General features: G+C 29.3%; 47 protein-coding genes (1 of these 47 running past the window's edge). 35 read left to right on the top strand and 12 right to left on the bottom strand.

From position 1 onward, the window contains the following. From H527_RS0110795 to H527_RS0110700, 20 genes are all read left to right on the top strand, one after another. A protein-coding gene (locus H527_RS0110795) for a nucleotide sugar dehydrogenase (protein ID WP_027412737.1) crosses the window boundary here: on the top strand, window positions 1-912 show its 3' portion. 372 nt of this gene lie to the left of the window's left edge; 912 of the gene's 1,284 nt are visible here — the last part of the coding sequence; its start codon lies off the left edge, out of view; it ends in the stop codon at window positions 910-912. Between the two features lie 49 nt (window positions 913-961). Continuing rightward, the gene (locus H527_RS0110790) at window positions 962-2,503 is read left to right on the top strand and encodes a lipopolysaccharide biosynthesis protein (RefSeq protein ID WP_027412736.1); all 1,542 of its coding nucleotides are present in this window, start codon (window positions 962-964) and stop codon (window positions 2,501-2,503) included. A gap of 6 nt (window positions 2,504-2,509) precedes the next feature. Then, window positions 2,510-3,793: a hypothetical protein gene (locus tag H527_RS0110785; protein ID WP_027412735.1), complete on the top strand. Its 1,284-nt coding sequence runs from the start codon at window positions 2,510-2,512 to the stop codon at window positions 3,791-3,793. 22 nt (window positions 3,794-3,815) lie between these two features. Further along, window positions 3,816-4,784, top strand: a complete 969-nt coding sequence (locus tag H527_RS0110780) for a polysaccharide pyruvyl transferase family protein (protein WP_027412734.1) — start codon at window positions 3,816-3,818, stop codon at window positions 4,782-4,784. Between the two features lie 19 nt (window positions 4,785-4,803). Continuing rightward, complete coding sequence (locus tag H527_RS0110775; protein WP_081414592.1) at window positions 4,804-5,868, top strand: acyltransferase family protein; 1,065 nt, start codon at window positions 4,804-4,806, stop codon at window positions 5,866-5,868. Further along, the gene (locus H527_RS0110770; protein ID WP_027412732.1) at window positions 5,869-6,975 is read left to right on the top strand and encodes a glycosyltransferase family 4 protein; all 1,107 of its coding nucleotides are present in this window, start codon (window positions 5,869-5,871) and stop codon (window positions 6,973-6,975) included. A 100-nt stretch (window positions 6,976-7,075) separates the two neighbouring features. Continuing rightward, window positions 7,076-8,278 carry a glycosyltransferase gene (locus H527_RS0110765; RefSeq protein ID WP_027412731.1) on the top strand — a complete coding sequence of 401 codons (1,203 nt, stop codon included), beginning with the start codon at window positions 7,076-7,078 and terminating at the stop codon, window positions 8,276-8,278. 38 nt (window positions 8,279-8,316) lie between these two features. Further along, window positions 8,317-9,801 (top strand): AMP-binding protein, encoded by a 1,485-nt coding sequence (locus tag H527_RS0110760; protein ID WP_035087880.1) that lies wholly within the window; start codon window positions 8,317-8,319, stop codon window positions 9,799-9,801. Window positions 9,802-9,825: 24 nt separating this feature from the next. Next, on the top strand, window positions 9,826-10,065 hold the full coding sequence (locus H527_RS0110755; RefSeq protein WP_027412729.1) for an acyl carrier protein: 240 nt from the start codon (window positions 9,826-9,828) through the stop codon (window positions 10,063-10,065). Window positions 10,066-10,076: 11 nt separating this feature from the next. Then, window positions 10,077-11,522 (top strand): MBOAT family O-acyltransferase, encoded by a 1,446-nt coding sequence (locus H527_RS0110750; RefSeq protein ID WP_027412728.1) that lies wholly within the window; start codon window positions 10,077-10,079, stop codon window positions 11,520-11,522. 3 nt (window positions 11,523-11,525) lie between these two features. Next, window positions 11,526-12,452, top strand: coding sequence for a hypothetical protein (locus tag H527_RS0110745; protein ID WP_027412727.1), 927 nt, complete (start codon window positions 11,526-11,528; stop codon window positions 12,450-12,452). A 138-nt stretch (window positions 12,453-12,590) separates the two neighbouring features. Beyond that, complete coding sequence (locus H527_RS24690) at window positions 12,591-13,061, top strand: serine O-acetyltransferase (protein WP_282706428.1); 471 nt, start codon at window positions 12,591-12,593, stop codon at window positions 13,059-13,061. 34 nt (window positions 13,062-13,095) lie between these two features. Further along, window positions 13,096-14,190 (top strand): EpsG family protein, encoded by a 1,095-nt coding sequence (locus H527_RS0110735; RefSeq protein WP_027412725.1) that lies wholly within the window; start codon window positions 13,096-13,098, stop codon window positions 14,188-14,190. A 20-nt stretch (window positions 14,191-14,210) separates the two neighbouring features. Beyond that, window positions 14,211-15,101 carry a glycosyltransferase family 2 protein gene (locus H527_RS0110730; protein ID WP_027412724.1) on the top strand — a complete coding sequence of 297 codons (891 nt, stop codon included), beginning with the start codon at window positions 14,211-14,213 and terminating at the stop codon, window positions 15,099-15,101. Then, on the top strand, window positions 15,101-16,243 hold the full coding sequence (locus H527_RS0110725; RefSeq protein WP_027412723.1) for a glycosyltransferase family 1 protein: 1,143 nt from the start codon (window positions 15,101-15,103) through the stop codon (window positions 16,241-16,243). Before H527_RS0110730 ends, H527_RS0110725 begins: the two co-directional genes overlap by 1 nt. A 1-nt stretch (window position 16,244) precedes the next feature. Further along, a complete protein-coding gene (locus H527_RS0110720) occupies window positions 16,245-17,636 on the top strand; it encodes a phenylacetate--CoA ligase family protein (protein ID WP_035087878.1) in 1,392 nt (463 codons plus the stop codon). A 9-nt stretch (window positions 17,637-17,645) separates the two neighbouring features. Continuing rightward, the gene (locus tag H527_RS0110715; protein ID WP_027412721.1) at window positions 17,646-19,058 is read left to right on the top strand and encodes an MBOAT family O-acyltransferase; all 1,413 of its coding nucleotides are present in this window, start codon (window positions 17,646-17,648) and stop codon (window positions 19,056-19,058) included. A gap of 8 nt (window positions 19,059-19,066) precedes the next feature. After that, entirely contained in the window at window positions 19,067-20,005 is a 939-nt protein-coding gene (locus tag H527_RS0110710; protein ID WP_027412720.1) for an SGNH/GDSL hydrolase family protein, read from the top strand. Between the two features lie 18 nt (window positions 20,006-20,023). Then, on the top strand, window positions 20,024-21,436 hold the full coding sequence (locus H527_RS0110705) for an MBOAT family O-acyltransferase (protein ID WP_027412719.1): 1,413 nt from the start codon (window positions 20,024-20,026) through the stop codon (window positions 21,434-21,436). Window positions 21,437-21,487: 51 nt separating this feature from the next. Beyond that, window positions 21,488-22,372: an SGNH/GDSL hydrolase family protein gene (locus tag H527_RS0110700; RefSeq protein WP_155837862.1), complete on the top strand. Its 885-nt coding sequence runs from the start codon at window positions 21,488-21,490 to the stop codon at window positions 22,370-22,372. Window positions 22,373-22,501: 129 nt separating this feature from the next. On the opposite strand, the gene H527_RS0110695 is transcribed toward H527_RS0110700, so the two are convergent. Next, on the bottom strand, window positions 22,502-24,469 hold the full coding sequence (locus H527_RS0110695) for a right-handed parallel beta-helix repeat-containing protein (protein WP_081414591.1): 1,968 nt from the start codon (window positions 24,467-24,469) through the stop codon (window positions 22,502-22,504). 289 nt (window positions 24,470-24,758) lie between these two features. On the opposite strand from H527_RS0110695, the gene H527_RS0110690 reads away from it, so the two are divergent. From H527_RS0110690 to H527_RS0110650, 9 genes are all read left to right on the top strand, one after another. Then, window positions 24,759-25,904, top strand: coding sequence for a glycosyltransferase family 4 protein (locus H527_RS0110690; protein ID WP_027412716.1), 1,146 nt, complete (start codon window positions 24,759-24,761; stop codon window positions 25,902-25,904). 328 nt (window positions 25,905-26,232) lie between these two features. Beyond that, window positions 26,233-26,838 carry a sugar transferase gene (locus tag H527_RS0110685; RefSeq protein WP_027412715.1) on the top strand — a complete coding sequence of 202 codons (606 nt, stop codon included), beginning with the start codon at window positions 26,233-26,235 and terminating at the stop codon, window positions 26,836-26,838. A gap of 19 nt (window positions 26,839-26,857) precedes the next feature. Continuing rightward, window positions 26,858-27,955 (top strand): hypothetical protein, encoded by a 1,098-nt coding sequence (locus tag H527_RS0110680; protein WP_027412714.1) that lies wholly within the window; start codon window positions 26,858-26,860, stop codon window positions 27,953-27,955. 9 nt (window positions 27,956-27,964) lie between these two features. Beyond that, window positions 27,965-29,467 (top strand): AMP-binding protein, encoded by a 1,503-nt coding sequence (locus tag H527_RS0110675; protein WP_027412713.1) that lies wholly within the window; start codon window positions 27,965-27,967, stop codon window positions 29,465-29,467. 6 nt (window positions 29,468-29,473) lie between these two features. Continuing rightward, entirely contained in the window at window positions 29,474-29,713 is a 240-nt protein-coding gene (locus tag H527_RS0110670) for an acyl carrier protein (RefSeq protein ID WP_027412712.1), read from the top strand. Window positions 29,714-29,849: 136 nt separating this feature from the next. Further along, window positions 29,850-30,455, top strand: a complete 606-nt coding sequence (locus H527_RS0110665; protein WP_027412711.1) for a sugar transferase — start codon at window positions 29,850-29,852, stop codon at window positions 30,453-30,455. An 85-nt stretch (window positions 30,456-30,540) separates the two neighbouring features. Continuing rightward, window positions 30,541-32,772, top strand: coding sequence for a NeuD/PglB/VioB family sugar acetyltransferase (locus tag H527_RS23535; protein WP_162143816.1), 2,232 nt, complete (start codon window positions 30,541-30,543; stop codon window positions 32,770-32,772). Between the two features lie 42 nt (window positions 32,773-32,814). After that, complete coding sequence (locus H527_RS0110655) at window positions 32,815-33,903, top strand: GNAT family N-acetyltransferase (protein ID WP_027412710.1); 1,089 nt, start codon at window positions 32,815-32,817, stop codon at window positions 33,901-33,903. Continuing rightward, window positions 33,900-35,054 (top strand): GNAT family N-acetyltransferase, encoded by a 1,155-nt coding sequence (locus tag H527_RS0110650; RefSeq protein ID WP_027412709.1) that lies wholly within the window; start codon window positions 33,900-33,902, stop codon window positions 35,052-35,054. The genes H527_RS0110655 and H527_RS0110650 overlap by 4 nt, the downstream gene beginning before the upstream one ends. Window positions 35,055-35,070: 16 nt before the next feature. On the opposite strand, the gene H527_RS0110645 is transcribed toward H527_RS0110650, so the two are convergent. Together H527_RS0110645 and H527_RS0110640 are read right to left on the bottom strand one after the other, a co-directional pair. Further along, the gene (locus H527_RS0110645) at window positions 35,071-36,042 is read right to left on the bottom strand and encodes a hypothetical protein (protein WP_027412708.1); all 972 of its coding nucleotides are present in this window, start codon (window positions 36,040-36,042) and stop codon (window positions 35,071-35,073) included. Between the two features lie 36 nt (window positions 36,043-36,078). Beyond that, entirely contained in the window at window positions 36,079-37,530 is a 1,452-nt protein-coding gene (locus tag H527_RS0110640; RefSeq protein WP_027412707.1) for an MBOAT family O-acyltransferase, read from the bottom strand. Between the two features lie 664 nt (window positions 37,531-38,194). On the opposite strand from H527_RS0110640, the gene H527_RS0110635 reads away from it, so the two are divergent. The 4 genes from H527_RS0110635 to H527_RS21845 all read left to right on the top strand — a co-directional run bounded on the left by H527_RS0110635 (window position 38,195) and on the right by H527_RS21845 (window position 44,650). Then, a complete protein-coding gene (locus tag H527_RS0110635; protein ID WP_027412706.1) occupies window positions 38,195-39,328 on the top strand; it encodes a DegT/DnrJ/EryC1/StrS family aminotransferase in 1,134 nt (377 codons plus the stop codon). After that, window positions 39,325-41,256: a polysaccharide biosynthesis protein gene (locus H527_RS0110630; protein WP_027412705.1), complete on the top strand. Its 1,932-nt coding sequence runs from the start codon at window positions 39,325-39,327 to the stop codon at window positions 41,254-41,256. Before H527_RS0110635 ends, H527_RS0110630 begins: the two co-directional genes overlap by 4 nt. Before the next feature lie 346 nt (window positions 41,257-41,602). Then, window positions 41,603-42,286, top strand: a complete 684-nt coding sequence (locus H527_RS0110625) for a polysaccharide biosynthesis/export family protein (protein WP_229809284.1) — start codon at window positions 41,603-41,605, stop codon at window positions 42,284-42,286. A gap of 15 nt (window positions 42,287-42,301) precedes the next feature. Further along, entirely contained in the window at window positions 42,302-44,650 is a 2,349-nt protein-coding gene (locus tag H527_RS21845; protein ID WP_051316721.1) for a GumC family protein, read from the top strand. On the opposite strand, the gene H527_RS21840 is transcribed toward H527_RS21845, so the two are convergent. From H527_RS21840 to H527_RS0110595, 5 genes are all read right to left on the bottom strand, one after another. After that, window positions 44,647-45,384, bottom strand: coding sequence for a tyrosine-protein phosphatase (locus H527_RS21840; protein WP_035087871.1), 738 nt, complete (start codon window positions 45,382-45,384; stop codon window positions 44,647-44,649). The genes H527_RS21845 and H527_RS21840 overlap by 4 nt on opposite strands. Before the next feature lie 129 nt (window positions 45,385-45,513). After that, window positions 45,514-46,248, bottom strand: a complete 735-nt coding sequence (locus tag H527_RS0110610) for a head GIN domain-containing protein (RefSeq protein WP_027412703.1) — start codon at window positions 46,246-46,248, stop codon at window positions 45,514-45,516. A gap of 33 nt (window positions 46,249-46,281) precedes the next feature. Then, window positions 46,282-47,373, bottom strand: coding sequence for a DUF4097 family beta strand repeat-containing protein (locus H527_RS0110605; RefSeq protein WP_027412702.1), 1,092 nt, complete (start codon window positions 47,371-47,373; stop codon window positions 46,282-46,284). Then, window positions 47,354-47,914 carry a hypothetical protein gene (locus H527_RS0110600; RefSeq protein WP_027412701.1) on the bottom strand — a complete coding sequence of 187 codons (561 nt, stop codon included), beginning with the start codon at window positions 47,912-47,914 and terminating at the stop codon, window positions 47,354-47,356. Before H527_RS0110600 ends, H527_RS0110605 begins: the two co-directional genes overlap by 20 nt. Continuing rightward, window positions 47,911-48,459: an RNA polymerase sigma factor gene (locus H527_RS0110595; protein ID WP_027412700.1), complete on the bottom strand. Its 549-nt coding sequence runs from the start codon at window positions 48,457-48,459 to the stop codon at window positions 47,911-47,913. The genes H527_RS0110600 and H527_RS0110595 overlap by 4 nt, the downstream gene beginning before the upstream one ends. A gap of 221 nt (window positions 48,460-48,680) precedes the next feature. Here H527_RS0110595 and lon point away from each other — a divergent pair, with 221 nt between their 5' ends. Then, the gene (gene lon / locus H527_RS0110590; protein ID WP_027412699.1) at window positions 48,681-51,131 is read left to right on the top strand and encodes an endopeptidase La; all 2,451 of its coding nucleotides are present in this window, start codon (window positions 48,681-48,683) and stop codon (window positions 51,129-51,131) included. A gap of 115 nt (window positions 51,132-51,246) precedes the next feature. Here lon and mreB read toward each other — a convergent pair whose 3' ends face one another. Further along, window positions 51,247-52,293 carry a rod shape-determining protein gene (mreB, locus tag H527_RS0110585; protein WP_027412698.1) on the bottom strand — a complete coding sequence of 349 codons (1,047 nt, stop codon included), beginning with the start codon at window positions 52,291-52,293 and terminating at the stop codon, window positions 51,247-51,249. 325 nt (window positions 52,294-52,618) lie between these two features. On the opposite strand from mreB, the gene cmk reads away from it, so the two are divergent. After that, complete coding sequence (gene cmk, locus H527_RS0110580; RefSeq protein ID WP_027412697.1) at window positions 52,619-53,317, top strand: (d)CMP kinase; 699 nt, start codon at window positions 52,619-52,621, stop codon at window positions 53,315-53,317. Here cmk and H527_RS0110575 read toward each other — a convergent pair. The 3 genes from H527_RS0110575 to tnpA form a co-directional block, all read right to left on the bottom strand. Next, entirely contained in the window at window positions 53,314-53,679 is a 366-nt protein-coding gene (locus H527_RS0110575; RefSeq protein ID WP_027412696.1) for a hypothetical protein, read from the bottom strand. The two genes, cmk and H527_RS0110575, sit on opposite strands and share 4 nt — an antisense overlap. A gap of 198 nt (window positions 53,680-53,877) precedes the next feature. Next, entirely contained in the window at window positions 53,878-57,201 is a 3,324-nt protein-coding gene (locus H527_RS23135; RefSeq protein WP_051316720.1) for a reprolysin-like metallopeptidase, read from the bottom strand. Between the two features lie 222 nt (window positions 57,202-57,423). After that, window positions 57,424-57,671, bottom strand: a 248-nt coding sequence (tnpA, locus tag H527_RS0110565; protein ID WP_027412695.1) for an IS200/IS605 family transposase, incomplete at its 5' end; no start/stop codon positions are given.

The following is a 57,671-nucleotide window of genomic DNA, read 5'->3' as shown; positions in this document are numbered from 1 at the left end:
GAGTCTACCGTTTATCCTGGAGTTACGGAGGAAGAGTGTATCCCAGTTTTAGAAAAAGTTAGTGGGTTGAGATTTAATAAAGATTTTTATGCAGGATACTCTCCGGAGAGGATTAATCCAGGAGATAAAAAACATACTGTAGAAAAAATACTTAAGGTAACAGCTGGATCTACTCCAGAAATAGGAAAAAAAGTAGATGATCTATATCGTTCTATTATTACCGCAGGAACGCATCTTGCTCCCACTATAAAAGTAGCAGAAGCAGCTAAAGTTATAGAAAATTCACAAAGAGATATTAATATAGCTTTTGTTAATGAATTAGCAAAGATTTTTAATCTTATGGGGATCGATACTGGTGATGTATTAGAAGCGGCAGGAACCAAATGGAATTTTCTTCCTTTTAAACCTGGATTAGTAGGGGGGCATTGTATAGGTGTAGATCCTTATTATCTAGCACAACGGGCTCAAGAATTTGGATACCATCCAGAAATTATTCTTGCAGGACGAAGGCTAAATGATAGTATGGGACAATATGTGGCATCAGAAGTAATTAAACTTATGGTAAAACATGATATACATATAAAAGGAGCTAATGTATTAGTGCTTGGGGTAACTTTTAAAGAAAATTGCCCAGATGTTCGTAATACAAAAGCGATAGATGTCATAAAACAATTAAATGATTTTGGAACAAATGTAACTGTGTATGATCCATGGGCAAACCCATCAGAGGTAATGCATGAATATAACCTTAAAATAACTACAGATTTGCCTAAACAAAAATATCAAGCAATAGTTTTAACTGTAGCACATAACGAATTTTTAGATATTGATCTTAAATCGATGCTTTTACCTAATGGAATCCTTTATGATGTTAAAGGAATTTTGAAAGAAAAAGTACACGGTAGATTATAGTAAAAGTATCTTTAATTTTTACGCTTAAAGAACCAATAAACCAACTAACTTGAACCAATTAAAAAAAGGTGCGTTACTAACGTATTTAAAGATTATACTTACCAATATTATTGGAATTGTAATGACACCATTTATTGTTAGTAATATTGGTAAAGACGAATACGGAATATTTAACGCAATTGGTGCGTTAATAGGTACAATAGCACTATTGGATTTTGGATTAACCAATACAGTTGTTCGTTTTGTAGCTAAATATAAAGCAGAAAAAGATAAAGAGGGCGAAGAAAATTTTCTTGCGACGATACGATTATTATATTTTGTCATTTCGTTGTTAGTCATTATTCTTGGAGTTATTTTCTATTTTTTTATAGACTCCTATTTTACAAAGTTTAATGCACAGGAACTTGAAATAGCAAAAATTATGTTTGTTATTTTAATTTTCAATCTGGCAATACAACTCCCTGGAATGATCTTTACAGGAATTTGTAAAGGATATGAAGAGTTTGTTTTTCCAGAGTCAGTAGGTATAATACGATATATTTTAAGGTCAATAACAGTTGTAGCTGTACTTTTATTTGGTGGTAAAGCAATCTCACTTGTTATCATAGATACAATATTTAATATATTTACTATTTCAGTATCAGCTTATTATGTGTTGGTTAAACTTAAAGTTAAATTCAAACTACATGAGTTGTCTAAAAAGTATATCCTTCAGATTTTCAAATATTCAAGTTGGATTTTTGTTTTTTCTTTGGTAGGTATGCTACAGTGGAAATCAGGAAGTTGGATTCTTGGGTCAATGAGTTTTCCAAAAGTTTTAGGGATTTATGGTATAGGAATAGCATTAGGTACATATTATGGTACTTTTTCAACCGCAATTTCTAGTGTATTTTTACCAAGAGCAACACAAATGGCTGTCAATAATGCTACTGGAGAGGAATTAACAAACATGATGATTAAATTAGGAAGGTTGTCATTTATTGTTCTAATGTACGTATTAGGAGCTTTTATACTGTACGGAGAACAGTTTGTTAATTTATGGGTAGGCGGGGGAGATTCAGCAAAAGATACACGATATAATTCAAAAGAGTGTAATGAGATTTATATAATAGCATTAATGATAATGATAGCATATACAATCCCCTTATTACAAGCATTTGGAAATTCTATTCTTGAGGCTAAAAATAAATTAGCTTTTAAAGCAATTCTTTATCTAGTAGTTATGATTTTTGGGGCTATTGCAGGAGGTATATTAGCGATAGATTATGGAGCGATAGGAATGATTTCTGGTTTAGTACTAGGATGGTTAGTAGTACAAAATGTGATGAATTTTTATTATCATAAAAAAATAGGTGTAAATATTATACGGTTTTTTAAAGAACTACTTCACAAATCTTTTTTCATCGTTATCATTGTTGTAGCAATAGGTTATGCTATTAATTATATACCAGGAGAAGGATGGTTAAATTTTATTTTTAAAGGAAGTATATATACAACTGTTTTTGTGGTACTAATGTACTTTTTAGGAATGTTAGAATACGAAAGAAAATTATTTGCAAAACCAATTGTTTCTCTGTGGAAACGAAAATAAATTGTAATGGAAAAATTAATACTTCACAATATTTCATATACAGATAACGGTAAAAAAATTATTTATGAGTATTCTGCGAGTTCTCAAATCGAAAAATTTTTTGATAAAAATAAGTCTTTATATTCTAAATATGATGTTGATGTAAGTACTATACCAGAGAGTATTGCGATAGTTCCGTTTTTATCTAATATGATGCCTATAGCTTGGTATGCAGGATTTACGGTAGAAGTAGATCAAGTTGATGAGGATTTTTATGATGCCTTATTACTAATACAGAAAGAATTTCAAAAAAGAGAATCTGTTTCTGTTACAGATAGTAAATTAATTGCTAAAAAACTTGTAAAAAATAACATTGAGGGAGATAAATCATCTATGTTATTTAGCGGAGGAGTAGATGCTTATGCTACCTATATCAGAATTTTTGAAAAAAAACCAGATTTGGCAACTATTTTAGGGGCAGATATAGCAATTGAAGATCATAAACAGTGGGATGATTTTACCAATTTTATAGAAACAGAAAAATTATTAGAAAATAATAATCAAGAGTATATAGAAACAAATCTTAGAGAATTTTACACATATCAAGTCGAACTTTTACTTAAAGATATTGGATGGTGGGGTAAAGTACAACATGGCTTGGCTTTAATTGGAGCATTAGCCCCTTTATCATTTATCCATAAATATACTTCAATTTATATTGCATCATCATACACCGATCATATAGATATTGATTGGGGATCTACTCCAGAAATAGACGAAAAGATTACATGGGCATCTGGAGTAAAAGTTTATCATGATGGATATGATCTTAAAAGACAAGATAAGGTAGATTTAATAGCAAAATTTGCATCAAATACAAATAATAAATTTAAACTAAGAGTTTGTTATTCTGAACTAAGAACAGAATTTAATTGTAGCAATTGCGAAAAATGTTTTAGAACAATTCTCGGACTAATTTTAAACGATAAAGATCCAAATGATTACGGGTTTAATGTAGATGAAAAAGTCTATAAGAAGTTTTATGAAGTGCTAGAAATAGGAGCCGCTAGTAAAGGTGTAAAATATTTCTGGTGGGAATTAATGGAAAAAGCAAAGAGCAGTAATAAGTTTTATGTTTTTAATGATGAAGAAGCAGAAACATTGCAAATTAATGAAATTAGAAACGGAAAGATAGATCAACTTTTAGATCAAAAATTAAAAAAACCTAATAAAGGAAAACAAAGGATTCGGTTTATTATTAGAAATAAATTTCCTTGGTTACAACAATTATATAGAAAAATTAGATACTAAATAAAATAAATATAATAAGGAGATGAAATACGGATTACTTACCTATGTTGAGAATAAGAAGTTTTTTAATGTCGGAGATAATATTCAAAGCCTTGCAGCAAAACAGTTTCTACCCAGAGTAGATACTTTTTTAAATAGAGAAAAATTAGGAGAGTATAAAGGGGATCCAGTTAAACTCATAATGAACGGTTGGTTTACCCATAATATTCATAATTGGGTACCTTCGGAAGATATAGATCCAGTGTTTGTTTCTTTTCATATGAATAATACTGCTGCTCCAGCAATGCTAAGCGAAAAGGGAATAGCGTATCTTAAAAAACACCAACCTATTGGATGTAGAGATCAATTTACAGCAGATACCTTAAAAGCTAAAGGTATTGATGCATATTTTACAGGCTGTTTAACTTTAACATTAGATTCTTATAAAGTAGCAGATGAAGAAAGAGGAGAAGATATATATATTGTAGATCCATTATATAGTTACCCAAGACCAGAAAAAATATTTTATAACACTAAGTATACTGTAAAAAATATTCTTAATGGTACTGCATTTCAATTGGGTAAAAAAAATAAACATCTTAAAAATTTCATAAGCGAGGACGTTTTAAACTCTGCAGAGTTTATAAATCAAGAACCACCTTCTAACCAACTTAACGATGAACAAAAGTTTGAGATGGCAGAGGCATTATTACATAAATATGCAAAAGCAAAATTAGTAATTACATCCAGAATTCATTGCGCATTACCCTGTTTAGCTCTAGGAACTCCAGTAATTTTTGTAAATGGTTTTGATAGTTTTGTAGATTCTTGCAGATTCGACGGGATTTTAGAATTATTTAATCGTATAGATATAGATAGTAAAACAGGGGCATTCACAGCTAATTTTCCGTTAGAAGGAAAAATTAGTAAAAATACTATGGTAAAAAATTTAGAAAAACATCATGATTTAGCCAATGCATTAAAAGAAAAAGTAAGAAGTAAATTAAACTAATAAATTTTCTACGGGGATTATGGACAAAAGTGTTAGTAATAAAATACGTATTCTTTCTTTTTATTCCATTTTTATGGTGGTAGTTTGCCACGCATATAATTTGACAAATCTAAATATTGAAACAAACAGAGAAGTAGTATATTATATAGAGTATTTGTTTGCATTAGAGTTATCTAATATCTTTATACCGATGTTCTTTTTTATTTCGGGTTTTCTGTTTTTTAAGAACCATGATTTATCGGTATTTACCTTTAAAAGAAAAATTAAAAACAGATTTAAAACACTTGTAATACCATATTTTTTGTGGTGTGGATTATGGTTTTTGATTGTTTATGCTATTCAGTTTATCCCAATGCTGTCTCATTTTTTTGAAGAACCATTGCATGATATGCCTTTATGGAGACAGGCATGGTTAGCTTTTGTAGATCCTATAAATTATACATTTTGGTTTATTAGAGAGTTAATATTTTATGTTTGGTTAACACCTTTAATTTACTTGGCAATCAGATACTTGAAGTTTTATTTTTTAATTTTCCTATGTGCTTTATTATTTTTACAACAACCAAGTTTGTTTTATGTAAACAATGTACATTTATTACAATATCTTGGTTTGTTTTCATTTACATGTGGAGCATATACTTCTATAACAAAGCTTAATATTGTATCTAATTTTAAAACATCTACATATTTATTATCTGTGGTAGTATGGGGAATTGGTATCTTTTTAAACTTTTATGTTCGTGACGCATACGAAGAAACTCATATTATCTCTATAATCTGTAAAAGACTCACCATGTTTATAGGTTTTTTTACAGTCTGGACTATCTACGATTTTATAAACAGAAAATATGAATTTACGAATAAACCTCTTTATGGATATCGTTTTTTTATATACGCAGCGCATGGTGTAGCGCTAACCTATTTTACTAAGATTTATGTAAAATATATAGGAGAAAATGATATTCTTCTTTTATTATTATTTTTTATAAGCTCTATCTTGGCAACATTGGCATGTGTTGCCTGCGCCAGATTGCTTCAAAAAACAACACCAAAAGTATATTCGCTTTTAACAGGAAGTAGATAAATGAAAAAAATACTCTACATAACTAATAAAACATTTGGACCAGGAGGTTTAGAACGTGTACTTTCTATTAAAGCCAGTTTGCTGGCAGAAAATTTAGATTATGAGGTTCATATCGTAACACTAGATCAAGGAGATAGTAAAATGTTTTATGATTTTAGCCCTAAAATAATTCATCATGATATAATTACAGGTAGTAACCCTATCCAATTTTTATTTACCTATATAAGAGGACTTAGAAAAATAGTAGCAAAAATTAAACCCGATGTAATTTCAGTTTGCGATGATGGTCTTAAAGGGTTTTTGGTTCCTTTTTGGATAGGTAAACCATGTCCTATGATTTATGAAAGGCATGTTTCCAAAAACATAGAGGTTAAAAGCGCAATTCCTTCCCTAAAAAACAGATTGATTACAAGTTTCAAGTTTGGAATTATGAATTTTGGAGGAAAATTATATGATCACTTTGTAGTATTAACTAATGGAAATTTGAAGGAATGGAGTTTTAAAAACTTAAAAGTAATACCTAATCCACTTTCTTTTTACCCAAATGTATCAAGTTCTTTAGATAATAAAAAAGTATTGGCAGTTGGTAAGCAGAGCTTTCAAAAAGGCTATGACAGATTATTACAAAGCTGGAAATTAGTTATAGAAAAACACCCAGATTGGAGTTTGGATATTTACGGAACTATAAATGAAAAAGAAGGATTAACCGATTTAGCAAATAGTTTAAAAATTTCAGAAACAATACATTTTTATGAACCAGTTAGGAATATTGCAGATAAATACAAGGAAGCTTCTATTTATGTAATGTCTTCCAGATACGAAGGATTTGGGATGGTACTAACAGAGGCAATGGCGTATGGTGTGCCATGCGTTTCTTTTGATTGCCCTCATGGACCTTCAGATATTATTACAGATAAAAAAGACGGATTGCTTATTCAGAATAATGATATAGTAAAGTTCGCAGATAGAATTAATTTTTTGATTGAAAATGAAGAAGAAAGAAAAGAAATGGGGGATAGAGCAAAAAAATCGGTAAAAAGATATCTTCCAGAAACAATTATAAAAGAATGGGATCAATTATTTGTTGACTTAATTCATAAAAATTAATGAAACCAGTGCGATTAAAGAAATAGTTAAAAGCATAAAGCAATGATTATTTTAATTGTATATGATTTTGTATGACCTCTAAAAAAACACATATAAACGGATGAAAAATATTTTACTAATTATACCATATGGTGGAGTTGGAGGTATGGAAAGGTTAGCTTTTTCTTTTTATAATTATTATAAAAAAGAAGGGTATTTTATAAAAGCTTTGAAATTTATAAAACTCGAAAATGATATCATAAATTTTGGGGAAGACGAATTGTTTTTTTCAGATCATGATTTTAGTGATATGTCAAAAACTGAAAGATTAAAGTTCTATTTTTCGATTCCTTATAAGCTTAGAAAAGTAATTAAAAAACATAAAATCACGCATTCTATTTCTTTTGGAGCAATGCCTAATGTATATAGTTCGCTAACATTTACAAAAGATTACAAAGTAGCAAGCATTCATGCATTAAAAAGTGTGGAACTGAGTAATGATTCTTTACTTAGTAAAATGACTAGATTTGGGTATAAATACACCTATAAAAAATTAGATAAAGTTGTTTGTATTAGTAATGCAATTAAAGAAGATCTTATAGAGAAATGCAATTTTAGATTTGTTAATAAATTAGAAGTAATATACAACCCACATGATGTGGAAGAAATACAAAAACGTTCTTTAGAGGATATTACTTTATCAGAAGAGATGGATTTATTAGAGGATAATTCTATTTTATTTATAGGAAGACTTTCTACACAAAAATCTCCATGGCATTTGATTAAAGCCTTTTCTTTAGTTCTTAAAAATATTCCAGAAGCTAAACTTATTTTTATAGGAGATGGAGACGGAAGAGTACTTAATCATTTAGAAGACTTAATTGAAGAATTAAAAATTAAAGGAAAAATCCATTTTTTAGGAAGAAGAAAAAATCCTTATAAATATTTAGCTAAAGCAAAGATACTGGCACTAGCTTCACATTATGAAGGAACACCTAATGTTATAGTCGAGGCAATGTGTTTAGGAACACCAATAGTTTCATCCTGCTGTACGTATGGAGTTGTTGAATTAATGAGCCTAAAAAATCATGTAATTGAAGATAAAATGGTTACGGTAGAAGCAGGAATTATTACCCCTAATTTATATAAAAATCGTTTAGGTATACCTGAAACCAATGATTTTATAGAAGAAGAATATGTTTTGGCAGAAGCTATAGAGTTAGCACTGAAATCTAAAGAATATAAACAAAATCTAGAGATCAATAAAGATGCTCTGTTAAGAAAATTTGATTTAGAAAAAGTAGCAAACGAATATTTAAAATAATATAGTAAAGCAATACAAAGAATCTAATTAATAATAAAATGGACTTAATTTATAATATACAAAAATCTATTCAGGATAATTATGATGGTAATGCCTTTTGCATTAGTAACACATATTATACTTATAAAGATTTTGCACAAATTATATCCAATATAAGATTAGTAATCCAAACTTCTGTAAAAAGTAGTGAAATCAATGTAGGGCTAATAACTAATGATGATATTCATACCTATGCATCTATTATAGCATTATGGATGGAAGGAAAAGCCTATGTGCCAATACATCCTGATTTTCCTGCCAGTAGAAATGCAATGGTAATTAAACAAGCAGATATTAGTACTATTTTGGATTCTTCTGTAGATATGATTTTTTCAGAATACAATACTATTTTAACAAAACAATGTAAAATTTCAGAAATTAATTTAAATCCTAATCCTATATCCGAAGATGATCTTGGATACATATTTTTTACTTCAGGAACAACAGGAACTCCAAAAGGAGTACCCATTACTTTTGGTAATTTATCAAGCTTTATAGACGCCTTTTGGAAACTGGATTATACAATAGATAATACAGATAGGTGCTTACAAATGTTTGAACTAACTTTTGATTTATCAGTAGTATCCTATTTAGCACCTATACTTAAAGGAGCATGTGTATATACCATTCCGAAAGATGAAATCAAGTATAGTTATATATTTGAGCTGATGGAAGATTATAATTTAACTTTTGCATTAATGGTTCCATCCATCCTTCATTATTTACGACCATATTTTGATGAAATTGATTGCCCTGCAATGAAATACAGTCTTTTTTGTGGAGAAGCATTACCGCTAGACGTTACAGAAGAGTGGAGTGCTTGTGTACCTAATGCTACTATAGCAAATGTATATGGACCAACAGAGTGTACAATTTTTTGCACAGATTATACCTACAAAAGAGGAGAGCATAATAAAACACATAATGGTGTTTTAACCATAGGAAAGGATATGCAAAACACACTTACTATAATTGTAGATGAAGAAAACAATGAGGTAATACATGGACAAAGTGGTGAGTTATGCCTAAGCGGAGAACAACTTACTCCAGGATATTGGAAAAATGAAGAGAAAAATAAAGAAACCTTTTTTTATAAAGAATATAATGGAAAAAACATAAGATTTTATAGGACAGGAGATTTATGTACAGTAGATAAAGAAGGAGATATCTTGTATTTAGGAAGAGTTGATTTTCAAGCAAAAGTCCAAGGATTTAGAGTAGAGTTATCTGAGATTGAATTTCATGCTAAAACCGCCCTCAATAAAATAAATGTGGTTGCAATTGCTTTTACCAATAGTATTCATAATACAGAAATTGGATTAGTAGTAGAATCCCCTATATTTGAAACCAAAGAACTGTTAGATGATTTAAAAACTAAGCTTCCACAGTATATGATTCCCACTCAAATCAAATTTGCAGAAAATTTCCCTCTTAATACCAATGGGAAAATAGATAGAAAAAAATTAAAAGAACTATTTAGTTAATACTATAATTAATTACATATTATAATGGAAATAGATGTTATAAAAGAAAAGATTAGTAACGCATTAGTATCCATATTAGGACATAATAATTTTGAAATGCACGACGAATTAACAGCCAAGGATGTTGATGGATGGGATTCTTTATCACACATGATGATAATTACTAAGATTGAAGAAGAATTGAATATTCGTTTTAAACTTAGAGATTTGAATAAATTAAAAAATATGGGATCTCTTGTTTCTGTAATTCAGTCTAAAATTTAATTTATTAAGACGTGGTATTCAATTCATTAGATTTTGTCGTTTTTATCATCCCAGTATTTTTATTATACTGGCTAATTTTTAGTAAATCTAGTGTTTACCAAAACTTTTTTTTACTACTAGTTAGTCTATTTTTTTATGCGTGGGCAGATTGGCGATTTTTAATATTATTAGTTGCAAGTACACTAATTAATTTTTATTTAGGATTAAAAATACATAGAACTCCAGAAGATCGTAAAAAAAATATTTTCCTCTATATAGGATTGATATTTAATATAGGATTATTACTATATTTTAAATATTTTAATTTTTTCTACGAAGGTTTTTTCGAAATATTAAATGTTTTTGGAGCAGAATCAAGTTACAGTACATTAGAAATATTACTACCATTAGGAATAAGTTTCTTTACATTTCAGACTCTGGGATACCTTACAGATGTTTATAATGAAGAAATAGATCCTAGTGAAAATCTTTTAGAGTTTTCTATTTTTATAACATTTTTTCCAAAAATACTTTCTGGACCAATAGAAAGGGCAGCCAGCTTTATACCTCAAATTCAAGAAAAAAGGAACCTCTCTTATAGTGTTTCGGTAGATGGATTACGACAAATTTTATGGGGATTATTCGCAAAAATAGTTATCGCAGAAAATTGTGCGATTATTGTTAATCCTATTTTTAATAATTATGAAAATGAGCCAGGAAGTACTTTATTAGTAGGAGCTTTCTTTTATGCAATACAGTTATATGCAGATTTTTCAGGATATTCAAATATGGCAATAGGAGTATCCAAACTATTTGGAATACAGTTAATGCGTAATTTTTCGACACCGTTTTTTTCAACAAATATCAGTGATTTTTGGCGAAAATGGCATATTTCATTAACTACATGGATGATGGATTATGTTTTTACCCCATTGTCATTTACGTTAAGAAGGCATCAAAAAAAAGGATTGATTTTTTCTATTATAACCACTTTTGTTTTGGTAGGTTTTTGGCATGGAGCTAATTGGACATTTGTTGTATATGGGCTTTTACACGGAATATATTTTATACCCTTAGTCTTTTCTGGTAAAATGAATTCTTCAGAAATTGTAGCAAAAGGAAAACTCTTACCTTCTATTAAAGAAGTATTTAAAATGATATCTCTATTTCTTTTAATTATGCTTACCGATGTCTTTTTTAGAGTAGATAATGTAGCTATGGGTTTAGATTATCTTAAAAGGGTTTTTTCTTTAAGTATTATAAATTTTCCTTCTATAATTATAGCCTCTACAACTATAATTACTATTATATTGATAGGTTTCTTTATTTTAATAGAGTGGTGTAATCGAGAAAAGAAACATGATTTTGAGATACATAATTATAATATTTACCTTAGATGGGGTTTTTATATATTTATTTTTTCATTGATATTATTTTTCGGAAAAAGCTCTGAAACATTTATATACTTCCAATTTTAGGCTATGAGATTATTAATTTTAAAATTGAGTCTGTTTTTTGCGATATGTTTAACAATAACAACTTTTGTATTAATAAAATATGGCGGTAATATTGATTATTTCTATCAAAAATTCACTACTCCACGAGCAACCTCTATGATTATAGGAGATTCTAGAAGTATGCAAGGGATGCAGCCAGAAGTAATAAATGAAAGGTTAAAAGAGTTAAACTATGAATTACCCATATTTAATTATAGCTTTACAATAGCCGAGGCTCCGATTGGGCCTTTATACAATAAAAGTATTGATTCAAAATTAGATAAAAACTCTAAAAACGGAATTTTTATTATATCTCTTACTCCCTGGATGTTTGGATCAGATAAGGATAATTCTATAGGAGAGTATAGAGAAGCAGATAGACCGCCACATAACATGAAGTTTGTAAACACAAACCCTAATTATGAATATCTTTTTAGAAACTTAAAATATTTTCATTTTAAATCGGCATTTAGAAGAACCTCTACCATGCACAAAAATGGTTGGTTAGAAGAGAACAATCTGCCAACAAATCCAAAAATATTTGATGAGTGGAAAAAGAGGCAAAGAAAAATGTTTGATAAAATGATCAAAAGTTACGAGGTTTCTTCTGAAAGACTAGAAAGTTTAGATGTTTTAATTAAAAATTTACAAAAACATGGTAAAGTATATTTAGTACGTATGCCTATTGATCTGGATTTTGTTGCAGTAGAAAACTCATTTTATAAAGATTTTGATAAAGACATAAATAGGATTGCTGTATCTAACAATGTTAACTATTTTAATTTTAATGTTTCTAGTACGCATACTAGTTTTAAAACATACGACGGACATCATTTAGATAAGTATGGTGGTTTTGATTTTACAAATACGCTTTGTGATTCGATACTAAAAAAAACAGCAAAGAATTTATAAAGCATAATAGAATCCTAGATTTAATCTATTAATAATAGTAAGATACAAATGAAATTTTTACTCCTAACAATTTATAAAATATTCCTTATTCCACATTTAATTTTGTATAAACTGAGCAAAAACAAGGACAAAATCGATATGGATATAGAGCGTTGGGCAGTAGCAAAAGGAATGAATAAAGGAAATAACATCCTATTGTTAGAGTTTTTGGCAAATTCACCCGATTTCCGAACTTTATTTTACTTTAGAACAAGAAGTGTTTTTTCTCATATTCTTAACTTATATTGTAAAAAGCAAGCTAATTTTACGATAGATATAAGTACTAAACTAGGAGGAGGGGTTCTTACGGGGCATCCATATTGCACAATTTTAAATGCAGATACTATAGGAGATAATTTTTATGTTAATCATTTAGTTACTGTAGGAGAAGAGAAAGGTAAAAGACCAACAATAGGTAATAACGTATCCATTTATACCGGAGCAATTGTTATAGGAGGTATTACTATAGGAGATAATTGTGTTATTGGTGCGGGTAGTGTAGTAACAAAAAGTATACCTGATAATTGTATTGCAGTAGGTAATCCAGCAAGAATACTAGATAAAAAATAAGTAATGAAACAAGGTTTGAAATAGATAAGATAATATGTTTGATTTTATTCCTGTAGAGCAATATTTTCCAGTATATATAAACACCTTTTTTTGTCTGGTGTTATTTACATTATTACATACAAGAGTATTAGTAATGGAAGATTCTAAGAATATTATGTTTATTAATATTGCAGGTTATTTATTAATGACATTTGTAATTTTATATATGGGTCAAAGACAAGTAAGTGGAAGATACTTTGGCGATATGAGAACGTATACAAGATATTTTGATTATTATAGTACAGGAGGAGAAGTAATATCAGATACAGATGTACTATTTCATATGTATATGAAAACCCTATCTTATTTTGTTTCTTCACGTATGTTTTTTACCGTTACCGCAGCAATATATGTATTGCCTTTATATAGAATTTCTAAAGTTTTATTTAAAGAATATTGGTATTATGCTTTTTTAATGTTTGTAGTTTCCTTTTCTTTTTATACTTATGGAACCAATGGTATAAGAAATGGAGCTGCTACTTCTCTGTTTTTATTAGGAGTAAGCTACCATAGAAATAAAGCATTAATGATTCTTTGCTTTTTCTGCTCTATTTCTTTTCATAAAACAATGTCGTTGCCTATTATGGCATTTACAGCTACTCATTTTTATAATAACCCAAAAGTGTATTTAAAAGGATGGTTAGCTTGTATACCATTATCATTGGCGCTAGGAGGTTTGTGGGTTTCAATTTTTAGTAGTTTAGGGTTTGATGACAGGCTATCGGGTTATTTAACAACAGAAGCTGAAGAAGGTACATTTGCTAGCACAGGGTTTCGCTGGGATTTTTTATTTCATAGTGCATTTGCTGTTTTTGCAGGGTGGTATGCTATTTATAAAAAAGATTTTAAAGATAAATTTTATTACCAGCTTTTAAACACCTACTTAATTTGTAATGGGTTTTGGATATTAGTTATTAAAGCAAATTATTCTAATAGATTTGCCTATTTATCTTGGTTCATGATGGGGTTGGTGGTTATTTATCCTTTCCTTAAACAACAGTTTTTTAAAGACAATCATTTTATGATAGGTAAAATTGTACTTATTTACTTTATGTTTACCTATGCCATGTATTATTTATATTCAGGATAAAGATTAACAACAAAAAAAGTATGAAAACGATTACAGTATTTACTCCTACTTATAACAGAGCTTATTGCTTACATAAGTGCTATGAAAGTTTAATAAGGCAATCTAATCAAGATTTTGTATGGCTAATTATAGATGATGGTTCTACAGATGACACCAAAGAATTAGTAGAGTCTTGGATTACAGAAAATAAGATCGATATACAATATCATTACCAAAAAAACCTGGGAATGCACGGGGGACATAACGCGGCATATAGGCTTATTAACACAACGCTTAATATTTGTATTGATAGCGATGATTGTATTGGTGAAAATGCAATTGAAAATATTCTACGAACATGGGAACCTATAAAAAACAATCCTGAATTTGCTGGAATAGTAGGGTTAGATGCAGATGAAACAGGAAAAATTATTGGAACAAAAATTCCAGAACATATAAAGGAAACTACATTATATGATCTATACAATGTTCATGGTGTAAAAGGGGATAAAAAATTGGTATATAGAACCGAGATAGTAAAAAAATACCCACCATATCCAATTTTTGAAGAGGAACGTTTTGTGCCGCTTGGGTATCTATATCAGTTAATAGATCAAGATTATAAATTATTACCTATAAACGAAGTTTTTTGTATTGTAGAATATATGGCAGATGGTTCGAGTATGAATATACTAAAGCAATACAGAAGACATCCAAGAGGATTTGCTTTTTCTAGAAAAAGCAGAATGAAAATGGCAAAAAATTTTAAAGATCAATTTAAAAATGCAATACATTATGTTTCTAGTTCTATGTTTATAAAAAACAGTGCGTTTTTAAAGGAATCTCCCAAGAAAATAACTACGATTTTAGCAATTCCCTTTGGAATATTGTTAAACCTCTATATACGATATAAAACTAAAGAAGGAATTTAATGGCTGCAATTAGAGTTTTACAGATTTTTACTATCATGAATCGAGGAGGAGCAGAATCCATGATTATGAATTATTACCGCAATATAGATAGAAGTAAAGTTCAGTTTGATTTTTTGGTGCATAGAAAAGAAAAAGCCGCTTTTGATGATGAAATACAAGAAATGGGAGGTAAAATATATAGATTAGATCCTATCAATCCATTATCTCCAAATTCCTATTATAGACAATTAAGAGGGTTTTTTAAAGAGCATCAAGAATATGAAATTGTGCATTCACATCTAAACACATTTAGTTGTTTTCCTTTAAAAATAGCAAAAGAATTTAATATTCCATGTAGAATAGCACATGCACATATTGCAATAGAAAAAATAAAAATAGCAGAGTTATTTACAGGTGGCGAGGGTCTTAAAGAAACCTTTAAGAAATTAATCAAGTTTCAATTAAAAAAGAGAATTAATAAATATGCAACGCATCATTTTTCTTGTGGAGAAAAAGCAGGAAATTGGTTATTTCCAAAAAATACTCCTTTTACGATAATGAATAATGCTATAGACGCTAAAGCTTTTATTTATAACCCAGCTATTAGCATTCAATATAAAGAAAAGTATAAATTAGAGGATAAATTTGTTATTGGGCACGTAGGTAGATTTACTAGCCAAAAGAATCATTTATATATATTGAATGTTTTTAATAGTATATTAGAAAAGAAAGAAAATTGTAGTTTGGTATTTATCGGAGATGGCCCGCTAAGAGAGAAAATAGAGAATGAAGCGAAAAAATTATCTATCTATGATAAGATACTTTTTTTAGGAGTAAGAAGTGATATTCCCGAATTATATCAAATGTTGGATGCATTTATTTTCCCATCTTTTTATGAAGGTTTGCCTGTTACATTAATTGAAGCACAATCTGCCGGACTTAGTGTTTTTGCGTCTGATAAAATAACTGAAGAAGTATACCTAACAGAGGATATAGAGTTTTTATCTATCGAAGAATCTCCAGATATTTGGGCGGATAAGATTTTGGAAAAAATAGCAAAAGAAAAAGCAGATAATTTTGATTGTATTAAAAATAAGGGATACGATATTGAAGAAAATATAAAGGTTTTTCAAGAATTTTATCTAACAAAAAAGTTTGAATAATATGAGTAGTTTACAAGAAAAAATTTACGAAAAATCCCCTCATTTTATTCAAAATTGTATAGTATCTGTATTTAATATTTTAGCATATAAAAAAAGGTATTCTAAAAAGTATAAGCAGTTTTTAGAGTACTATAAAAACAATAAAACACTATCTACAGAGGAATTAAAAGAACTTCAAAAACAAAAATATAGAGAGTTTATTATTTATACTAAAAATAATTCTGAATATTATAATAAAATATTTGAAAATATAGAAGATTCAGATGATTTGACCAATATAAAAAAGCTTCCGATAATTACTAAAGAAGTTTTAAGAAATAATCTTTCTTCTATTTATACTATTGATAAAAACAAAGGAGTAATTTCTAAAACAGGAGGAACAACTGGTAAATCTTTAGAGGTTGTTTATACTTATGATGATGTTCAGGAACGATTTGCCATGTTAGATAATTTTAGAAATAATTTTGGATATCGATTAGGAGAAAGAACTGCTTGGTTTAGTGGTAAAAACTTACTAACTTCTACAGATATTAAAAAGAAAAGATTTTGGAAAACAGATTATTTCTATAAAGTTAGATACTATTCAACTTTTCATATTCACGGCAAGTATTTAAAATATTACTTAGAAGATCTAATAACATTTAAACCTCCTTACATGGTTGGTTTTCCTTCTACAATGTACGAAATAGCTAAATATGGTATAGCTAATAATATAGACTTTCCTGCAAATATAATAAAAGCAATATTTCCTACTGCAGAAACAATAACGGAAGATATTCGTAAGGTTTTGGAAAGTTATTTTAAAACTGACTTATATAATCAGTATGCTTCATCTGAAGGAGCACCGTTTATAATAGAATGTGAAAACAAAAAATTACATTTAGAACTACAAAGTGGAGTATTTGAAGTTTTAGACGGTAATAATCAACCTAGCTCAGCAGGAAGGCTTGTGGTAACTTCTTTTACAACTCATGGCACACCACTTATTCGGTATGATATAGGAGATCAAATAGAGTTAGATAATCAAGGGACGTGTTCTTGTGGTAATAATAACCCTCTTGTTAAGGAGGTTTTAGGGCGAATATCCGATTATATTTATTCTGAAGAAATTGGTAAAATAAACCTCGGAAATATTTCAAACGCACTTAAAGGGGTAAAGGGAATTATAAAATTTCAGATTCAACAAGACTCATTAGAACATCTGTTAATATTTGTAGAAAAAGATGAAAATGTGTTTAAGCTAAAAGACGAAGAAACTTTCTTGAAAAATTTAAGGGATAGAGTAGGAGGTACTATAGAAATTGAGATACAATATGTTGAAGAAATACCAGTTGAAAAAAGCGGTAAGTTTAGATTGATTAAGAATAATATTAAAGATAAAATCGAAAAATAATATTAGTGTATGCTTTTTAACTCAATCGAATTTTTACTTTTTTTTCCAATAGTCTTTTTGTTGTATTGGTTTGTATTTAATAAAAGGCTAAAGTATCAAAATATACTTTTATTATTAGCTAGTTATATATTTTATGGTTGGTGGGATTGGAGGTTTTTATCTTTGATACTGTTTAGTTCTTTTGTAGATTACTTTACAGGATTAAAAATACACTCTTCAGAAAACAAAAAAGTAAGAAAGAGGTGGCTTATTTTAAGCTTGTTCTCTAACTTAGGGCTTTTGGGAGTATTTAAGTATTATAATTTTTTTGCATCTTCATTTTATGATCTAATGTTAGGTTTTGGATGGCAAGTTGATGATTTAACTTTACACATAATTCTTCCTGTAGGAATTAGTTTTTATACCTTTCAAACTCTTAGTTATACAATTGATATATATCGTAAAGAGTTTAAACCAACTAAGGATATAATATCCTTTTTTACATATATTAGTTTTTTTCCTCAGTTAGTTGCTGGTCCGATAGAAAGAGCTTCTAATCTACTACCTCAAATGGAAGTAAAGAGGGTATTTAAACAGAAATGGTTTAATGAAGGGGCTTTTCAAATACTAATAGGCCTTTTTAGAAAAATTGTAATTGCTGATAACCTAGGAGCGTATGTAGATACTATCTATAATAATTCAGAAATACACAATTCAAGCTCTTTAATAATTGCTACGATATTTTATGCTTTTCAGATATATTACGATTTTGCAGGATATTCAGATATAGCTATCGGTAGTGCTAAATTATTAGGGTTTAAATTTAATCAAAACTTTAATCTACCATATTTTTCTAAAAGCATAACAGAGTTTTGGAGGCGATGGCATATGTCTTTATCTTTTTGGCTTAGAGATTATTTGTATATTTCCTTAGGAGGGAACAGAAAAGGTATTATAATTACCTATAGAAACTTAATGATTACAATGTTATTAGGAGGACTATGGCATGGGAGTTCATGGAATTTTGTTGTTTGGGGAGCAATTCATGGAGTTGTATTAAGTTGTGAAAAATTTATATTTTCCTATAAAAAGACTTCAACATTTGGTTTTATAGGATATATAACAACATTTTTGATTGTCCTGCTATCTTGGGTATTTTTTAGGGCAAAAGATTTAAATACTTCTATTTTAATTATTAAAAAGATAATCCATTTTGATTTTTTAATGCCATTTATTGGTGATGCAAATAATGTTACAATATCGATTGTAATGTTAATGATAGGAATTTTTTTTGATTTTTTCCTTTACAAGAATAAATACAATTTAGAAGACTTAGGAAGTACATTTGGAGAGTTTAAATTTGTTTCACTTAGTACATTAATTATAGTATTATTGATCTTGTTTTATTCCACTTCAAACAATTTTATATACTTCCAATTTTAATAAAAATTATGGATAAAACTAATCTTAAAACGACATTAAAGCTTATCGTATGTATACTTTTAGCAACATTTATTCTAGATAAAGTTATATATTTTACATTCAACTTTCTTAGTGATAAGGTTTTATCTGGTCAAGCAATAGGTAAGTTGAATCATTATATTATAACTAAAGATACTATAGATGTAGTTGCTTTTGGTAATTCAAGAACAAATCGACATATAAATACACAAAAAATATCTTCATCTGGTTTTAATATGGGAGTCGATGGTACATCGATTGCTTATAGTGCTACTTTAATTAAAATGTTACCAAAAAATAAAGAACAAATAATAATAGTTAATGTAGATACTAAAAATGCATTTAAAGATAGTTATTCTGGAGATGATGTCAATAGATTAAATGTAAGGTATCATAGAGATAAGATAATCAAAAGAGAAATTGATAATGTTAATTTAGATGATTATATACAAAAATTCTATTGGAGTAAAGGGTATAATGGAAAAGTTTTAGGAATACTTAAAAATGTTTTTATACCTAAATATGATTATAGAACGTATTATGGATATGATCCTATTTATGTAAATGATACCCAAAAACAGATATTCCAAAATTATTTAAAGTATTCGGATCCAGAAGTAGATTGTTTGGATAGCTATACTATGAACTCTCTTTATAGATATTACCTTAAAGAAATGAAGGTTTTTTGTGAAGAAAATAAAAAGAAGCTGATACTAATTACAGCTCCTCTTTATAGAGATTCATGTAAAGAAGATAATTCAAAATTCACTAAAATACTTAAAGAAATAGATATAGAATACTATGATTATTCTGACCTATTTATTGAAAATAATTTAATGAAATATTGGAAAGACGAAATTCATTTATCTAATGAAGGTGCAGAGGTATTTTCAGATACATTACAAGAACTTTTAGTTACCCCCCTTTAAAACTAGTAAACACAATATATGTTTTTTAATTCTATAGATTTTTTTATATTTCTTCTGATAGTTTTTTTACTCTATTGGTTAGTAGTATATAAAAATTTAAAATTTCAAAATGTACTCATAGTAATTGCAAGTTATATCTTTTATGGTTGGTGGGATTGGAGGTTTTTATCTTTAATTGCGTTAAGTACCATTGTTGATTATATCGTTGGATTTCGAGTTTATGAAACCAGGAATTTGCTCTTTAAAAAAAGATGGCTTTGGGTAAGTATTGTGTTTAATCTTGGTTTACTAGGTTTTTTTAAATATTATAACTTTTTTATAGAATCTTGGGTTGATTTATTTTCTTCAGTTGGATATGAATTTCAGAGTACACGGACGTTGCAGGTTATCTTACCTGTAGGAATCTCATTTTATACTTTTCAGACGTTATCGTATTCTATAGACATTTATAGGGGTAAACTTAAACCAACGAGAGATTTTATTGCATTCGCAGCATTTGTTTCTTTTTTTCCACAATTAGTTGCAGGGCCTATAGAAAGAGCGACCAATTTGGTGCCTCAGTTTTTGCATAAGAGAACATTTACATATAAAACGTTTTCTTATGGTATCAAATTAATGATTTGGGGATTCTTTCTCAAGTTGGTAGTAGCGGATAGAGCGGCAATTTATGTGAATGCTGTATATAATAATGTAGATAATCACGATGGATTAACTTTTATTGCTGCAACAATTTTATTTGCTTTTCAAATATATGGAGATTTTGCAGGCTACTCTTTAATAGCAATAGGTGTTTCAAAGCTATTTGGTTTTGAATTGATGACAAATTTTAAGCGCCCTTATTTTTCAGCGTCGGTAAGCGAATTTTGGACCAGATGGCATATTTCATTATCCACATGGTTTCGAGATTATTTATATATTCCATTAGGAGGTAATCGAGTAGGGAAGTTTCGTTGGTTATTTAATCTTTTCATTACTTTTTTAATAAGTGGATTATGGCATGGATCTAATTGGACCTTTGTAGTATGGGGAGCTTTAAACGGATTGTATTTGACTCTTGAAATTTTAGTATTTAAGAAAAAGAGAAAAGGATTAATTAATGTATTATTTACCTTTGTTTTAATTAATTTTTCATGGATATTTTTTAGAGCAAACTCAATAGAGAATGCATTTTATATTATTAAAAAAGTTTTTACTTCTCCAGGACACTTGTATATTGGTAGTGGAGATGATATTACAGCCTCGTTATATGCCACTTTGGCAATAGCGATTTTACTAGTAGTAGAAATGAAAAAAGAATATTTTAACACCATTTTTTCTATATCAAATAATAAGTCTGAACTTATTAGATTAATAGGGTACGCGGTTTTAATCTATATGATTCTATATTTTGGAGTGTTTGGTAAAAGTCAATTTATTTATTTTCAGTTTTAAAGCATGATTATAAAAGAATATAAGATATCGATAATCAAGCTAGTAAAATTTATGATAATCTTCTGCATTGTAGATTTTACATTAGGCATGGTTTCAAAGCAGATATTTTTTAGCCAACAAACAGGTAAATATGCTAGATCTACACGCGCAATAAAAAATACGGAGGCAAAAATATTGATATTTGGAAGCTCTCATGCACATAGACATTATATACCAGAAGTTTTTGAAAAAGAATTAGGAAAAACATGCTATAATGCAGGGGCAGAAGGGCAGCAATTACTATATCACACCGCATTACAAAGCATGATTGTAAATCGAACAAAGCCAGAATTAGTAATTTTAAATATTGATCAAGATTTTCTTTATTATTCGAAAGAAGCCTATGATAGATTGAGTGATTTACATCCTTATTATACAAACCATAAGGATATACTGAAACCTATTTTAGGTTTAGAATCTGAGTTAATAGATATAAAAATGTTTTTTAATGCTTATCAAACCAATTCTACTATCATGCATGCTATTCGATATTATATAGCTCCCCAGATAGACTATAAAGGGTATAGACCATTATTTGGTAAAATAAACCCATCTAAGATGGTAATAAATGAAAAAGAGAGTAAAATTAACAGTACTGAGGATATAGATCAAAATTTTGTGATTGCGCTACAAACGTTTATCGACACTGCCAAGAAAAATGATATTAAGTTGATATTTGTTACCTCACCAACTTTTAATAGAGTAGACAATTCTAGGAATACATCTTTTACTACCATAAAAAGTATTGCAGAAAAGGAGAATATTCTTTTTTACGATTACTTTAATTCATCAAAGTTTATCAATAAACCTGAGTTATTTCATGATCCTTCTCACTTAAACGATGATGGGGCACGATTATTTATGAAAAATTTAATAGATCAAATTAGAGAAAATTGAGGTAATACCATTTAGGCGAAAAAAGAACATTTTATTACGGTAAATTCAAATTGGAAATGGTATTAAAAAGATAAAAGGTCAGAAATAAAGTTCTGACCTTTTAAAAAATATTATAAAAATCAAATGTTATTAGTTACAGGTATTATTTGTATCAGTAATAGCACTTGGGTTATTTGAATTATTATTAATGCAAACATATCTAGAAGCACCCGTTGGCTCATAAATTGTATTATTAACTAAAGATACGGCTGTATTATCACCATACAATCTAATACCATCACTATCCGTAGGACTAATTTTAGTATTTCCCAAAACTTCTATATTAGAAGCATCTCCAATTTCTATACCCCCAGTAACAATATTATTTTTAAATATAATACCATTTGCTTTAGAAAAACTAATAGTTTTTGAAGTAATAAAAGTGTTGTTTTGTAAGGTTACTCTGTAATCAGCATATTCAGGTTTGTCATTTAATTGAGCAAAATATACATGAAAACGACCTCCATTAATTTCATTACCTTTTAGAGATACGTTCTTAACAAATGAATTTGTCGCACTAATTGCATTACCAGTAGTTGTTATTTTATTGTTATTGATCTGAGAATTAGCAGATTTTCCAATTTGTATACCAATACTACAATCTGTAATAATATTTCCTGTTACATCAGTATCGTTTCCATTTGTACCAATAGCAAGGTCATAACCTGATATAGTGTTTCCGGATATTTCATTATTAAAAGCTGTCTCCCCACCATCTGAAGCAAAAATAGCGAAGCGATCTGCTGCTTCGGGTGTTAAAGCTTTAAAAGTGTTATTAATAACCTTTGTGCCGTTAGTATATGCCAATACAAGCTGTGTTTCAAAATTATTATTTTCTATAGTCACTTTTTGTCCAATAGTTACAGCAACACATCCACCTCTACTACCCATTTCTGTATTACCTCTAATAGTAATATCAAAAGCTTTTTCATATTCTTGGATTTCATTTGTATCAGGATGTCTTCTTCTGGTTGCTTCAATATTGATAGCATATCCAACGCCTCCACCATTAGAGTTTGTAGATGCATTTCCGCTATTAATAAAAGTATTATTTTCAATAATAACATCTCTACCATCAGTAAGAGCAATGCTCATTCGTCTAATGTCCTTAAACGTACAGTTTTTTATAGTAATTCCTGTTGTTGGGTTATATGTATCAGGATTAAAAGAAAATCCAATAGAACTTATTGCAATACCACCTTTTGATCCTTCAAAATATTTAACACCATCAATAACAATATTTCTACCTGAACGTATTTGCGTTAGATGGCTTCCTTCTTGTTCGTCATTAGAAGAATATACACGAACGTCTCTATCTCCATGTAGATTTCCACCTTTTATAGTTACATTTTCGGCATCATGAATAGCTAAAATCGTACCGTTAACTTGATCAACTTTGCCTGGAAAAATTCTCAAATGAGTATTATCAGACATTATCAGATTAAAATTAGAAGGAACGTTTACAGCTTCAATAGATGGATGAAAAACAAAACTAAATGGTGGAGTAGGATTGTGAACTTGAAAATAAGCATCAAGCTTTCCGATTTGAAATGTTTTAGCTCCTAATTCTTTAGTATACTCCATTAATCGTTCTAATTCATCATTATTGTTTTGGGCAATGTCAGAGGTAGTGGATCCTTCAACAATACCATCCCATCTAGATGCAAAGAATTGAAAAGTAGGCTTTTCCAGCTGTACATCTCCTTCGATTTCTAAATTAGAACTCAAAAGTTCTCCGGCTATAGTTCCGCCAGTAAATATTAATTTACCATTTTTAATATCACCTCCTTCAAATTCGAATCTTACGTTAGAGGGTAAAGTAATAGTTTCTCCTTTTAGATCTAAAACACAGTTTAATATAATTGTAGCGTTAGCAACAACACTCGATAGATCAAAATCGCAAGGCGTTGTAATTATATTTGGTGGTAAGTCGGGTATGATTTCTTCAGGTGGAATTTCTACTCCAGCTTCTGGATCATTATCAGCAACATCTTCTTTACTACAAGAAGTAGTAATACAGGTCATGAAAATAAGTAGGTAGTGAAATATTTTTTTCATTTTGGGAGGGATTATTTTTTAAAATTATTTAACGAAAAATTATCAAATTTATTGCTTAAATTTTTCATAAAAATGTTAAATTTTACTTAACCGTTGTAAATATGTGGTTTTTTTAATTTGAACCTTACTTTTTTTAAGGGATAACAATAAAGATGTAAGCAATTTTGTTTTCTCTTTATATTTGCTAATATAGGTAATAAAAAGAAAGCTATTTTAAAGTATCTAAAAACAGGTTATACTTATATTTGTATGAAAAGTATTTATAGAATATATTTTTAAGTTTGGGAGAATGCAAAAAATAATTAGGGTTACTACAGTACCTATTTCTTTAGGGAAATTGTTACAGGGACAATTAAAATTCATGTCACAATATTACGATGTTATCGGAATATCGGGTAGAGAAGGAGAAACATTAGATCAAGTGTCAAAACAAGAAGAAATTCGTGTTATACCAATAGAGATGACTCGCAAAATCACTCCTGTTAAAGATCTAAAAGCAGTGTATGCTTTATATAAAGTTTTTAAAAAAGAAAAGCCAGATATAGTGCATAGTCATACTCCAAAGGCAGGAACACTTTCTATGTTAGCTGCAAAATTGGCGGGTGTCCCACATAGATTACATACTATTGCGGGTCTTCCTTTATTAGAAGCTACAGGAGCAAAAAGAAAATTATTAGATACTGTAGAAAAAGCTACCTACAGGTGTGCTACCAAAATTTATCCAAATTCATCTGGTCTTTATCAAATAATCCTTAAAAATAAATACACATCACCACAAAAACTAAAAGTTTTAGCAAATGGAAGCTCTAACGGAATAGATACCTCTTTTTTTGATCCAGAGTTATATTCTGAATCCGATAATTTGAAATTATCAAATAGTTTAGGTATTACTAATGCTGATAAAGTAATAGTATATGTGGGTAGGTTAGTAAAAGATAAAGGTATAGAAGAACTTATAAATGCTTTTAAAAAGATTAGTGATATTAGAAATGATGTTAAACTTCTTTTAGTAGGAACTTATGAAAAAGAGCTAGATCCATTATCTAAAGAAACAGAAGAAGAAATTAATACTAATCCAAATATTATTACAGTAGGTTGGAGGGATGATGTAAGACCTTATTTTGCAATATCAGATGTTTTGGCTTTTCCGAGTTATCGAGAGGGGTTTCCTAATGTAGTTATGCAAGCGGCATCTATGGGAGTAGCTAGTATTGTTACAGATATTAATGGATGTAATGAAATTATAACAGATGGGGTAAATGGTAAAATAATTCCTGTGAAGGATACAGAGAAATTATTTGAAAACATAAAAATATTAGTCGAAGATGATGATTTAAGAATTGTAATGGCTTCTAAAGCCAGAGATTCTATAACGAGTAGGTATGAGAGAAAAGTAGTGTGGAAATCGATTTTAGAGGAATATTGTAGTTTATAATCAAGGTAATTTTTTATCAAAAAAGTTAGATTATAGAATTAAAAACTCAATTATAGGTTGTATATTTACACTCAATTCTAAGTGCAGAATTATAGATAATATATTAGCTATATTCCCTAATAGCATAAACGATATTTGTCTATTTATCCCCTATTTTTTTGAGACTAAAGTTATCGTTGTTATATCTTTAGGGCTATTTAATGTTTTTTAATATTAATGATTGTAAAGAAGGTTATAATTCTTTTATTTTACTATTCAATAAATCGTTTATACATTTGTTGTGTAAAATAATAGATTCTTTTATTACAATCCAAACTTTTAAAATAAGGTGTACAAAATTTTTATAAAAAGAGTCTTAGATTTTTGCATATCGTTAATTCTATTACTATTCATTTCGCCTTTATTTTTATTTTTAATTGTTTTTTTAGTAATAACAAATAATGGTAAACCATTTTTTGTGCAAAAACGACCTGGTAAAAAAGAAAGGATTTTTAGCATTCTTAAGTTTAAAACGATGAATGATAAAAAGGATTCAGAAGGAAATTTATTACCAGATAAGGATAGGATAACCAGAGTAGGAACATTTATAAGAAAAACTTCTTTAGATGAAATACCACAATTAATAAATGTTATTAAAGGAGAAATGTCTTTAATTGGTCCTAGACCATTAATTATTGAATATTTGCCAATATATAATGAAATCCAGAAAAAACGCCATGACACTAAACCAGGAATAACCGGATGGGCACAAGTTAATGGAAGAAATTCTATAACATGGAAAAAAAAGTTTGAATACGATGTCTGGTATGTAGAAAATATGAGTTTTTTACTAGATGTAAAAATACTTGGTCTAACGTTTAAAAAAGTAATTCAGAAAAAAGATGTAAACCTATCTGAAGAACAAACATCGGAATATTTTAATGGAAGCAACTAGTTTATAGAAGTAAAAATAGATGAGTAAAGATTTACAGGTAATTGGTATAACCAAAAAAATGCTTAGAGATGCGGTTGCCAAAAATTCTTATTGGAATGGTAACCTTACCCCATTACCTAAAAGTAAAGCATTATGGTTATTATCCAACTCTAGGATAGAAGAAAAAGATTATTGCGGAGTTATCGGTTATGAAGGAGAAAAAATGATTTCTTTTATTTTTATGTTTCCAGACCTGCTTAATAATAAGGATTTGGAGCCAACCAAAGTGTATTGGATGATATCTTGGTGGGTAGATAAACAATTTAAAAATACCGTTTTAGGAACTTATATATATAATGAAGCAGTAAACCTTACAGGAAAACAAATTTTAATTAAATCGTATGCAGAAAATGTAAATAGTTTTTATGAAAAACAGCCTTTTACAGTAATTGTATCAAGACTAAGACATACCATTTTTTTTAGTCTGGATGCGTCTATGCTTATTGGGAAATTTAAATTCTTAAAAAAGTTTAAATTTATTTTAGATAAAATCGACGCTACTACTGCTGCAATTATAAGATTATTAAACAAACCTAAAGCTAAAAATAAAACGAGAGAATTATCATATGAATATATAAATCAATTAGAAGATATAACTTGGGATTTTATAGAACCTTTATGTAAAAATGATTTAATATATAAAACAAAAGATTATGTGAATTGGCAATTATATAATATGCAATACACTCAAACTCCCATATCAAAAAAACATCCTTATAAATCCTTACAGACAGGAACTAGCAATAATATTTATATCCATAATCTTAAGATTATGAAACAAGATACAATTATTGGCTTTTTATCTTATGTAATTAATTATAACGAATTAAACATTAAATACTTTTTGGTAGGAGAAGAGTCTAATTATAATTTATGCGTAGATGCGTTAATAGAAAACTTAATTCAAAAGAAAGCTAAATTTATTTTTACAGACGATACAAAGCTATCGGATACTATTACAAAAAGATACAAGACTATTTTTACGCACAGAGTAACCAAAAAAGGATTAGCGCATAAAGAGACTAAATTAGGTTCTGAAAAATTAGAAATGTTAAATAGAGATGGTCATTTTTATTAAAAAAAGTAGATGGAATTTGTAAAAAAACTACAAGAATCAATAGAGAAACATACAGATCATAATGCTTTATGTATAAATAATGAATTGTATACTTACAAGCAATTTGCTATAGAAATATCTAAGATAAGATTAGAAATAGCTAATAATATAAAAGATTCAGAAAAACTAGTAGGTTTAGTAACAAATGATGATCTACAAACATATGCAAGTATTTTGGCACTTTGGTTAGAAGGAAAAGCTTATGTGCCAGTAAATCCCACAACACCTTTAGAACGAAATATTAAAATTTTTGAGTTAACAGAGACTAAGTATATAATAGATTCATCAGAAGATTCTATTTATAAAAAGGATTATAAAGTATTAAATTCTGCATCATTATCAGAAACAGAAGTGAGTCTTACTCCAAAATTTGTAAAAGGAGATCAAATAGCATATATTTTATTTACATCTGGTACAACTGGACTTCCAAAAGGGGTTCCTATTACTTTTAATAATATAAATGCATTGGTAAACGCAATTGATGAGGAACCAGAGTTTAATTTAGTCCCTTCAGACAGGTGTTTACAGATGTTTGAACTTACTTTCGATTTCTCTGTAGTAACGTATCTATTCCCATTTTTATCAGGATCATGCATTTACACCATACCCAAAGGAGCGATAAAGTACTTTTATATCTTTAAACTTATTAAAGAACAAAAGCTTACCGTACTTACTATGGTGCCATCTATTATAAATTATTTACGCCCTTATTTTTCCGAAATTAATGCTCCAGATGTACGCTATTGTAGTTTTGGAGGAGGAGCTTTGCATAGTGATATAGCAAAAGAATGGAGCGATTGTTTACCAAATTGTAAGATATTTAATTACTATGGCCCAACAGAGTTTACTGTGTATAGCGGGTTTTATCCCTATAATAAAAAAACTCATGTAAAAAACCATAACGGAATAGTAGCTATAGGAACTCCGCAAAAAGATACAGTATATCTTATTGTAAATGAAAATAATGAAGAAGTTGATAAAAATGTAACAGGCGAATTATGCCTTGGAGGTCCCCAAATCACTCCCGGATACTGGAAAAATATTAAACGTAATGCCCAAAGTTTTTTTACCCAAACAGATAAAAATGGTAAAAAGATACGATTTTATAAAACAGGAGATCTTTGTTTTAAAGATGAAGAAGGAGATTTTTTGTACGTTGGTAGAGCAGATTTTCAAGTAAAAATTAGAGGGTATCGAGTAGAGTTGGCTGAAATAGAGTTTCATGCCAAAACAAAATCAGAAAAAAAAGTAAATATGGTAGCTTTGGATATCACCAATTCATTAGGAAACGCAGAATTAGGTTTAGCTATTGAATCCGAAGTTTTTGATACCGAAGAAATATTTAATTATATGAAAACTAAAATGCCAGGGTATATGATCCCAATGCATGTCAGGTTTATAAAAGAATTTCCGCATAGTATAAACGGAAAAATAGATAGAAAAGAATTAAGAACATATTTTGAGATTAAATAATTAAAAATGAATAAAGAAGAAATTTTTTCAAAAATAAAAGAAGCCTTTATTACGGTATTAGAACATGATAATTTTCAACTTAAAGAAGAAACCACAGCTGAAGATGTTGATGGATGGGAGTCTATTACACATATGATGATTATTACAGAAATAGAGAAATCTTTTGGAATAAAATTTAAACTAATGGATTTAATGAACATGAATAATGTGGGGGATTTGGTTAGAACTATAGAAGCTGAATTGTAGATTATAAAATTCATTTTTTAATAATTTAGAAGAGCTTTTGAAAATGTTTTTTAGGAGCTTACTGTGGATTGCTAAAAGTGAAGGAAATAGAAGTTTACTATAAATAAGTAATTAAAATAAGTGATATTTTTAAAGTATGTATAATCCATTTATAAAACGAATCTTAGATTTTATACTTTCATTTTTTGGTATATTACTACTAGGACCAATTATAATAGTATTAGTTGTCCTATTGCTTGTAGTAAATAAAGGAAAGCCTTTCTTTTTTCAATCAAGACCAGGAAAAAATGGGGAACTTTTTAAAATCATTAAATTTAAAACCATGTCTGATTTAAAATCAGAAGATAAAGATAATGTGCATAATGTTTCTCGTATAACCAAAGCTGGTGCTTTTATTAGAAAATATTCCTTGGATGAAATTTTACAACTAATTAATGTCCTAAAAGGAGATATGAGTCTGATAGGACCCAGACCGCTTTTAGTGGAGTACTTGCCATTGTATAATAAAGAACAGCAAAAACGACATAATGTTAGACCAGGTATAACAGGGTGGGCGCAAGTAAAAGGAAGAAATACAATATCCTGGAGTCAGAAATTTGAGTACGATGTGTGGTATGTGAAAAATGTAAGTTTCTCCTTAGACATTAAAATATTATTATTAACCATAAAGAAAGTAATCCGAAAAGAAGGGGTAAATGTAGATCAGAATATAACAATGTCCGCTTGGAAAGGAAATAATTAAAACTGAAAGTCTTTATATAGGTTAATAGAAACCAATTATAATTTACGTAACCACACAAGTCAACCTAAATATTGTAATGAGAAAAATGGAAATAAATAAAGCATCTAAAAAAATAAGGATTTATGGAGCTGGAGGACATTCTCAAGTTATACGAGAAGTATTAGAAAATATTGGTTATGAAGTAACTGAAACTTTTGATGATAAGCCCTCTGGTCGTCATTATGCTTCTAAAAATGTAACTACAGGTGCTAGAGACAATTTAAAAGACTTTCCCCATGATGGATATCCAGTAATAATTGCTGTAGGAATAAATGCAGAAAGAGCAGAGATTGCAGGTTTTTTAAAAAGTGATTTTGACAAAGCTATACATCCGTCTGCTATTATTGCTCCTACTGCAAAAATAGGGGATGGTACAGTTGTTTTTGCAGGAGCTATAATTCAACCTAATACTGTTATAGGAGAGCACGTTATTATTAATACAGGAGCAAGTATTGATCATGATAATATAATAGGAGATTTCGCCCATATTTCGCCCAAAGCAGCTTTATGTGGTCATGTAGAAGTAGGAGAAGGATCACATGTAGGAGTAGGAGCTGTGGTAATACCAAAGGTAAAGATAGGTAAATGGTGTACTATTGGTGCGGGAACTGTAGTTTTAAACGATGTTCCAGATTACTCTACGGTAGTTGGTAACCCTGGTAAAGTAATAAAAATAAAAACTCCAGAAGAACAACTTAATACTAAACCAAAACAATCAGATATTACCTTTGTAGGCTCTGGTATTTCTTCTTCTTTCACCATCTTACATTTTCTAGATCTTCTTGAAAAGACAAATACAAGAAAAAAAATACATATAAGTATAATAGATAAATATCAAGAATTTCATTCAGGAATCCCATACGGATCAAGATCTGGTTTTTCAGTACATTTAATAACATCGCTAAAAAACTTTTTGCCAGAGCCAGAACTTGGCAAATTTATAAAATGGCTGAATAACAACAAAAATTGGTTATTAGATGAATTGAAAAAGGATGGGGGAGTATTGTCTTTAGATTGGATTGCAACACATGCTAAGGAAATAGAAAATAATGAATGGGAAGACCTTTTCATTCCTCGTCGTTTTTTTGGATGGTATATTAATGAAAAAGTAAAAAACAGATTAGAATTTTTTAAGATAAAAGGATTAATAGATATTAATTATATCAATACAGAAGTTATTGATATAGATAAAAAAGAAAATAATTATACATTAATATTAGAAAATAAAACAACAGTATCTTCAGAAAAAGTGATATTGTCTGTAGGATCTTTACCAGTTAATACGTTGTGGAAAAATGAAAGTTTGATTGAAAAAGAAAATCTATTCTTTATAAATAATCCTTATAAGCCTGAATTAACAAAAATATTAGAAAAAATAAAGTTATTTTTAAAGAAAACCCCAAATAAAAAAGTAAATGTTCTTATTGTAGGAGCTAATGCAAGTGGTCTTGAAATGCTTTATAAACTAAATGATATAGAAGATATAGGCAATCAAATAAATAAATTCACAATTCTTTCTACACAAGGTCTGTTACCGGATGCAGTAGTAGATGAAAAACGCCAAAAAGAATATATTCCTTTTAATTTACAGGCATTAACAAAAGAAAAAAATATTACAGCAAAAATAATAGCTGAAGCTACATTTAAGGATTTAGATCATGCAGATCAAATGGATCTTGGAGCAGCTTCTACCGTTGATATTATATCTAGAGCTTTTGGAAATTTATTAAGTAAGCTTAATCCAAAAGAATTAGAAAAATTTGCTTGTCATTATGGTAATGAAATAGGACGACGACAAAGATGTGCAGGTTTTCATTATTCAAAAACAGTAGATCAATTAAAAGAAGAAAATCGATTTGAGCATATTGCGGGAAGATTTACGAATATCGAAAAAAATAGTTCTGGAGAATATTCTTTAGAATATTTAGATACAGAGTCTGGAATAAATAAAATCTATGAAACTCCAGTACATATAATAATAAACTGTATTGGTGGTATAAATTTTGATAATCAAAATATCCCAGAACTATTAAGAAATGCAATAAAAAAAGAATATTGTAAACCTAATGATTCTAAAATTGGCTTTGAAGTAAATAATGATTTAGAGACTTCCGAAAATTTACATGTTGTAGGGCCACTACTTGCTGGAAATGTATTTGACGGTAAAGCCGTTTGGCATGTAGAACATTGCGGAAGAATTATTTGGTTATCCCAGGTATTATCTGAAAAAATTAAAAATTACTTTTTTAAAAGCAGTGAATTAAAAGAACACCAATAAAGCAGACTAATAAACAACCACACCCAACTAATCTTTTAACAATTGAAGCAAAACTACAAACTATTTACTAAAAACCTTGATGATAACTCAGATGTTATAGAATATAAGACGCTTCTTCATAGTGAATGGGATAATAACGTATATTATTCAGCGGAACACTTGCAGCATTTTGAGAAGAATTTTGAAAAACTGAAGTATTTTTTGTTTACAAAAAATGATAAACCAGTTATTCTAATGCCCTTTGTGTTTAGAGAAATAAATCTTAAAGGGCATAAATTTCCATATTTTGATGTAATAAGTCCTTATGGATATAGCGGTCCATTATTTAATAATGATATATTAGAAGAAGATATTGTTTCTTTTTGGAGTCATGTAGATCAGTGGTATAAAGAAAATAATGTAGTTGCAGAGTTTATTCGTTTTAGTTTAAATGATAATCATAATAAATACTCAGGTTGTCTTACCAAAACACTTTCAAATGTAAGAGGACATTTTATGGATAGTTTTGAAGAACAGTGGAAAGGATTTTTGCCAAAAGTTAGAAATAATTATAGAAAAGCAGTTAATTATAATTTGAGATTTAAAATTTTTCATAAAAAAGAAATAACAAAAGATACCATTAAAATATTTAATGATATATATGTAGATACTATGAATCGAAATAACGCAGATAGTGTCTATTTCTTTTCCAGTTCTTATTTTGAAAACCTAATATTTTCTAACATAAATAATTTTTCTATAGCAATTGCATATTATGAGAATATACCAATTTCAATTGAACTTATAATAGGGTATAAAAGTACAATTTTTGCATTTTTGGGTGGTACTAATGCCGAATACTTTAGTTATAGGCCTAATGATTTTCTAAGAGTAAAAATTATAGAATGGGCAATTGAAAAAGGAATTGAATATTATGTTTTGGGAGGAGGAATGAAAGATGGAGACGGTTTATATAAGCATAAGAAATCTCTTTTTCCAAAAGATAAAGATGTTGTTTTTTACACTGGTAGAAAAATAGTTAATGAACAAGTTTATGATGAATTGTGTAAGTTTTCTAATGCAGAATATTCATGTACTCATAAACAAAATGTAAAAGATTATTTTTTTCCATTTTATAGATTTAGCGTATGAAAAAAGTTCGAATAGATTATTTTTTTGAACTTTTTGAGAAAAGTGTAATTCCAAAAATATTTTCAAGAGTAGAGTGTTTTGAAAAAGAAGAATCTATAGTTAATCCAGATTATAAAGACGATTTTGATAACGCATCTAATACTATTTATTCGGTCTTTTTTATACCAAATTATTTGAAACCAATTTTTGGTAAGGATACCTTTAAAATAAAAAAAATAACACAGTTTTTTAAAGGGTATGCTATTTTTTTAGAAGGATTTGTTTCTGCCAATGCGTATATAAAATATCGTTTTAGAAGTAACGCCAAAGGAATAAGAAGAAAAATTAATAGACTAGAGTCGTGCTTTAATATATCTTATAAAACATATTATGGAGAAATAAAGCAAGAGGAATATAATTTTTTAATGAATACTCTAGAAGAGATGCTTGTGAAAAGATTTGAACAACGCAATGATGTAAGTCAAAGTCTTTTGAGTTGGGATCATTATAAAAATATATATTTTTCTTTAATAAATGAAAAAAGAGCTTCTATGTTTGTTGTTTACGATAGGAATAAACCAATTGTAGTATCTCTTAATCATCATTTTTATAAGCGGCTTTTTAGTGCGATATCTTCTTATGATATAGATTATTCTAAATTTAGTTTAGGAAGTTTAGAAATTTATAAAAAACTAGATTGGTGTATTACTAATGATTATAAATCTTATGAGATGGGAATGGGGGATCTTACGTATAAGAGAGAATGGAGTAATCATATATATAATTTTGAACATCAAATTATGTATCCAAAAAATAACAGTATAGCAACACTTTACGCGAACTTAGAGTATATGAAAGCTTTTGCGAAAGAAATGATTTTTAAAATAGCTTATGTTAGATATAAAGAGTACAAAACAAAGCGCAAAAAAAATGATAATACTATAGATGTAAAGTATGAAGCGTTTCCTATAGAAAAAGTACACTACAGTAAAGAACACCCTGTTGTAGATTTTAATAATGATGATTATGTTTTTTTAAGGAATATAGTTTTTGATTTTTTATATAGTAGTATAGAAAATGTCTCAGATGTAAAAGTTTTGGAGGTTTCTGAAAAGCAAAAAACATATATAATAGCAGGAAAATCTAAAATGCAAAAAATTGTTTTTATGTAAATACATAAAAAGCGCTCTATTTTTTAATAAAGCCCTTGTTTATTAAATAATCGGTTATGCTTTTCGCTATAAGATTTCTACCATTATTGTTCCAATGTCTATCGTAAATAAGAGTTGTAGGGTGATCAGAGCTTTTAAATAAAGAAGAAAAATCAATATAATTGTACTTATTTTCTTCTAAATAAGATATAAATGCAGAGCTTGTTATCTGAGAATCCAACAAAAGAGTAAAACGTTCTTTATCATACCCGTATTTTGAAACCAGATTTTTAAAATTTGTTAAATACATTTTATCCTTTTCTTCTTTTAATTTCTGTATTTCAATATCATTTTTTGGAATTATTTTTTTCTTAGGTTTAAGGATGTTGGTTATACGATAGATTAACTCTTGAGGGGGATCTAGAACTCCTATGCTTTTGCAGTAAACCAAAAGCTTACTTTTTTTTAATATTTTATGTATAGGAGACTCTAAAGCCAGTCTGCTTTTAACAACCTTATATTCTCCTCGGGTTAGATCATTAGAAAATTTTATCCCTAAAACAACATGATCGATTAAATCAAATTGTTCTTTATACGAATATACTAGATGTAGTTGATCTGCAAAATCATATCCAGCGTAGCCGTATTCATATACTTCTATATTAGGTATTTTTTGTTCTATTTTTTTACCGATAGAATTATAATAATTTTGATGGAACCCTTCGATAAAAGAATCTCCCACAAGTGCAATTTCTATTTTCTTTTTTGTGGGTGTAAATTCTCGGTACGAATTATAGCCAGATGCATTAATATGATATTCAGAAAAGTTTTGCCTTCGATTTCCTGTAACAGAATATCCATTTTGATTAGGCTTCCATTTTTCTACTTCGTAGGTATCTAGAAATCGAGTAGGAGTGTCTTTTCCTAAATAAAACACACGAACTAAACCTTCTAATAATATGATTATTAAGAAAACATACAATATACTTTTTAGAATAAGTTTTTTCATTTTGTTTTAAAGTATTATTATTTAAACCTAACCAGACTAGAATTGAAAATAAATAAAAGATCTATCTATGCTATCATCAAAAAATAATAACATTCCTAGTATAACCAAAACATAGATTAAAAATCGTGTTGATTTGGATGTGAATTTAAAAGGAGCTCTTTCATCTTTTCTAATCCTATATTCATACAGTACAAAAATCCCAAGTAAAATAAAATAATCTATCATGCGATATCCAAGAGGATGTTGGTAAGTCTCATAATAAAAATTAGAATATATCTGTTCTAAAAAACCTAACGCATCTGTAATAGATTGTGATCTAAAAAATACTCTCGAAAATGTAACAAGAAAAAAAGTAAGTAATATTTGTGTAATCTCTGTTAAAGATGGTAACCAACGATTTTCTGCTACAACAGTATTCATATACATTCTATTTCTACCCATTAAAAAAACAGGAATGTATAAGATAGCATGAATACCACCCCAAACAATGAAAGTCCAATTTGCACCATGCCAAAAACCACTAACCAAGAAAATAATAATAATATTTCTGATAGATTTAAGTTTACTAACCCGGCTTCCTCCAAGAGGAATATATACATAATGTCGAAACCAAGTAGATAAAGACACGTGCCATCTTTGCCAGTATTCGGCAACATTTCTTGAAAAATTAGGGAATTTAAAGTTAGACATTAACTCTATACCAAATAGCTTGGCTGTTCCTATTGCTATGTCAGAATAACCGCTAAAATCACCATATACCTGAAAACTAAATAAAGAAACACCCATTATAAGGGTGGAAGCAGGATAATCATTATAATTAGCAAAAATATCATCAACAATAGGAGCGATTGAATCTGCTATAACCACTTTTTTGAATAGCCCCCATAAGATTAACTTTAAACCATCGGTACATTGCGTATAATTAAAAGCCCTTTTAGTAGAAATTTGAGATAAAAGGTTAGAGGCTCTTTCAATTGGGCCAGCAACTAATTGAGGAAAAAAACTTACAAACGTAGCAAAGGAAATAAAATTTTTAGTGGGACTTAGCCTTTTATAGTATATGTCTAAAGAATATGACATGGTTTGAAAGGTGTAAAAAGAGATTCCAACTGGTAGAATAATTTGTAGAGTCCAGGTACTTTTAACATCATTTCCAAAAACAGAAAGAAAATCTATCCATGAATCTATAAAGAAATTATAATATTTAAAAAAACCTAAAAGACTAATATTAAAAATTACACTTACCCATAACCATCTTTTTCTTTCTTTTTTAGATTTACTAGTATAAATAGTTTGACCAACAAAGAAATCAACTAAGGTACTTGCTAAAATTAGCAAAAGAAATCTCCAATCCCATAGTCCGTAAAACACATAACTAGCAAAAAGAAGAAAGAAATTTTGAACCTGAATTTTTTTATAAAAAACAAGCCAGTAGAGTATAAAAACTACAGGTAAAAAAATAAAGAAATCTAATGAATTAAATAACATCTACAATATTACAGTTATTAAGGTTTTTGGGAAAGGAATTTGTAATTAAAATTTTATACAAAAAAACTCTAAATCTTTTTAAAACATTATAAATTTTGTTTATTTTTTATATAAATCAAATTATTTATTGATTTTTTCGAGAATACAGAATCTGTTACTAAAGAAGAATAGAAAATTTAGGGGATAAAAACCCCTTTGTAAATAGGTTTTTTCCTTCCTCTTTTTAAGGTTATAATAGTATAATTGTATGACTAAAAAATTTACACATAATTAATATAAAACAATGACTTTAATATTAATAATGGTTAATTTTGTATCGAGTTTTAGTAATCATATTTGTTTATACAAGTAATTTTGTTTTAAAAGTTATAATACTTTTCTTACGGTATTTCTGTAAAGCAAAGTGATATCTAGTTTAAGGTTGTTCATTGAACGTTTTTTTTAGTATCCTGTCTAAAAAACTAGGATTTAGATTGTTAATTGATTTAACTGAGTTATTTTAGCTTCGGAAAAATAATTAAAAAGTAAATTCAAAAAAAGGAAGTTCTACCCCCCTTTCTTCCATTGTTTATTAGATTGTCATGAAAAAGATTATCGATTATCCATAACATGCCGTTATGATTTAATCGATAAGATATTATTGTTCATTATTAATGGGAAAATTATGAATATAATTGATTCAAAAAAAATATGGCTTTCTTCACCACACATGGGTGGAACAGAGCAGAAATTTGTAAAAGAAGCATTTGATACTAATTGGGTAGCACCACTTGGTCCAAATGTTAATGGATTCGAAAAAGACATTCAAGCATATCTTCATAAAAATGTTCATGTAGCTGCTTTAAGTTCAGGAACAGCATCGTTGCATCTAGGCTTGAAATTACTAGGTGTTACAGTGGGAGATGAGGTGTTATGCCAAAGTATGACATTTGCAGCTTCTGCTAATCCAATAGTATACCTTGGTGCAAAACCAGTGTTTATAGATAGTGAAAGATCTACTTGGAATATCTGTCCAAAACAGCTAGAGATCGCAATAAAAGATAAAATATCTAAAGGCAAAAAACCAAAAGCTATTATAGCAGTTCATTTATATGGCATGCCATATAATATAGAAGCAATCCATCAAATTTCAGAAAAGTATAAAATCCCTATACTTGAAGATAGTGCAGAAGCTTTGGGAAGCTCTTACCAAGGAATTAAATGCGGGACTTTTGGAGATATTGCAATTCTCTCTTTTAATGGAAATAAAATTATCACAACATCAGGAGGAGGAGCTCTAGTTTCTAAAAAACAAGAGCATAAAGAGAAAGCTATTTTTTGGGCGACTCAGTCCAGAGATCAAGCTCCTCACTATGAACATTCTGAAGTAGGTTATAATTATAGGATGAGTAATATCATAGCAGGGATTGGAAGAGGCCAAATGGAAGTTCTGGAAGACCATGTAAATAAAAGACGTAGTAATTTTGAATTTTATAAAAAAAACTTGCAAGGTTTTTTAGAAATAAATTTTTTAGAAGAACCTATCGGGTATGTGTCTAATAGGTGGTTAACCTGTATAGAAACTACTTCTTATGAATTGAGAGAAAAAATAAGATTATCATTAGCAGAAGAAAATATAGAATCAAGACCATTATGGAAACCGATGCACCAACAGGCCGTTTTTGCAGATTGTGATGCTTATCTAAATGGAGTTTCTGATGATTTATTTGATAGAGGTCTTTGTTTACCCAGTGGATCTAATTTGGAAGAAGAAGATTTACATAGAATAGTGTCCGTAATTAAAAATGTATTGAGATGATAAAAAACTACCTAATCAATAATTCGCATAAGCACGCTTCAAAATGGCTTATTTTATTTATCGATGTACTGATTACTATTTTTAATTTTCTTTTAGCATATATAATTAGATTTGGAATTGGATTAAATTTTGAAAGTACTAATTTAGTATATCAATTGCCAATAGTAGCAGTTTTGGCTACGTTGAGCTTTTTGTTGATAGGTTCTTATAAAGGAGTGGTTAGGCACACAGGAATGAGAGATGCTTATAATCTATTTCTAGCAGTAACCGTTTTAATAAGTTTAACAGGGTTTTTAATGGCTTCTAGCAGATTATCCTTGATTCCTGAACTTTTAAATATTCCAGTTTCTATAATTAGTATACATTATTTGTTAAATATTATTACACTTACTACAAGTCGTTTAATATTTAAGTACTGTTATTATTATATCAAATCTCAAATAGGAGAAACTTCAAGAGTATTAATTTATGGAGCAGGGGATTCTGGTTTAATAACTCTGGCAGCTATAACTAACGATTCTAACAGATCCTCTTTATCTGTTGTAGGATTTGTAGATGATAATTCTCAAAAAATAGGTAAAACTATTAATGGCATCAAGGTATATGCTTCGATCTCTATTGACAAAAAATTTATTATAAAAAATAATATAAAAGAAATCGTAGTTTCTATACCACATATTAGTAAAAAAAGATTATCTGAAATTTCAGATAATCTTCTTAAGTTACCAGTTACTGTGAAAATAGTACCAGCTGTTAATGATTGGATTGATGGAAAGTTAAACGTTTCGCAGATTAAAGAAATTCAAATTGAAGACTTGTTAGAAAGAGCTCCTATTTGCATGGATAACCAAAACATTACCAAAGAGCTTAATGATAAGGTTATTATGATTACAGGAGCAGCAGGTTCTATTGGAAGTGAAATAGTAAGGCAAGCATCTTATTATAATTATAAACATCTTGTTTTAGTAGATCAAGCAGAATCTCCTTTATATGATTTACAACAAGAGCTTTTAAGTAAAGATGTAATTAATTTTACACCTATAATTGCAGATATAAGAGATCATCAAAGAATTGAGACTATTTTTCGCAAATATAGACCAAATATGGTTTTTCATGCAGCGGCTTATAAGCATGTTCCTCTTATGGAAAATAACCCATGTGAAGCTATTAAAATTAATGTACTAGGTACTAGGAGATTAGCGGATTTATCCTCTGATTTTGGTGTAGATAAATTTGTTTTTGTATCTACAGATAAAGCTGTTAATCCTACTAATGTAATGGGAGCAACCAAAAGAGCAGCAGAAATGTATATAAAGTGTATTAATGGGACTAGTAATACAAAATTTATAACTACTAGATTTGGTAATGTACTTGGGTCTAATGGATCTGTAATACCTTTATTTAAAAAACAAATTCAAAAAGGAGGTCCATTAACAGTGACAGATAAAGATGTAACTCGTTTTTTTATGACTATACCAGAAGCTTCTCAATTAGTAATTGAAGCAGGAACAATGGGGAATGGTGGAGAAATTTTTATTTTCGATATGGGAGAATCTGTAAAGATTTTTGATCTTGCTAAAAAAATGATAAGATTATCAGGATTAAAATACCCAGACGATATAGATATAAAAATCACAGGACTTAGACCTGGTGAAAAATTATATGAAGAACTTCTGGCGGATACAGAAAATACTTTACCTACATATCATAAAAAAATTATGATAAGTAAATTCGATGATAATAATTGTGTTATGATAAAAGATAAGATAGACGATCTTTGCATAATGAATTTACTTAGTCAAGATCATCAAATTGTTAGTAAATTAAAAGAGATTGTTCCAGAATTTATTTCTAAGAACTCTACTTTTGAAAGTATAGATAAAGTTAACGAAAAAAAAATTAAAAATAAACAAGAGGTTTTCGTTTAATTGTTTTTATAAAATTAAAAAGTAAGTAAAAGAGTATATAATTTGGGAAAAGTATACTAGAAGAATTACTTTTTAAAATAAAAACTAGTTTGTTTTTGGGATACAAACTTGCCTAATGTTTTTCATAACATTTCTGAAAAATCTTAAAAAAAGAATCCGTAAAATAATAGATGGGATAAAATCTCATTGCTGAATTAAATAAAGTTATATTTTTGTGATTCATTATAGGGGTATTCAAAGTATTAAAAATATGGGGAGTAGAATTTTGTTTTTGTTTTTAGGATTGATTTTTATTTTTTCTTGTAAAACGCCTAAAAAGGTTGTGTATTTTCAAGATTCTTCGAATTTGGAAAAAATTTCTTCTACAAATGCATTTACACCAGTTTTTAAAGTAGATGATATAGTTACTATTTTTATATCTGCAGCAGACATGGATGCAACTATACCTTTTAATCTTATGCAAGGAACCTCTATAAATGATGGTCTAGGAGGAGGAGTGAATTCTAATAATCCACCAGAACCTACTTATTTAATAGATGAAGAAGGAAATATAGATTTTCCTATCTTAGGGAGTTTAAAAATAGCTGGGTTAACTAGGGTTCAGGTAAAAGATATGATTAAAGAAAAACTAAAAATCTATATTAATGACCCTATAGTAAATGTAAGACTTAAAAATTTTAAGATTACTGTATTGGGAGAGGTTGAAAGACCAGGGTCATATAGTATACCTAATGAGAGAGTTACTATCATAGAAGCTCTAGGTTTAGCAGGAGATATGACAATTAAAGGAAAAAGAGAAAATGTAATGGTAATAAGAGAAAATGATGGCGAGAATACTTATCATCGTTTAGATCTTACATCCAAAACTATTTTTGAATCACCTGTTTATTATTTAGCTCAAAATGATGTGCTATATGTAGAGCCAAATGTGTCTAGAATAAAAGAATCTAAATCTCGTAATAACACTGTAGGTATTATTATAAGTATAGTGGGTGTCATTTTATCTGTGGTAACTTTGATTGTAAGATAATAGATAATATAAGGTATGATTTCTAATAATAATTCACCTGCAAAAAAAGCAGCAATTGATTCTTCTGGATTTAGTATAAACCTTAGAGACCAGATAATAAAATATATTAAGCGGTGGTATTGGTTTGCCTTAAGTGTTTTTGTTTTTATGACAGGAGCGTACCTTAAAGTAAGATATACAATTCCACAGTATAATGTGTTTTCTTCCATAATGATATCTCAAGATCAAAATATTAGTGAATCTGAGCTATCTGCTTTTAAAGACCTTGGTTTACTCGATGATACGAAAAACTCAATCGAAAATGAGATTCAAATAATAAAATCCAGAACATTATTAACTAATGTAGTTAATAATTTAAAATTAAATGTTCGGTATTTTAGCGAAGGAAGAATTTTAGAAGCAGAAAATTATCCAAAATCATTAATCGAGATTAATTTTTTATCCCATGATACAGTTGTAAAAACAAAATCAAAAATATTTCATGTACAGATTGATTCTGGAACTTCTTTTTCTTTTTTGGATAAAAAAGGAAACAAGTCAAGTAGCCATTCTTTTGGTAAAACAATCAGTAGTAGTATTGGAGATATAGTAATTACACCAAGTGTAGATACTATAGAGTCGCATACAGGTAAAAAGATAAAAATAGTAATATCTCCTGTAAAATTAGTAGCAGAATCCTACAGAGGAAAATTATCTGTTCTACCCATGAAGAATTCATCTATTGTTAGAATTTCTTTAAATGATCCTGTAAAAACAAAAGCACAAGATATTATTAATAACCTTGTAGATGAGTATAATAAAGCGACTATAGAAAATAAAAAACAAGCATCTGCCAGAACTGCAGACTTTATAAATGATCGCTTAAATCTTATTTCTGGAGATTTGACAGAAGTAGATGATGAAGCTGCAGGATATCTTTCAAAATATGGATTAACTAATGATATAGGAGCTCAAACACAAAGAGTAGCTGATATAGATTCAAGAAATGTACAAGAAATAGAATCGTTAAATACACAAAATAGACTTATAGAGTCTATGCGTAGATTTGTATTAAGTCAAGAAGGTAAATATGATCTTGTTCCAGCAAATTTAGGATTTGAAGACCCGACAATTACTACTACAGTATCTAGGTACAATGTATTAATACTTCAAAGACAGCGTTTACTTAAATCCTCTAGTGAGCAAAACCCTGTTGTTGTAAATATAGATCAGCAAATTGATGGATTACGACAAGTATTAATTGGAAGTTTAAATAGTTTAAAAAACTCTATAGATATTCGTTTGAAAAGTCTAAAAACACAGGATCAGTATTTTAGTGGTAAGTTGTATAATGCCCCTATTCGACAAAAAGACCTTAGAGTGATTGAGCGAGAGCAATCAATTAAGGAACAATTATATCTTTATTTATTACAAAAAAGAGAAGAGGCAGAGATAAAGAGTCACATTACTCTTTCTAATGCCCGAGTAATAGACAGAGCCTCTACTTTAAACTCTTATCCAATATCACCCAATAAAAAAACAATTTATGCAGGAGCTTTTTTTCTTGGTTTGATACTACCTTTTTTAATTATTTATACATCTGATTTATTAAATGTTAAGGTAAGTTCTCGTGAAGATTTAGAAAAAGCACTTTCTATGCCTATAATTGGATCTATTCCAAAAGTGAAATCTAAAGAGAAAATCATGATTTCACAAAATGACAGATCTTCTGTAGCAGAAGCGTTTAGAATTTTAAGAACAAATCTAGATTTCCTCATGGCAGGAATAGATAAAACCGAAGGGAAAGTTATTTTTGTGACATCTACTATTTCTGGAGAGGGAAAAACTTTGGTGTCTTCAAACTTAGCTAAAACATTAGCTATTTCTGGTAAAAAGGTAGCATATTTAGGAACAGATTTAAGAGATCCTAAGGTGCATAAATTTTTTGATCTTCCGTATGGAAAAAATACTAAGGGGCTTACTAATTATATCATGAATAAAGAGCTGAACCCCGAAGATATTATTTTTAAAGATAAAGAAGAAGATTCTTTTGATATTATACCTTCTGGAGCAATTCCTCCTAACCCAGCAGAGCTTTTGATGCAAGATAGAGTAGAAACTATATTTAAATATCTTCAAACAAATTATGATTATCTAATTGTAGACACTGCTCCTGTTAGTTTAGTTACAGATACGTTATTAATTGCAAAATATGCAGATTTGAGTATCTATATTGTACGAGAAAATTTTTCTGATAAAAGAGTATTACAGGTTCCTGAAAATTTTTATGCAGAAAAACGTTTGCCAAACATAGCTGTACTACTAAATGCAACAAATACTAAAGCTGGTTATAATTATGGGTATGGGTATAATAAAAAGAATTAAGAGAAAATTAAATTATTTTTCATAATTGGCGTAATTTTTTTTGCAATCTTACTATTAAACCCTTTCTTTAAAATCTCTAATTGATGATAGTTATGTACATCTGTGCCAGCAAAGTCAAAATAATTAAGGTTTATTAATTTTTTAGAAAAAGATTTAATTTTTCCTCCATAATATCCAGATAAGGATAAAAGATTGAGTTGAAATAAAAAACCTAAATTTTTTAATTCATCGTATTCCTCTAAATTATTTTCATAAAAAGAATATCTTTCAGGATGTGCTAAAATAGGAATATATCCAGCCAGTTTAATTTCAAATACTATTTCTTTAAGATTTATAGGAGGACTAAATGTTGACATTTCTACAAGAATATAGTCTTGGTGTAAAGGTAAAATATCATTGTTTTTTAATCTTGTAAAAAATAAATCATCCATCATATATTCTGCACTAGCATGTAATTTAATTTTAGAAACCCCTAATGGAGAAAGAACGGCTTTAAGTTCTTTAAGATTTTTTAGTATAGTTTCTGATGAATTAGGCCAAATATCTTTTAAAACATGAGGAGTCGTAATTACTTTTCGCATACCTAATTTTTCAAATTGCTCTAAAATATAAGTAGATTGATATATGGTTTTTGTACCATCATCAATACCAGGTAGTAAATGAGAATGTATATCTACATATCCTTGTGGGATGATTTGATGAAAAGGAACATCTTTATTTGATAATAATAACAATATAAATTTGTTTTGGGGTGATTTGTAAAATAGTGAATTATAACGTAAAAATAGAAGTTTATTATATGTAAAAAACTGTTTAAGATTATCTAATCTCAAACAGTCATGTATTTATGATAAATATAAATGTTATCTTTTCGTAATATCTCCGGATCCAGATATTTTTTTATCCTCTTTTAGAGGATTTCCTTTATAAAATATATCTCCAGATCCAGATACCCTAGCTTTTAAAAAAGAGGTAGCCATAACTTCAATATCTCCAGATCCAGTAACAGTAGCCGTTACATTTTTTGCGGTAAGATCAAAAGCGGCAAGATCTCCAGAACCAGATACGCTTCCGTTAAAGTTTTCTGTAGAACCTTTTAGATCTAAATCCCCACTACCTGTAACTTGTCCCCACACATTTTTTGCAGAAATAGCTAATCTAACATCTCCAGATCCAGAAACGCCAGTTTTGAAATCGGTAGTAGTAATGATATCAGAACTATAAATATCCCCAGATCCTGATAAAGTAACTTGAGAAATATCTTTAAAAGGAACTGTAATGATTAATTTCTTATTTCGGGATAGTTCTATATTATACCCCTTTTTTACATAAACTCTCAATATATCACTTTCTACTTCAGTCACAATATATTCTATCAAATTGCTTTCTCCTTCAATAATAATTTGTCCTTCAGTTCCTAATATTAAGGATACATCTAGACTTCCTTTTACTTTTATTTGATCATAGTCAGATGTCGTTCTGTTTTTGGTAACTATATTACCATCTCCTTTTATCTTTTTGCCATTTCCCCACCATTGTGCTTGTAACGAATTTATACTGCAAATAGTAAGACCTAGAATAAATAATACTGTTTTCATTTTTATAGATTGATTTATTGAATTTGTACGTTTTTAGTTTCGTATAAGTTTAATTCCGCCATAACTAGAGGTTACATCTATGATATTTCCGCTATTAGATGTGCCGTAATGTCCTTGGTACTCTTTTTTAGAATCTTTAATATATTTTTTTTGTACTTGTATACTTTCATCTAGTTTAACACCTCCATAAGAGGTATGGATTGAAAAATCATAGGTACATTGATTTTCATAACCGATAGAGACACTGGTATAATCTGTTGTTATTTTTACATTTTTAAAGGATGGTTGTAGAGAACGAACTTCGATAGATCCATAATCAGAATTAATACGTAATTCTGTTGATATTGTACCAATTTTAGTACTAACATAATCAGAGTCTCCAACGATCTTGCTTCCATTTTCTATACGAATCCCTCCATAATCACAGTCGTAAGTTAAGTTTTTAATAGATTTAAACTTGGATTGGGTATAATCGGCATTTAAGTTGATATAACCGCCTTTTTCTATTTCAAAATCAGAGTAATCTGCATTTATTGTACCATTTTTTATGTACCCTATAGAGCTGTTGTTTGTATAGTCTATATTAATATCATTATTTTCTCCAAGTAATTCTCCAAGAATAATTTGCCCATAATCACAATTAATTTTTGTATCCCCTTTTATTTTATCTAAAGTAATACTTCCATAATCATTATCAAGGTCAACACTATTTGTCATTGGGACTTTTATGGTGTAGTTGATTTTCATATTCAAATTATTATTCCAACCGCTAGTCCATTTATCCCACCAAGAGTTATCTTGCTTGTTAAAAGTGGTTTTAGCGCTTACTATTCGTGAGGATGAATCAAACTCTACATCGATAGATTGTAGTTTTTTAATAACTTTTTCTTCGTCGTTTCCGCTAACTTTAATACTTATCTCCATAACAATTCGATTTTCGTTCCATGAAGTTATATCCAAATTGCCGTAATCGTTACTAATTTTCAATAAAGCATTAGCGTTAACAGTAAAATCTTTTTTTAATGTTTTTTCTTTAGAGTATTTTCCTTTTAGATCTCCATTGTTTGCTAGAACCAATGTTGGAGTTAGTAACAAAAATAATATATTATAGTATAGAGTTTTCATTGTTTATTTTTTTAAATTCGTTAATGTCATTAATTTTTTGAAGCACCTCTTCTAATAAATTTGCACGTTTTTGAAAGTTTTTTATCATAGCACTAATAACACGTTTATCATTTCCGCTTTGAAAAAGATCTTTTTTTAAGAAATTATAATCAGTTTCTAATTTTTTTAGCTGTTTCATTGCATCTATAACTAATATTCTGTTTTCTTTAGAAGAGACTTTATTAATCTCGTCAAGTTGTACTTGAATAGCAGAAGTAAAAAAGCTTTGTGTTTCTTTCATTTGTGGAGACACGTAAGCCAAATCTATTTCTTGTTTAGGATTAGTAATAAATGCCGTTGCTGTAATTCCAAATATTATAGTTAAAGAAGCAGCTATCATCAAAGGTTTATGCCAAGATGTTTTTTTAGGATGCAATTGTACAACTTTGTTTTGTTGCATTAATTTTTCTAAAAACTTTACTTTATGATTCGTAGAAGGTTCATGGATATCTAATTTTTCTTTTACACCTTCAAATAACTTTTCTATTTCATTATTCTTCATATAAATTGTAATTTTTTTCGTAAGCTTTCTTTGGCGCGTGAAATAAGCGTACGGCAATTAGAATAGGATATATTCATAATTATACAGATTTCTTCATAATCATATCCTTCTATTAAGTGTAAGGATAAAGCAGTGCTATAACTATCTTTAAGTTGCATAAGTGTATTTAAGATAGTATCTGTTTTTATAGATGTTAAATTTTCTTCAGGAATCCCATCATTATCTATAAGAGTATATTCTACAGTTTCAAAAGCAACTTCGTTATGTGTATTTTTTTTGCGAGAGGCTGTCAAACACATATTAATAACTATTCTTTTTAACCAAGCTCCAAACAAAGCATTGTTCTCTAACATAGAAAGTTTAGTAAAAGCAGTCAAAAAAGATTCTTGCATGATATCTTCAGCTTCTGCAGTATTCTTTAAAATTCTATATGCCGTATTATACATCGCTTTATAATAACGATTATAAGTTTCGAGCTGCGCATTTTGATCTTGCTCTCGACATTTTGCAATTAATTGCTCTGTATTTAGTTGGGTTAGTGACAAAAAATAATTTACTTTAACATAAAGATATATAACGAAGTGCTTTGTTACAGTTTTTTAATTTTATTTTTAAAAACTTATGGCACAACAATTGAATTATATATGAAAAATCTATAATAAATACCTTGTTTTATAAGATGTTATAGGTAGTTTAATCCGTTAAAACTAATTTTAAAAAAGAATATAGTTTTGTTGTAATGACAAAATGACTTTGATATATACATATGGCAAAAACCAAATTTACAACACTTGACAGTTTGTCATTTCAGGGAATAGAAGAAGATGCAGAATTAATCCCTTTAATGACACCAGAGGATGAAGAAGAAATAGATAAAGAAGATTTACCTGAAATATTATCTATCTTACCATTAAGAAATACGGTATTGTTTCCGGGGGTAGTAATACCAATTACTGCAGGAAGGGACAAATCCATTCAGCTTCTCAACGATGCAAATAATGGAAGTAAAACAATAGGCGTTGTTTCGCAGAAAGAAGAAGGAATAGAAAACCCTTCTTTAAAAGACATTAATACTGTAGGAGTAGTTGCTCGTATTTTAAGAGTATTAAAAATGCCAGACGGTAATACTACAGTGATTCTACAAGGAAAAAAACGTTTTCATATAGATGAAGTTGTAGAAGAGATACCATATATTAAGGCAAAGGTAAAAGATGTTCCAGAAGCTAGGCCGGCAAAAGAAAATAAAGAATTTAGCGCTATAATTGATTCTATAAAAGATCTAGCTTTAGAAATAATAAAAGAGAGTCCTACAATTCCGTCTGAGGCTTCTTTTGCTATTAAAAATATTGAAAGTAATTCTTTTCTGATAAATTTTGTTTCTTCAAATCTAAACCTTCCGGTAGAAGAAAAACAAAAACTTTTAGAGGTAAATGACCTTAAAGAAAGAGCATTAGCTACTCTTAAGTATATGAATGTTGAGTTTCAGAAATTAGAGCTCAAAAATGATATTCAAAATAAGGTTCAACATGATATGAGCCAGCAACAACGAGAGTATTTTTTACATCAACAAATGAAAACTATCCAAGAAGAACTAGGAGGGGTTTCTCATGAAGATGAAATTGAAGAAATGCGTGTGCGGAGTAAAGATAAAAAGTGGGATGAAAAGGTGAAAAAACATTTTGACAAGGAACTTGCCAAAATGCAGCGTATGAATCCACAGGTAGCAGAATATTCTATACAGCGTAATTATTTAGATTTATTTTTAGACCTGCCATGGAATGAGTTTAGCATCGATAAATTTGATCTAAAACGAGCTATGAAAGTTTTAGATAAAGATCACTATGGTTTAGATGAAGTAAAACGTCGTATCATAGAATATCTCGCGGTGTTAAAACTCCGTAATGATATGAAGTCCCCTATATTATGTTTATATGGACCTCCAGGAGTAGGGAAAACATCTTTAGGAAAGTCTATAGCAGAAGCGCTTGGTAGAGAGTATGTTAGGATATCATTGGGAGGACTTCGTGATGAAGCAGAAATACGGGGGCATAGAAAAACATATATTGGAGCTATGCCTGGTAGAATAATACAAAGTCTTAAAAAAGCAGGTACTAGTAATCCAGTTTTTGTTTTAGATGAAATAGATAAATTATCTGTAGGTAATCAAGGAGACCCATCCTCTGCGCTTTTAGAAGTTTTGGATCCAGAACAAAATTCTGAATTTCATGACAACTTTCTAGAAATGGGATTTGATCTTTCTAAAGTAATGTTTATAGCCACATCTAATAGTTTAGGAACAATTCAACCAGCACTTCGTGATCGTATGGAAATCATTAATGTAACTGGATATACTATTGAAGAAAAGGTAGAGATTGCAAAACAACACCTATTGCCAAAACAATTAGAGGAGCATGGGTTAGATAAATCTCATATCAAAATAGGAAAAGCACAATTAGAAAAAATAATTGAAGGTTATACCAGAGAGTCCGGAGTAAGAGGTCTGGAAAAACAAATAGCTAAAATGGTTCGTTATGCAGCCAAGAATATAGCAATGGAGGAGAAGTATAATGTGAAAATTAGTAATGAAGATGTTATAGAGGTTTTAGGAGCACCAAGATTAGAAAGAGATAAGTACGAAAATAATGATGTAGCTGGGGTAGTAACTGGATTAGCCTGGACTAGCGTAGGAGGAGACATATTATTTATAGAATCGATCCTTTCTAAGGGTAAAGGAACTCTTACCATTACAGGAAATCTAGGTAAAGTAATGAAAGAATCTGCTACCATAGCTATGGAATATATTAAGGCAAATGCGACAGATTTAGGGATTAATCCAGATATTTTCGATACTTATAATGTGCATATACATGTTCCAGAAGGAGCAACACCAAAAGATGGACCTAGTGCAGGAATAACAATGCTTACTTCACTTGTATCGTTATTTACACAACGTAAAGTAAAGAAAAGTCTAGCAATGACAGGAGAAATTACTTTAAGAGGAAAAGTATTACCAGTGGGAGGAATTAAAGAAAAAATCCTAGCAGCAAAGAGAGCGCATATTAAAGAAATTTTACTTTGTGAAGATAATAAGCGAGATATTCAAGAAATTAAATCTGATTATTTAAAAGGACTCACATTTCATTATGTTAAGGAAATGAGTGATGTTCTTAAATTAGCTTTAACAAGTACTAAAGTTAAAAATGCTAAAAAATTATAAATAGAATTAATAACCTCGGAGAATTAAACTCCACAGTGTAGATTAAAATAATAAGGTTGACAAAATAACTTTTCTGTAAAAAAAAACTTATTTTACAGAAAAGTTATTTTTTATTTTAACAAAAATTATTTTCTTTTTGTACTAGAACAGTTGTATATAAGTTTAGGTTTTTTAAAACAATTTCACTCCCTTTAACTACTGTTTTTAATGGTTGGTCACCAAGATGAACTGGTAATTCTGTACTTTTAGATAATCTTTCGTCAAGCCCTCTTAATAAAGATCCTCCACCAGTCAAAAAAATACCCGAATTATATATGTCTGCCGAAATCTCAGGAGGGATTTCAGATAGAGTTTCCATAATAGCATTTTCTATTTGAGTAATAGACTTGTCTAAGCATTTTTCAATTTCGGTATAAGATAATTGTATTTGTTTAGGTTTTCCTGTAAGAAGATCTCTTCCTTCAGCATACATATTATCAGGCGGAAACTCTAACTTGTCTACAGCTGCTCCAATTTTTATTTTTATTTTTTCAGCCATCGATTCGCCTATATGAAGATTGTGTGATTCTCGAACATAATAAATAATATCTTCATTAAAAACATTACCTGCTATTTTTACAGATTGTCCACTTATTATCCTACCTAAAGATATAACTGCAATTTCTGTGGTTCCCCCACCAATATCGATAACCATATTTCCTTTAGGCTTTAATATATCTATTCCACCACCAATTGCAGCTGCTATGGGCTCATGAATTAAAAATATTTTTTTTGCATTCAAGCGTTTTGCAGACTCTTTTACAGCTCTCATTTCTACTTCAGTACTGCCACAAGGAATAGATATTATCATATTATATGAAGAAGAAAATATGCTAGAATTAAATGTAGATAATCTTTTAATATAAGTAGTGAGCATTTTTTCTCCAGCATCAAAATTAGAAATGACACCATTTTTAAAAGGAGAAATCGTTTTTATGTTTTTATTAATTTTTCCCCGCATCATACCAGCCTCTGTACCTACTGCAATAATTTTCCCAGTAATTTGATGTATGCTAATTATAGAGGGATTGTCTATTACTATTTTTCCTTTGTAAGTAATAAGCGTGTTTGAAGTGCCTAAATCTATTGCAATTTTTTCGTTTAAAAAATCAAAAAAGCTCATAACTGCTTGTTTTGGTTAGTAAAAGTGATTCAAGATGTATAAGAGTACTTTATTGCCATGTAATAAAATAGGGGATTAATGGTAGGATAACTCGGTTTAATAATAATTATTGTGTTTTGATGCTTTATACTAGTATTATTTGATGTTATGTTATGTTTTGATTTAAAATTTGTTTGTAGGAAGCGACTTAGGCCTATTGTCAATTAGTATAATCTTGCTAGTTAGAGTAAATATATTTATTCTGTTTTATTTTTTTGACTATCTGAGATATTCCAGATCTTTACTTTATTTTTGATTTTTAATAAACATATTAGTATTTTAAAATTTGGAAGATAAAAAAATTATTATAGCTATTGATGGACACTCTTCAACAGGAAAAAGTACAGTAGCAAAACAATTAGCTAAAGCATTAGGGTATATTTATGTAGATACAGGTGCAATGTATCGTGCTGTTTCACTTTATGCTATGAGAAATGGATATATAGATGAATCTCATTTTGATGAAGAAGCACTAGAAAAAAGTCTTCCTGGGATAGATCTTCAGTTTGAAATTAATCCTAAAACAGGGTTAGCAGAAGTTTTACTTAATGACGAAAATATAGAGCAAGAGATAAGAACATTAAGAGTGTCTAAACATGTTAGTAAAATTGCTGCAGTTTCTAAGGTTCGAAAAAAACTAGTAGAACAACAACAAAAAATGGGTGTAGAGAAAGGTGTTGTAATGGATGGTAGAGATATTGGTACTGTGGTTTTTCCTAATGCAGAACTTAAATTATTTATGACGGCTACGGCTAAAGATCGAGCTGAACGAAGATATATAGAGCTTAAAGAAAAAGGAGAAAACGTAACATATGAAGATGTTTTGAAAAATGTAGTAAACAGAGATCATATAGATAGTACAAGAAAAGACTCACCTCTCAAAAAAGCAAAAGATGCTATTAAAATAGATAATTCTAATCTTACCTTAGATGAACAATTTAAACAAATTTTAAAACTAGCAAAAGCTACTATTATAGCTAGTTAATTACTAGGGGAAACTAAAGAATCATACATGGGGTTCTCCATAAAGTTATAATTTATAGGTTTTCTGGATTGGTATATTTTCATGTTCTCTTTTACCCATTCGATCAGTTCAATATAGGTATTTTCATTTTTTAAAATAAGAACCCGATTTAAACGAAAAACATGATCGGTGATTTGCTTGTGTTTTTGGATGGTAGAATCAGAGACAGAATAAAAAGGTTTGTTTACTATGATTTCATAATGTTTTCCATCATTCATTACAATTTTATTTTTACGTTCATATAAAATTCTTGTTTTAGATAAAGTTTGAGCGTAATTCTGTAATGAGAAAAAAAGAAAAAGTAATGGTAGTAATTTTTTCATGAAAGTATGGTATAAATTGAAGGTGTAAAAATACGTTAAAACCATAATTTATTAACGGCTTCATTGATAATACCATGGGTTTTTCGATGAAAAGTAACGTTTGTAGGTTGTTTGACAATTAGCAATAAGACAAAAGCCATTAAAAATATTTTTAATGGCTTTTGTTATTGATTTTTATTAAAATGTTAGAACAATTAATTAATTAACAATTAGTTTGCTAATTAATGTCTTGGTATCTATTTTGAGTTTTATAAGGTAAGTTCCTTTAGCAAGATTACCAGGACTAAAAGATTTGTTATTTATATTATCGTTTTTATAAACACTTCTTCCGAATAAGTCGTAAATGATTACAGAAGTATTATTTGAAGGAGCTGTAATCTTAAGCAAAGCATTAGCACCATTTACAGGATTTGGATATATAGATATTAAAGGGGCTTTTGTAGTATTAAAACTGTTAACAACGGCACCTCTTGATGTACTACCACCAATAGTAAACTGGGTAGCTTCAGAGCTACCAAAAGATCCGCCAGAAGCAAGAGAGGTACCACCAGAGGTTAGTGTGTAAGCTCCATTACCATATTGACAGCAAATACCATCACCGTAACCATCTTTAATTGTAAATGTATAGGTGTCAGGATTTAAGCACTCTGTAATATTGATTGTAGAACCATTAGTTTGAGAATCATAAGTACCTCCAGATGCTACTACTACATTATTACTATTTGTAATCTCCCAGCTTGTTTCTTCTGGGTATTTGTCAAAAGTAATAGATAGGTTTACATCTGTACAATTAGGAGGATTTACAGTTCCTGTAGTTAAGTTAATGTCATCAATAGCCATATCTCCACTCCAAGATGTGTTTGTAATACCATTAAATCTTAATGTAAGTGATGCCCCTGTATAAGCAGCTAAATCTATATTGGCAGATGCCCATGAGTTTCCTTGATTACCAGACTTTGTCCAAAGCGAAGTCCAATTAGTTCCATTATCTGTACTTGCTTCTAAAATTAATGTTCCCATACTGGTTCCATACATATGATATTGGAAAGAAAAAGTTGCTTGTGATGCAGCAGTAAGATCAATACAAGGAGAGTTTAGTATAGCTCTTTTATTTGGAAAACCAGATCCGTTTCCAGAAGCTTCAATATAAGCATAATAAGTACCTTGAGCAGCATTAGATGGTCCTGTGTTGTTTGAAGGAGTTCCGCTAGATTTTAAAGTCCAGTTAATATCATCATTAGTTGCTTGTGTCCATGCACCAACTGTGTTTTCTAGTCCTTCAGTATAAGGAAAAGAACTAATACCACCAGAACATCCACCACCAGTGTTTCCTGGTAGAGTAGTGGCACTAGTAGTATTACTAAAACCAGATTGATTTCCAGCTGCGTCTTTCGCTTTTACTCTAAAAGTGTAGGCTGTATCAGGAGATAATCCTGTTGCTTGATATGTTGTGGTTGCTACAGAACCAATAACAGTATTACCTTGATAGACATCATATCCACTAACTCCAACATTATCTGTTGCGGCTCCCCAAGAAAGGTTTATAGTATTTTGCGTTACATTAGACGTAGTTAGATTTGCAGGGGTAGAAGGAGCTTGTGTATCTGTTCCGCCTCCACCAGTGATTTCAAAATTTGCGTTAGAGATATCAAAGAATATATTTCCTGATCCTTTTACCATAATTCTGTTTTGCGTTCCTTGAGAACTTGGTACTGTTATGCTATGAGAACCATCATTTGGTACAGCTGTAGCAATAGTAACAGGATATGTATTTCCTCCATCTGTAGATAATAAAATATCTACGTTTGCTGCATTAATCCCATTTCCTGTTGTGCCAGCAACATTCCAGGTTACAGTTTGTGTAGAACCAGCTGGCCAGCTAACATTGGTATTAGGAGAATTAACTACAAATGGCCCTGCAGAAGCTGTAACATTAACTTTCATGTTATCACTATTGTTTGCACCACCACCAACTTTATTATCTCTAACCGTTAATCTAAAGTTTAATGCTCTTGTTACATCAGGAACAGCTTCCCATTTCCAAGAAGTTGCCCCGGTTTTGATAGTTTCTAATCTCGGAAAATATCTTTGATTAGAGACGGTTGGAGTATAAGACCTAAAAGCAACACCTGAAGTTACATTAGGACCAGGGTAGGTTCCTACACGATTATCCATTTGTTCCCAACAATAGGTTAAAGCATCAGCGCTATTTGTATCAGAACCTTGGCCAGTTAATACAAAAGGAGTTCCTTTTGGAATGGTGTAATCAGCTCCTGCGTTTGCAGTAGGTATTGCATTACCTGTATTTGTATTGGTTTGACAACTTGTAGATTTTACATAATTTGTAATTTGTTGAATAGTTGCAGCATGAAAATAAGGATCACTATTTGGTTGTACATCCGTAGCACCAGTTATTCCTGCATATCCCATTATAGTAGTACCACTTCCTGGTTCCATTTGAACGCTTGTCCCTTCACTTCTAAATGTGTATGTGTGATTACCTCCAAATTGATGTCCCATTTCATGAGCTACATAATCCACATCATAAATATCTCCTTGAGGATTGTTTCTAGAAGAAAATCCACTTCCTTTTTTTCCATTTACACATACGCACCCTATGCATCCTGCATTACCATTTTTTGGAGCAAGAACAAATACGTGACCAATATCATAATTAGATTCTCCTATAACGCTTGTTAATGTAGACTGTAATTGACTATTGTAGCTACCAGTATAAGGGTCTGTATTAGCATTGGTATACACTACAGCATCATTATTAGCAATTAAAACCATAGTAACACCAAAATCAGTTTCATAAATCCCATTAACGCGGGTCATAGTAGCATTAATTGCAGCCATAGCTCCTGCTTTTGTTCCTCCATGAAATTGTGTGTATTCTCCCGTCGTAGAAACAGCTAATCTATAGGATCTTAAAACACCATCATCTGCATTTTTTTGCGAAACAGTATGTGTATCTGAAAAATCAGGAGTTTTTTCATCTACAGAACAGCTTATCCTATCTACAGCTCCTGATCTTTGATCTCTAGAGTATATCGTATAAATAGATTCGTTCGTAGTGTATGGCTCTATAAATACAGTTTTAGAAACCCCAGAGATTCGTATACTTTGTAATCCAGAAGGAGCAATACTAAATCTAATAGTTGCACTAGGGTCTTCTATGCCTTGACCAGCATAAGATTTAATATTTGGATATTTAATAGCTAAATCCGGATGCATTACAGGAGCTTCAAATACAGTAAAGGATTCCATATTCCCTTCAGCATTCGGAAAATTCATGATAGTAGCAGATACAGATGATTTTCCTCTTAACGGAGTATTATTAAGCGCTGCTTTCATCGCTTGAATATCTAATGTAAAGAGATTATTATTTGGTAGATCTTTTTTTGTCTCAATGATGTTAAGACTTTTTACAGAACTGGTTCTTTGCCAAGGATTACTACCTTGACCAAAAACATGGCTTATTATAAATAAGCCCACGAATAATGATAATCGCGTTTTCATATTATAGTTGAGTTTGAGTTAGGGAGTAAAAGTAGATATATTATCTAAAATTTTAATAAAATATTATCAATAAATCAACAATAATATTAATTTTATGGTTTTTGCGTAAATAAATTCTGGTTTTATTACGTAAATTTCTTTATGGCCGAAGTTTCAAAAAACTGAACCACTATGGACTTAAAGTCCATAGGTTCGGGCTCGTGACTTAAAGTCACCCAATGGTCATTTCTCGATTATGAAATTCGTTGCATTACCATCATCTGGTCTTCGATGATGCTCCAAATACTCATTTACCATTTCATCAGTAATATTACCAGTACTCCAACAACCATATCCAATACCCCAAAAATGTCTGCCCCAATATTTATGCTTCAATTCAGGAAATTCCTCTTGAAGCTTTCTAGAACTTCTGCCTTTTAATTTCTTAACTAAATCACTTACTTTTTGAGATGGACGATACTCTAAATGCA

The organism is Aquimarina muelleri DSM 19832 (genome assembly GCF_000430665.1).
Taxonomy (GTDB): Bacteria; Bacteroidota; Bacteroidia; order Flavobacteriales; family Flavobacteriaceae; genus Aquimarina; species Aquimarina muelleri.
The sequence above is the reverse complement of the archived record's forward strand: the minus strand, read 5'-3'. Positions and strand labels throughout refer to the sequence as shown.

Excerpts from the sequence above, each read along its gene's own strand:
- H527_RS0110765 (WP_027412731.1), top strand. The coding sequence starts at position 7,076 with ATGAAAAATATTTTACTAATTATACCATATGGTGGAGTTGGAGGTATG.
- H527_RS0110610 (WP_027412703.1), bottom strand. The coding sequence starts at position 46,248 with ATGAAAACAGTATTATTTATTCTAGGTCTTACTATTTGCAGTATAAAT.
- H527_RS0110650 (WP_027412709.1), top strand. The coding sequence starts at position 33,900 with ATGAAAAAAGTTCGAATAGATTATTTTTTTGAACTTTTTGAGAAAAGT.
- H527_RS0110780 (WP_027412734.1), top strand. The coding sequence starts at position 3,816 with ATGAAATACGGATTACTTACCTATGTTGAGAATAAGAAGTTTTTTAAT.
- H527_RS21845 (WP_051316721.1), top strand. The coding sequence starts at position 42,302 with ATGATTTCTAATAATAATTCACCTGCAAAAAAAGCAGCAATTGATTCT.
- H527_RS0110725 (WP_027412723.1), top strand. The coding sequence starts at position 15,101 with ATGGCTGCAATTAGAGTTTTACAGATTTTTACTATCATGAATCGAGGA.
- H527_RS0110690 (WP_027412716.1), top strand. The coding sequence starts at position 24,759 with ATGCAAAAAATAATTAGGGTTACTACAGTACCTATTTCTTTAGGGAAA.
- mreB (WP_027412698.1), bottom strand. The coding sequence starts at position 52,293 with ATGAGCTTTTTTGATTTTTTAAACGAAAAAATTGCAATAGATTTAGGC.
- H527_RS0110715 (WP_027412721.1), top strand. The coding sequence starts at position 17,646 with ATGCTTTTTAACTCAATCGAATTTTTACTTTTTTTTCCAATAGTCTTT.
- H527_RS0110730 (WP_027412724.1), top strand. The coding sequence starts at position 14,211 with ATGAAAACGATTACAGTATTTACTCCTACTTATAACAGAGCTTATTGC.
- H527_RS0110605 (WP_027412702.1), bottom strand. The coding sequence starts at position 47,373 with ATGAAAACTCTATACTATAATATATTATTTTTGTTACTAACTCCAACA.
- H527_RS0110700 (WP_155837862.1), top strand. The coding sequence starts at position 21,488 with ATGATAATCTTCTGCATTGTAGATTTTACATTAGGCATGGTTTCAAAG.
- H527_RS23535 (WP_162143816.1), top strand. The coding sequence starts at position 30,541 with ATGGAAATAAATAAAGCATCTAAAAAAATAAGGATTTATGGAGCTGGA.
- H527_RS0110645 (WP_027412708.1), bottom strand. The coding sequence starts at position 36,042 with ATGAAAAAACTTATTCTAAAAAGTATATTGTATGTTTTCTTAATAATC.
- H527_RS0110640 (WP_027412707.1), bottom strand. The coding sequence starts at position 37,530 with ATGTTATTTAATTCATTAGATTTCTTTATTTTTTTACCTGTAGTTTTT.
- H527_RS0110720 (WP_035087878.1), top strand. The coding sequence starts at position 16,245 with ATGAGTAGTTTACAAGAAAAAATTTACGAAAAATCCCCTCATTTTATT.
- H527_RS0110755 (WP_027412729.1), top strand. The coding sequence starts at position 9,826 with ATGGAAATAGATGTTATAAAAGAAAAGATTAGTAACGCATTAGTATCC.
- H527_RS0110785 (WP_027412735.1), top strand. The coding sequence starts at position 2,510 with ATGGAAAAATTAATACTTCACAATATTTCATATACAGATAACGGTAAA.
- H527_RS0110695 (WP_081414591.1), bottom strand. The coding sequence starts at position 24,469 with ATGAAAAAAATATTTCACTACCTACTTATTTTCATGACCTGTATTACT.
- H527_RS0110600 (WP_027412701.1), bottom strand. The coding sequence starts at position 47,914 with ATGAAGAATAATGAAATAGAAAAGTTATTTGAAGGTGTAAAAGAAAAA.
- H527_RS0110575 (WP_027412696.1), bottom strand. The coding sequence starts at position 53,679 with ATGAAAAAATTACTACCATTACTTTTTCTTTTTTTCTCATTACAGAAT.
- H527_RS0110775 (WP_081414592.1), top strand. The coding sequence starts at position 4,804 with ATGGACAAAAGTGTTAGTAATAAAATACGTATTCTTTCTTTTTATTCC.
- H527_RS23135 (WP_051316720.1), bottom strand. The coding sequence starts at position 57,201 with ATGAAAACGCGATTATCATTATTCGTGGGCTTATTTATAATAAGCCAT.
- H527_RS0110705 (WP_027412719.1), top strand. The coding sequence starts at position 20,024 with ATGTTTTTTAATTCTATAGATTTTTTTATATTTCTTCTGATAGTTTTT.
- H527_RS0110665 (WP_027412711.1), top strand. The coding sequence starts at position 29,850 with ATGTATAATCCATTTATAAAACGAATCTTAGATTTTATACTTTCATTT.
- H527_RS0110675 (WP_027412713.1), top strand. The coding sequence starts at position 27,965 with ATGGAATTTGTAAAAAAACTACAAGAATCAATAGAGAAACATACAGAT.
- H527_RS24690 (WP_282706428.1), top strand. The coding sequence starts at position 12,591 with ATGGATATAGAGCGTTGGGCAGTAGCAAAAGGAATGAATAAAGGAAAT.
- H527_RS0110770 (WP_027412732.1), top strand. The coding sequence starts at position 5,869 with ATGAAAAAAATACTCTACATAACTAATAAAACATTTGGACCAGGAGGT.
- H527_RS0110735 (WP_027412725.1), top strand. The coding sequence starts at position 13,096 with ATGTTTGATTTTATTCCTGTAGAGCAATATTTTCCAGTATATATAAAC.
- lon (WP_027412699.1), top strand. The coding sequence starts at position 48,681 with ATGGCAAAAACCAAATTTACAACACTTGACAGTTTGTCATTTCAGGGA.
- H527_RS0110630 (WP_027412705.1), top strand. The coding sequence starts at position 39,325 with ATGATAAAAAACTACCTAATCAATAATTCGCATAAGCACGCTTCAAAA.
- H527_RS0110680 (WP_027412714.1), top strand. The coding sequence starts at position 26,858 with ATGAGTAAAGATTTACAGGTAATTGGTATAACCAAAAAAATGCTTAGA.
- H527_RS0110635 (WP_027412706.1), top strand. The coding sequence starts at position 38,195 with ATGAATATAATTGATTCAAAAAAAATATGGCTTTCTTCACCACACATG.
- H527_RS0110710 (WP_027412720.1), top strand. The coding sequence starts at position 19,067 with ATGGATAAAACTAATCTTAAAACGACATTAAAGCTTATCGTATGTATA.
- H527_RS0110670 (WP_027412712.1), top strand. The coding sequence starts at position 29,474 with ATGAATAAAGAAGAAATTTTTTCAAAAATAAAAGAAGCCTTTATTACG.
- H527_RS0110745 (WP_027412727.1), top strand. The coding sequence starts at position 11,526 with ATGAGATTATTAATTTTAAAATTGAGTCTGTTTTTTGCGATATGTTTA.
- H527_RS0110760 (WP_035087880.1), top strand. The coding sequence starts at position 8,317 with ATGGACTTAATTTATAATATACAAAAATCTATTCAGGATAATTATGAT.